Raw genomic sequence first — 56743 nt, forward strand, 5'->3', positions numbered from 1 at the left:
CGGCTCCCCGTCCGGGTCGAAGACCGGCTCGCCCATCCAGTCCGACTCCTGATGCAGCACCCCCTCGGGCATCTCCATCCACAGCCGGGAGCGGAACCACGCCCCCCGGCCCGGCAGCGCCTGCCACTCCCGCAGCGACTCGGCCGAGGGACAGGCCTCATCGACCTCCACCGACCTGCGCCGCCCGCCCTCCTCGACCAGCCACGGCCTGATGAACTGGCACAGGCCCACCCCGGCGCACTCCACCTCCACCCGCCGCGCACCCGTCCCCTCCAGCAACTCGCGCAACTGAACCTGCGTGCTGTTGAACTCGCCCCGGGCTATGCGCTCGCGCTCACCCGGCGAATAGAAATCATGAAGAGCCACGAAACCTCCTCCTTACTCTTGTCAATAATCTGCTTATTGAGTCTTTCTCACCAGAACTGGCGATCCAGAGTCGGGGATCGGAGCTGTGCTGCGGGAGGGATTGGTTGAGGGGCTCACGCGGGGGGTCGCAATACCCTGCGTCGCCCCGGGCCTTCCCGCGTCATCACGCCGATCCCAGCCAGTCAGCGGATCTTTCTGGTGAGGAAGGCTCAATGGAATCGGCTCCGGCACGACGCCTCTCCCTTCACTTCCGAAAAGTCAGTCCTCTGCCACCGCCATCGGCTCTGCCCGTGATCTCATGAGCGCCTCGAGGAGGGAACAGGAGGGGAATAAGTCGGACCCGGCTTGTCAATTCCAGATCGGGTTCTCAGCCAGTGGGGGGTGAGTCCGGGTTCGCGGGGGTGCATCTCCAGCTCCTCCGCGCACCGGTCGGCGTCGGGCTCCCCGTCGCCGAGGTCGGGTTCGCCCATCCAGTCCGACTCCTGGTGCAGCACGCCCCTGCCGGCGTCGATCTCGGCGTCCATCCACAGGTGTGAACTGAGCCAGGCCCCGTGGCGGGGCAGGGCCTGGGCGTGGCGCAGCCGCTCGACGACCTCCGCCACTCCCCCGTCGGCCCTCACCGGCCTGCTCTCGCCTCCGACGGTCAGCCGGTAGTCGATGCGCTGGGAGGAGCCCAGGGCCTCGATGCGGATGTCGACGCGCTCGGAGCCGCTGTCCGCCAGCCAGGCCAGCACCCGCTGCCGGGCCAGGTCGAACTCCTGCCCGCCCTTCATCCGGGGGAGCCTCCCCGTGCGCACCGCCTCCCGCTCGGCCTGCGAGCCGCGAGGGCCGTGAGTCAGCACGTAGAAATCCTCCTCCAGCTCGGCGATGCGCCGATTGAACGCCGGAGCGCGCTCGACCTCCCACCGCGCCACCCTCTCGCGCAGCCAACCGGGAATATTCCCCTCATCGCGGGGGTAACGACTCAACTCGATCTTGTAATGGTACAGATCCGGCTCCTGTCCCGGGTCGAAGACCGGCTCGCCCATCCAGTCCGACTCCTGATGCAGCACCCCCTCGGGCAACTCCATCCACAAGTGCGACCAGAACCACGCACCCCGACCCGGCAGCGCCTGCACCTTCCGAAGAGTCTCGACGAAGTTGCGAACTTCTTGATCCGGTTCGTCTACCAGCTTCTTCTCGCCGCCCTCGGTCAACCAGAACCTGATGCGCCCCAGCAGACCGACCCCGTCGTAGTGGACATCGACCCGCTCCGCCTCTATCTCCTCCAACCACGCCTGCATCTCGTTCTGAGTATCGTTGAACTCATCGCGGGCCAAACGCTCGCGTTCGCTGAGCATGACTCCTCCTCACTGTCCTCAGCCACAGTCATGAATGATTTTATCAAGGATCAGTGTCCCTTTCTCACCAGGAGCCGCGGTCAGACCGCCAAGATCAGCGCGGTAACGGGGATGGTGGGTGCGAGAACGGGGGCGGCGAGCGCAGGAACCGCACCGCCCTCGTGCCAGCCCTTCTGCGTCACCCGCCGATCCCGACCTTCAAGTCGCTGTTTGTCGCTGTTTCTGATGAGATAAGACTCAGTGGCCGGAGTCCACCGGCTCTACGCAGCCCACGGGCACCTCATGACTAGAGGCAGTCCTCTCGCTCGAGCCGGGACTCCTCTCTCAGCTCCACAATGCGTCTGGCCACTACCGAGCCGCGCTCCAGGCGCCACCGTTCCACCTTGTCCCGCAGCCAGTCCGGAATGAAGTCCTGATCGCGCGGGTAGCGGTCCAGCTCCGTCTTGTACTCTCCCAGGTCCGGGCCGCCGCCGCGAATATCCAGGCCATCAGGGCCGACGTAGAAACCACCGGTTCCCATGTCCGGCTCGCACATCCAGTCCGACTCCTGATGCAGCACACCCTCCGGCATCTCCATCCACAGATGAGAATAGAACCATGCTCCACGACCTGGCAACGCCTGCATTCCACGAAGTTTGTTAATTGCAGAGCTGGCATTTCTGTCAATGTGAACCGACTTCCTCTCCCCGTCAGTTGTCAGCCAGCACCGGGTATCTCCCACATCTCCAAGGCCGTTAAGATAGACGTCAACCCTGGTAATGCACTCCTCTTCCAGCCATGCCCTCACGAGAGTCTCGGCTTTTTCAAAAGCCTCCACCGCTGATTTCCGGTAGCGATCCACAAACACTCCTCCTAATTATTTCACGTCCGACGCATTCACAAACCTGCGGTCACGCGAAGACCCTTGCGAATAGTTCCATTTGGCCGTGAACTCATTCGGCGTCATTTGTGCGTCGCCGGGAGAGGTCGAGCCGATCTGAGTCCCTGGGCGATCTGTCGTAATTGCAATACTATTGCAACCATGTTCTCCATGATTCACGGTAATTCGCCGCTTCAGCCTCCCGATCGCAGCAGCGATTGCAGGCATTCTAATCTGGGGGCGGGCCGGTGCCGGACGCCAGGTGTCCGCCATTTCGATTCTCCCCCGATCCCATCGGAATAACATTGGTTTCTTCTGGAACGCCCCGAACTGCGCCCCCGCCGGACGTCCGCCATCGCACATCAATTCGAGGCACAGTGACTTAGGATACCCTGTTCCCGCCTTGATCGTCAAGGACCTCACCCAACTTTGTATCATGTCTAAAACATCGGGCGTGTCGTGGTCGTTGTTTTTCTATAGAAACTCCGGTCCGCTGAGAGAGGCTGAGAGAGGCTGAGAGAGGCGGAGTCAAGCCAGAGGGTCGACGAGGACGGTAGAATGCCTGAGACCGCTGCGCGTCATGCCCTGACCACGATCCTGCGCCCGGCGGAGTGCCGCAGTCTGGCGGCGATGCGCGAGCACGTCGCGGACCTCGGCCCCGGACGATCTGGGGCCCTGGGGCCGGGTCCGCGGAACTTGCCGACCTCGGAGTCGACGGCCCGGTTAACGCGAGCGCGCCCGTCAGCGGGTGTGTGCGGCGGCGAGGTCGCGCAGTCGGGCGATGGCGGCCGGGGCGTCGTCGGCGCCGTAGACGGCGCTGCCGGCCACGAAGACCCCGGCCCCGGCCTCGGCGGCGCGCTCGATGGTGCGGGCGGTGACTCCGCCGTCGATCTGGATGCGCAGCTCCAGGCCCTCTTCGCCCACCAGTCGGCGGGCCCGTTCGATCTTGGGCAGCATCGCCTCGATGAAGGACTGGCCGCCGAATCCGGGTTCGACGGTCATGAGCAGCAGGAGGTCGATGCGGCCGAGCAGGTGCTCGACGGCGGACAGGGGCGTGGTGGGGCGCAGGGCGATGCCGGCGCCGGCGCCCAGGCGGTGCAGCTCGGCGGCCAGGCGGAAGGGGGCGGCCGTGGCCTCGATGTGGGTGGTGACGATCGCCGCCCCGGCTTCGGCGTAGGCGGGGGCCCAGCGGTCGGCGTCCTCGATCATGAGGTGGGCGTCGACGGGCAGGGCGGTGTGGGCCAGGACGGTCTCCACGAGGGAGGGTCCGCCGAACTGGTTGGGGACGAAGTGGTTGTCCATGATGTCCACGTGCAGGCCGTCGGCGTCGGCGACGCGGTCGAGCTCGTCGGCCAGGTGGGCCTGGTCGGCGTTGAGGATCGAGGGGTGGATGGCGGGGGCGGGCGTCATGGGCTCCTCCTCGGGCCGGGTCCTCCGGCCGGTTCGCGGGTCGGGTTCGCGGCGGGTCGGTCGGTTCAGAGCGTACGCCGCAGCAGGGCGCAGAACATGGCGTCGGTGCCGTCGGCGTGGGGCCACATCTGGAGCATGGGGCGCTCGGCGCCGGCGGGCGGGCGGGGGGCGATGCGGGTGGCGGCGTCGCCGGCGTGGAGGATCTGGGCGCCGCCCCCGTTCTTGTCCCAGTGCCTGAGGACGTCGCGCACGACGAGTTCGGTCTCCAGCACGTGCGGGGAGCAGGTGACGTAGGCGACCAGGCCGCCGCGCCGCACCGCCCCCAGGGCGCTGGTGAGCAGTTCGCGCTGGAGGGCTGCCAGTTCGGTGACGTCCTTGGGGGTGCGCCGCCAGCGGGCCTCGGGTCGGCGGCGCAGCGAGCCCAGTCCGGAGCAGGGGGCGTCGACGAGGATCCGGTCGAAGCCGCCGGGCTCGTCGGTCCCGTAGGCGCGCCCGTCCCCGCAGCGGACTTCGACGACGCCGGGGTTCAGGGCGCTCACGGCGGCGCGCACGAGGTCGGCGCGGTGGGGGGCGATCTCGTTGGCGACCAGGCGGGCCCCGCGCTGGGCGGCGCGCGCGCCCAGGAGGGCGGCCTTGCCGCCGGGGCCGGCGCACAGGTCCAGCCAGTGCTCGTCGCGGCCCTGGAGCGGGGCCTCGGACAGGATGAGGGCGGTGAGCTGGCTGGCCTCGTCCTCGACGCCGGCCCGCCCCTCGCGCACGGCGGCGATGCGGCCGGGGTCGCCTCCGGGCAGGACGACGGCGCAGGGGCTGTGCTCGCCCGGACTGGCCTTCTCGTGGGCGGCGGCGCGGGCGGCGCGGGCGAGCTGCTCGGGGGTGATCAGTCCGGGGCGGGCGCACAGGACGACGCGCGGGTCGGTGTTGTCGGCGGCGAGCAGGTCGGCCAGTTCGGCCTGGTCGCATCCGTTGGCGGTCAGGGCCTGGCGCATGGCCTTGACGATCCACGGCGGGTGGGAGTGGGTGCGGCTCAGGGCGGTCGTCTCGTCGGGGGCCTCCCGGCGCAGGAGGGCCAGCCACTCGTCCGTGTCGCGGCGGGCCGTGCGCCGCAGGACGGCGTTGACCAGTTTGGCCGATCCGCGTCCGGCGGCCCGGGCGGCCAGGTCGACGGTGGCGGACACGGCGCCGTGGGCGGCGACCCGCATGCCCAGGATCTGGTGGGCGCCCAGGCGCAGCACGTCCAGGACGACGGCGTCGAGCTCGTCCAGGGGGCGGTCGACGCAGTGGGCCAGGACGGCGTCGTACCTGCCGCGCAGGCGCAGGGTGCCGTAGGTCAGGGCGGTGGCGAAGCCGGCGTCGCGCCGGTTCAGGCGCTCGGCGTCGAGCAGGGGCGGCAGGATGAGGTTGGCGAAGGCACCGTCCCGGTGGACCCTGGTCAGGGCCTCCAGGGCGATGCGGCGGGCCGGGTCGTCCGCGGGTTCGCGGCGCGGCGCCCCGCCCCGGCGGTCAGAGCGGTCAGAGCGGTCGGGGCGGCGCTGTCCGGCGCCGGATCCGGCGCGCCGCCGCTGCCCGGCACCGGGGTCGGCTGCGCCCCTCCTGCGGTCGTGGTCGGGGCGGTCGGGGCGGGCGCGGCCGGTCACCGGGCGGGCTCCTGCCGGTCGTCGTCGCCCAGAGCGGCGCCGGGGGCGGGGCGGGCGCCGCGGGCCCAGGCGTCGGCCGCCATCCAGTTCCTGCCCGCGGGGGCGAGCCGCCCCAGGCGCACGGCGCACGTGCCGGTGCCCACGAGCACCTCGTGCCCGGTGGCGCGCAGGGCGCCGGGGGGCAGGTCGGTGATGCCGGGGACCGGTTCGACCGGGCCCAGGCGCAGCCGCCCCCCCCGGTAGGAGGTGTGGGCGCCGGGGGCGGGGGTGACGGCGCGGATGCGGGCGTCGACGTCCCGGGCCGCCTCGCTCCAGTCCACGAGCCCGTCGCGGGCGCTCAGGGGCGGGGCGAGGCTGACGCCCTCCTCGGGCTGGGGGACGGGGGCGGCGGTGCCCTGGTCCAGGGACGCCAGGACCCCCATGATGAGCGGGGCGCCGGCGTCGGCCAGGCGGGCGAGCAGGTCGCCGCCGGTGTCGCGCGGCCCGATCGGCTCGCTCAGGCGGGCGTAGACGGGCCCGGTGTCCAGGCCCTCCTCCAGGCGGAAGACGCAGGCGCCGGTCACGGCGTCGCCGGCCATGACGGCCCGCTGGACGGGGGCGGCGCCGCGCCAGGCGGGCAGCAGGGAGAAGTGGAGGTTGATCCAGCCGTGGGCGGGGGCGTCCAGCAGCGCGGGGGGCACGATGCGCCCGTAGGCGACGACGACGGCGACGTCGGCGCCCAGGGAGCGCACCCACCCCCGGGCGGCGGCGTCCCTGAGGGTGGCGGGGGTGCGCACGTCCAGGCCGGCGGCGCGGGCCAGGGCGGCCACCGGCGAGGGGCTCAGGGTCCGGCCGCGGCCGCGGCGCGCGTCGGGGCGGGTCAGGACGCCGACGACCTCGTGGTCCGGGGAGTCGATGAGGGCCCGCAGCGAGGGCAGGGCGGCCTCGGGGGTGCCTGCGAAGAGAACGCGCATGGGGTCAGTCTACGGGGGCGTCCAGCAGGCCCCGGTCGGTCAGGTCGGCGCGCAGGCGCCCGGCGCCGCGGAACAGGTGGGTGTCCATGCCCAGGGAGGCGGCGGCCGCGACATTGGCGGGCGCGTCGTCGACGAAGAGCGCGTCGGCGCCCCGCAGCCCGTGGCGCTCCAGCAGCACCCGGAAGACGGCCGGGTCCGGCTTGGTCAGGCGCTCCTGGCCGGAGACGACGATGCCGCTGAAGCGCTCGAGCTGGGGCACGCGGGGGCGGCCGAAGGCGGCGAACAGCTCGTGGTTGAAGTTCGTCAGGGCGTACAGGCGGACCCCGGCGTCGAGCAGGTCGTCCACGACGGCGCCCACGCCGGGGATCGGCCCGGTGAGCGTGTCCGGGAAGTGGCGCCAGTAGTCGGCCAGGAGATCGGCCCAGTCGGGGCGGTCGGGGTGGGCGCGCCCCAGGGCGGCGAGGATGTCGCCGAAGGGGACCCCGGCGTCGGCCATCTCGTTCCAGCGGGGAAAGCCGCCGCGGGTCACGAACTCCTCCCACACCCGGGCGGGGCGCCGCCCGGCCAGCGCCCCGTGGGACTCCCAGGCGTACAGGACGTTGCCGTAGTCGAAGACGACGGCGCGCCCGCGCCGCCCCGTGCCGTTGCCGCTCATGGGGGCATTGTGGCACGCGTCGGGCGGGCGCCGCCCGGCCGCGGCGGGGCGGGTGGGGAGGACGGGCGCGGCGCCGCCCTCCGCCCGCCGCGGGCCCGGCCTCAGGGCAGGATGTCCTCGTAGTAGGTGCCGCGCAGGAGGCGGGTGAGCATCCTCTCGCCGGGCAGGCGCCCGTCGTTCATGGTCTTGGCGGCCGCCAGCAGGGCGCGCACGTCGTACTGGGCGGGCCAGATCGGGGGCACGTCGCGGTCCAGGTCGAGCAGCCCGTAGACGGCCATCATGGCGGTGCGCGCCGAGCCCTCGGTGGTGAACACGCAGTCGTCGGGCGTCTCGACGAACTGGCCGATCAGGCCCAGGTTGACGCACCCGTCGGGGATGACCTCGGGGCGGTCGCCGGCGCGCCGCGGCATGAAGAAGGAGGTGATGTAGGGCATGGTGGCCAGGCGGACCTTGGTGCGCTCCCTGATCCGGTCGAAGCAGTCGATCAGACCGAAGTGGTAGCAGTACTCCTTGAGGACCTCCTCGCCGGTGCACTCGATCATGGGCTTGGGCACGCAGTCGCCCGGGGCGTGCGGGTGCAGTCCGTAGGCCCAGGCCACGCCCCAGTCGGCCGGCTGGGCGCGGAACTGGGGCTGGCGGTTCATGGTCAGCGACAGGCACCAGCCGGAGTCCTCGGCGGTGATGATCCCGCCGGTGACGGTGCGCCCGGACAGGGGGTCGTTGCCGGTCAGCTCGCGGATCCTGGTCAGGAAGGGGTGGTCGGCGCCGATGAAGCTGAAGGAGGCCGACTCCCACACGGTCTTGCGCGGGTCGGAGCAGAAGACGTCGGGGCGGCCGAAGACGGCGGACTTCCTGGCCAGGTTGCGCCACAGGGTCCAGGCGCCGCCGGGGCGGTCGGTGTGGAAGGGCGGGACGGTGTCCATGTCGCCGTAGCCGGTGGACTCGGTGCACGAGCCGATGGTGGCCAGGACCAGGTCCCGCTCGCCCACCTCGATGGTCTCCTCCCCGTCGCCGTCGCGCAGCCGGATGGCGGTGACGACCTTGCGCCCGGAGGTGATGAGCATGTCCAGGTCGTCCACGCGCGCGCCGTAGCGGAAGACGACGCCGCGGTCCTTGAGCCAGTCGGTCAGCGGGACGATGAAGGACTCGAACTGGTTGTAGCGGGAGAAGCGCAGGCAGGACAGGTCGGAGAAGCCGGGGAAGTACTGGAGGAAGCGGTGCATGTAGCGCTTCATCTCGGTCAGGGACTCGTACTGCTGGAAGGCGAACATCGTCTTGAACAGCGTGTAGAAGGTCGAGGCGAGGAAGTCGGCGTCGAACCAGTCCTCGATGGCGAGCCCGTAGGTGTCCTCCTCTCTGGCCATGAGGAGCCTGATGACGTCTTTGCGGCCCTTCTTGTTGATGCCCATCTTGTAGGCGTCCCGCCGCCTGCCGCAGCGGTGGATGATGCGGCAGGGGTCGATGTTGGGGTCGTTCTCGTTGACGGTGCGGAACTCGTCCAGGACGGTGTAGGGCGCCGGCATCTCCAGGGCGGGGATCTCGCGCATGATGTCCCAGAAGCACTCGAAGTGCTGGCCCATCTCCCGGCCGCCGCGGGCGATGAAGCCCCGCTCGGTGTCCCCGGCGCCGTCGAAGGAGCCGCCGGGGACGTCGAGCTGCTCGAGGACGGTGATATTGGACCCGGGCATGCGCCCGTCGCGGATGAGGAAGGCGGCCGCCAGCAGGGCGCCGATGCCCGAGCCGACGAGGTAGGCGCGGCGCTCGGCCACGTCGGCCGGCGGGGTGGGGTGGTTGTGGGTGTACAGGCCCAGGTCGTTGTGGACGAAGGGGTTGCCGTCGGGCGAGACGGGGCGGGTCCGCTGGCGGTTGCGTTCGGTGCTGGTCATGGTCTCTCCTTCAGGAGCAGCCGGTGGGCGGTGTCCGCCGCCGGCTCGGCAGCGGTCGGCCGGTGCGGGCGCCACGACTCTAGGCCCGCGGGCGCGGGGTCCGTCGAAGGCCGCCGCCCGGCGCGCCGGGCGCGGGGGTCCGCCGCGCCGCTCACCACAGCAGGGTCGGGTCGAGCTCGACGCGCACCGCCTCCTGCCGGTGCGCGGAGCGCTCGCGGGCCCACAGGGCCAGCGCGTCGGCCAGTTCGCGCCCCCTCGAGGAGGGCGCGCGGATGAGGGCGCGGTGGACGACGCCGGACGCGGGGGCGCCGGTTGGCGCCGCGTCGGCCGGGGCGCCGGCGCCCGGGGCCGGCACGGGGCCGAGCACGTCCCAGCCGGCGGCCCGGGCGGCGTCCAGCAGGGAGCCCACGGCGCGGGGCGGGCCGTCCAGGCGGGCGCAGCGCCAGGCGGGCGGCAGGCGCAGTTCGGCGCGCTCGGCCAGCTCGCGGCGGGCGAAGCCGGCGTGGTCCCAGCGCACCAGGGCCTGGGCGACGGCCGCGTCGGCCCCTCCCAGCAGGATGACCCGGGCGTCGGCGCGGGCCAGGGCGGCGGCGTTGGCCCACAGGCGCAGGGCCTGGCAGGCGGCGCCCAGCTGCGGGCGGGACGACAGGGCGGCGCCGTCGAGCAGGAGGACGGCGCGGTAGCCGCCCTCGGCGACGGGCTCGGCGCCGGGGGTGGCCACGACGAGCCGGGGGCGGGAGTCGACCGCCGCGATGACGCCGTGGTCCTCCCGGGCCCCGGAGACGACGACGGGCACGCCGGGGAAGGCGCGGCCGAGCTCCTCGCCGGTGCGCGTCGAGCCGACCCCCGTCATGCGCAGGGCGGTCCCCCCGCAGGCGGGGCAGGTCCACGGCGCGGCGGCGCGGGCGCACCAGCGGCAGCTCGTGGCGCCGTCGCGCCCCCGGGACAGGGGCCCGCCGCAGGCGGGGCAGCGGGCGCCGGCGCGGCAGGTCCCGCAGGCCAGGCGCAGGACGTAGCCGCCGCGGGGCACCTGGACCAGGGCGGGGCCCCATTCCAGGGCGCGGCGCAGGGCCCGGTGGGCCAGGGAGGGGATGCGGGCGCGGCCGCTGGCGCCCTCGGCGTCGAGCTCGGGGGCGCCGGGGGCCTCGACGCGCGCCACGGCGCGGCGCACGAGGTTGCGCGGCGCGCTCAGGTCGGCGGCCCAGCCCCGCTCGACGTAGCCCTGCGCCTCCACGCTGCGGGCGTGGCCGGCGATGAGCAGGCCGGCGCCCTCCAGGCCGGAGCGCAGCGCCAGGACGGTGCGGGCGTGGACGTAGGGGGCGCGGGGCTCGTCGAGGCGGTCGTCGCCGTCGTCCCAGACGGCGGCCAGGCCCAGGCGGGGCACGGGGGCGAAGGCGGCGGCGCGGGTGCCCACCGCCAGGCGGGCGCGGCCCAGCAGGAGGCGCAGGAAGGCGCGGTAGCGCCGGGCGGGGCCGTGCTCGGCGGACAGGACCTCGACCGGCTCGCCCTCCAGCTCGCGCTCCAGGCGCCGGGCCAGGGTCTCGGCCCGGGCGGTGGTGGCCACGACGACGAGCCCGCCGCGCCCGCCGGCCAGGGTCGCCCGCAGGGCCCGGGCCAGGAGGGTCTGCCAGGGGGCGACCAGGCCGGCGCGCCCGGGCAGGGCGGTCCACACGGCCCGCGGGCGGTGGCCGGCGGCGAGTTCGCCCAGCAGCTCGGGGCCGCCCAGGTAGGCCCCCCAGCCGGCGGCGTCGACGTCGGGCGGGCGCCAGACGGGCAGAGGCGGGGCGGGGGCGTCGCGCTCGGCGCGCTCGGCGGCGGCGTGCCGGGCGGGCACGGCCAGGCGCATCACGTCGGCGCGCGTGCCGGCGGCGCGGGCGGCCACGGCCCCGACCAGGCCCATGGTGGCGGGGGTGAGGACCGGCAGGTCGGAGACCACGCGGCCCAGGGGCGCCAGGCGCCCGGGGTGGGTGGTGGTGGCGCCGCGCTCCCAGATCCAGCCGCGCACGTTCTTGCCGCCGAAGCGCACGGTGACGCGGGTGCCGATCCCGGCGGCGGCGTCCAGGCGGGGCGGGACGAGGTAGTCGAAGAGCCGGTCCAGGTGCGGCACGGGGGTGTCGAGCAGGACGCGGGCCACCGGGTCCGTCACGCCGTCGGCGTCCACGCGGCGCTCGGCGGGGGCGGGCACGGCGAGCAGGGCGTCCTGCCGGGCCGGCTCGCTCACACCCCCTCCCCCGCTCGGCGCCGCGCCGTCACACGGCGTCCCGCAGCGCCCGGACGCGGTCGGTGGCCTCCCAGCTGAAGCCGGGCCTGCCGAAGTGGCCGTAGGCGCTGGTGGCCCGGTAGATGGGGCGCAGCAGGTCGAGCTGGGCGATCATGGCGGCCGGCCGCAGGTCGAAGACCTCCTCGATGGCGGCGCGGATCCGCTCGACCGGGACCGTGTGGGTGGCGAAGGTCTCGATGTGCAGGCCCACGGGGCGGGCCGAGCCGATGGCGTAGGCGACCTGGATCTCGCAGCGCCGGGCCAGGCCGGCGGCGACGACGTTCTTGGCGATCCAGCGCATGGCGTAGGAGGCGGAGCGGTCCACCTTCGAGGGGTCCTTGCCGGAGAAGGCTCCGCCGCCGTGGCGGGCCGCGCCGCCGTAGGTGTCGACGATGATCTTGCGGCCGGTGACCCCCACGTCCCCGGCGGGGCCGCCGATGACGAACTGGCCCGACGGGTTGATGAGGACCTGGGCGTCGGCGGCGTCCAGCTCCAGGCCCTTGGCCTCCTCGGCGGCGAGCACGGGGGCGATCACCTCGGCGGAGACGGCGCCGGTCAGGGCGGCCCGGCCCAGGTGCGGGTCGTGCTGGGCGGAGACGACGACGGCGGCCAGGCGGGCGGGCCGGTCCCCGTCGTAGTCGATGGTGACCTGCGTCTTGCCGTCGGGGCGCAGCCCCTCCACCACGCCCTGCTTGCGCACGAGTGCGAGCCGCTCGGCCAGGCGGTGGGCCAGGTGGATGGGCAGGGGCATGAGCTCGGCCGTGTCGGTGCAGGCGTAGCCGAACATGAGGCCCTGGTCGCCGGCGCCCTGCAGGTCGAAGGGGTCGCGGCTGGCCTCCTGGCGGGCCTGGAGGGAGGCGTCCACCCCGGCGGCGATGTCCGGGGACTGGCGGCCCACGGAGACCAGGACGTCGCAGGAGGCGCCGTCGAAGCCGATCTCGGGGGAGGTGTAGCCGATGGCGGAGATCTCCTCGTGCACGATCCGCGGGATCTCCACGCGGGCGGTGGTGGTCACCTCGCCCGCCACGTGCACCAGGCCGGGCGTCGCCATGGTCTCCACCGCGACGCGGGCGGAGGGGTCCTGGGCCAGGATGGCGTCCAGGACGGCGTCGGAGATGCGGTCGCAGACCTTGTCGGGGTGGCCCTCGGTGACGGACTCCGAGGTGAACAGGCGAGCGGACGGGCGGTGCGAGGCGGTCACGGCCCCACCCTACCGGCGGCCTCCGACGCCAATGGCGTGGCCTGGCGCACGCGGATCCCCGGGTCGGGATCGGCGCGCCGGCGGGCGCGATGCCGTCCGGCGCGCCGAACGGATCAGCGCCCCAGGCGCCGGGCGATCAGGGCGATCAGGGCGCGGGCGACCTCGTCCTTGCTGCCGGCGGCGCGGGCGACCTCGGCGCCGGCGGCGTCGAGCACGATCACGGAGTTGGGCACGTCGCCGAAGCCCGTGGCGGGTCCCACGGCGTTGACGGCCATCAGGTCGGCGCCCTTGCGGCGGGCCTTGGCGGCCCCGTGGGCCAGGACGTCGCCGGCGTCGTCGCCGGTCTCGGCGGCGAAGCCGACCAGGAGGGTGCGTCCGGGTGCGGGGCGGGGCGGGTCGGCGGCCAGGCCCGCCAGCACGTCGGGGTTGGCCACCAGCTCCAGGGCAGGCGGGGCGGGCTGCGCCCCGTCGGGGCCCGGCGGGCGCTTCTTCAGCTTCACGTCCAGTGGGCGGGCGGGTCGGAAGTCGGCCACCGCCGCGGCCATGACGACCGCGTCCGCGTCGCGGGCCGCGCCGCGCACGGCGTCGCGCAGCTCCAGGGCGGTCCCCACGGGGATGACCTCGACGCCGTCGGGGACCAGGGCCAGGACCTCGGGGCCGATATTGGCCGCCACCAGGACGACGTCGGCGCCGGCGGCCTTGGCGGCCGCGGCCAGCGCCGCGCCCTGGCGCCCCGAGGAGCGGTTGCCCAGGTAGCGCACCGGGTCGATGGGCTCGCGGGTCCCGCCCGCCGAGACGACCACGCGCAGCCCGGCCAGGGGGGCGCCGCCCCGGCCCGCGCCGGCGTCGGCGGCATCAGCGGCGCGGGCGGCGTCCGCGCAGTCCCCCGCGCTGGCCGGCGCGCGGGCGGCGTCCAGGACGGCCAGGGCCCGCTCGACGATCCGCTCGGGCTCGGGCAGGCGCCCGGCGCCCACGTCGCCGCCGGTCAGGGGCCCGGTGTCGGGGTCGATGACCGTCAGGCCGCGGCTGCGCAGCGTCGCCACGTTGTGCGCCGTGGCCGGGTTGGTCCACATGCGGGTGTGCATGGCCGGGGCGAGGACCACGGGCGCCCCCGTCGTCAGGATCGTGGCCGTCAGCAGGTCGTCGGCCCGGCCCGCCGCGACCCTGGCCAGCAGGTCCGCGGAGGCGGGCGCCACGACGACCAGGTCGGCCCGCTCCCCCAGCGCCACGTGCGAGGCGGCGGCCGGGTCGTCGAACAGGCCCGTGGCCACCGGCCCCCCGGAGACGGCGGCCAGGGCGGGCTCCCCGATGAAGCGCAGGGCGGCCGCGGTGGCCACCACCTCGACCTCGTGACCGGCGCGTCGCAGCAGCCGGATGACGAAGGGCGCCTTGTAGGCGGACACGGAGCCGGCCACGCCCACGACGATGCGCCGCGCGCCGGCGTCGGTCGCGCTCACCGGCCGGCTCAGAACTCGATGCTGTCCAGGTCCCCCGGGGCCTGGGCGTCCTCGCCGCCCGGCAGGGGCGCCGCGTCCAGGGGGATGTCGGAGAACACGTCCGTCTCGGCGGCGCGGCGGGCCTCCTCGGCGGCGGCGCGCCGGGCCCGGGCGTCCTCCCCGGAGATGACCTGGAGCTTGTCGGCGGCGACCTCGCGCAGCGCGATGCTCAGGGGCTTCTCCTCCGGCTCGGTGTCCACCAGGGGCGGGAAGAACTCGAAGCGGTTCTCCTCCAGCTGGCGGATGTAGGTGTTGATCTGACGGGCGCGCTTGGCGGCCTCCACCACGAGCCCGTACTTCGAGTCGACCTTCTCCAGCAGGTCGTCGATGGGCGGGTTGGTGATGCCCTCGGGCCGGGCGGAGGTTCCGAGCATGTGCGACCTGCTTTCGTGGGTGACTGGCGGACAGGGGACCGGTACAGTCTAGCCCGACAGCCCCATCAGCCCCTCCAGTTCGTCCGTGGCGCGCGACACGGTGTCATTGACGATGACGTGGTCGAACTCCCCGGCCGCCGCCAGCTCGACGCGGGCGGTGGCCAGGCGCCGGGCCCGCTCCCCCTCGTCCTCCGTGCCGCGGCCCGCGAGCCGGGCCACCAGCTCGTCCCAGCTGGGCGGGGCGACGAAGACCAGCCGGGCCCCGGGCATGGAGCGGCGCACCTGGCGGGCGCCGTCGAGGTCGATCTCCACCAGCGCCGGGCGGCCGGCGTCGAGCTCGGCCTGGACCGGGCCGCGGGGCGTGCCGTAGCGGTGCAGGCCGTGGACGAGCGCCCACTCCAGCATCTGGCCCCGCTCGACCATGCGGTCGAAGGCCGCCTCGTCGACGAAGTGGTAGTGCACGCCGTCGATCTCCCCGGGCCGCGGGGCGCGGGTGGTGGCGGACACGGACACGAACAGGCCGGGGTGGCGCCGCCGCAGCTCGGCGACGATCGTGCCCTTGCCGACGGCGGTGGGGCCCGCCAGGACGGTGAGGCGTCCGGGGGCGGGGCGGGGGTCGCTCATGGGCCCATCATGGCCCACGCCGGCCCGCCCCCGCGCACCGGCGCGGGGATCAGGCCCTCAGCGCCCGCGCCGCCCGCGCGCTCGCCGCCCCGGCCGCCGCCCTGAGCGCGCCCACGTCCGGGCCGGCCCTCAGCACGCCGCGGGACGTGGAGGCCAGGACCTGGCGGCGGGCCGGGCCGAAGACGGCCTCCAGCTCGGCGGCCCCCGCCCCCTGCGCACCCACGCCCGGCGCCAGGACGGGCCCGCCCGCCCCGCGCAGGTCCAGGCCGAGCCCGGCCACCGCCCCGCCGGTGGTCGCCCCCACCACCAGGCCCACGCTGCCCAGGACGCCGGCGGCGCGCGCGGCGGCGTTGGAGGCGGCCACCCCCTCCACGACGCCGGCGGCCACCGAGCGCCCGTTTGCGCCCCGGGCGTGCTGGACGCCCGCCCCCTCCGGGTTGGAGGTCAGGGCCAGGACGAACACGCCCCGCCCCGAGGCCGCCGCCGCGTCCAGGGCCGGGGCCAGGGACCCGTAGCCCAGGTAGGGCGAGACCGTGATGGCGTCGGCGGCCAGCGGGGCGCCGTCGACCAGGTAGGCCTGGGCGTAGCCGGCCATGGTCGAGCCGATGTCCCCCCGCTTGACGTCCAGCACGCTCAGCGTCCCGCACTCGCGCAGCGCCGCCAGAGTCTGCTCCAGGACGGCGATCCCGGCGGCCCCGTGGCGCTCGAAGAAGGCCGACTGCGGCTTGACCGCGGCCACGCGCCCGCCCACGGCCTCCACCGCGCGCAGGCAGAAGTCCCGCAGGCCCGCCGCGTCGTCGCCCAACCCCCAGGCCCCCAGCAGCTCGCGGTGCGGGTCGATGCCCACGCACAGCGGGCCCCGCTCGTCCATGACCGCGGCCAGGCGCGCCCCGAAGGGCGGGCGCCCGGAGAGCCCCGGCTCCGCGTCCCGGCCCGCTCCCACGGCGCTCATGCGCGCACCTCCCGGGCGGCGCGGCGGGCCGTGCGGTCGGCGTCGTGCTGCTGGAGGCTGCGGACCCGGAAGGGGCCCCGCAGCTGCGCCTCCAGGGCCTGGACGGCCGCCTGGAGCTCCTGGACCGTGGTGATGATGGGCTTGTCCGCGCTCGTGGTGGCCTCCCGGATGGAGTAGCCGTCGGCGCGGGCGCCCTGGCCCTTGGGGGTGTTGACGACCATGTCGATGGCCCCGGACTCGATCAGGCCCACGATCGTCATCTCCCCGCGCTCGCTCACGCCCTCGCTCACCTTGCGCACCGAGGTCGCCGGAATGCCGTTGCGCCGCAGCACCTGGGCGGTGCCCGCGGTCGCGTAGATGGTGAAGCCCAGCTCGGCCAGGCGCGCCACGGGCAGCACGATGGCCCGCTTGTCCCGGTCTGCCACGGACACGAACAGGGTGCCCTCCCCCGGCAGGCCCCCGTAGGCGCCCGCCTGGGACTTGGCGAAGGCCCGCGGGAAGTCCACGTCATAGCCCATGACCTCGCCCGTCGAGCGCATCTCCGGGCCCAGGACGGTGTCCACGGCCCGCCCCTCGGGGGTGCGGAAGCGCCGGAAGGGCAGGACCGCCTCCTTGACGGCGATCGGGTCGAAGGGGTCGGAGGCGGCCGCGTCCGACCCCGGCAGGCGCCCGGCCCGTCGCAGGGAGGCGATGGTCTCCCCCGCCATGAGCAGGGCGGCGGCCTTGGCCAGCTGCACGCCCGTGGCCTTGGACACGAAGGGCACGGTGCGGCTGGCCCGCGGATTGGCCTCGATGACGTAGAGGGTGTCGCTCATGAGGGCGAACTGGATGTTGATCAGGCCCCGCACCCCCACGCCGTCGGCGATGGCCCGCGTGGAGCGGCGGATGCGGGCGATCTCCGCGTCGGACAGGCTCATGGGCGGCAGCACGCAGGCGGAGTCCCCGGAGTGGATGCCGGCCTCCTCGATGTGCTCCATGACCCCGCCCAGGAACAACTCCCCGCCGTCGTACAGGGCGTCGACGTCGATCTCGATGGCGTCGTCGAGGAACCGGTCGATGAGCAGGGGCCCGTTGGCGTAGGCTCCCCCGCTCTCCGCCCCGGCGCGCGCCAGGTAGTCGACCAGGCCCTCGCGGTCGTAGACGATCTCCATGCCCCGCCCGCCCAGCACGTAGCTGGGGCGCACGAGCACCGGGAAGCCGATCCGCCCGGCCACGACCAGGGCCTGCTCGTCGCTCAGGGCCGTGCCGTGGGCGGGCGCGGGCAGACCCGCCCTCTCCAGCACGACGCCGAAGGCCTGCCGGTCCTCGGCGGCGTCGATGGCCTCGGGGCTCGTGCCCAGGATCGGCACGCCCGCGGCCTTGAGGCGGGCCGCCAGCGACAGGGGCGTCTGCCCGCCGAGCTGGACGACCATGCCCGCCACCGGCCCGGCGGCCGACTCGGCCTCGTAGACCTCCATGACGTCCTCGAAGGTCAGCGGCTCGAAGTAGAGCCGGTCGGACACGTCGTAGTCGGTGGAGACGGTCTCGGGGTTGCAGTTGACCATGACGGTCTCGTAGCGCTCGGCCAGCGCCATGGCGGCGTGCACGCAGGAGTAGTCGAACTCGATGCCCTGGCCGATGCGGTTGGGGCCGCTCCCCAGGATGATGACGGCCTCGCGCTCGCGGGGGGCGACCTCGCTCTCCAGGTCGTAGCTGGAGTAGTGGTAGGGGGTGCGGGCGGCGAACTCGGCGGCGCAGGTGTCCACGGTCTTGTAGACCGGCCGCAGGCCGAAGGCGTGGCGGACCTCGCGCACCGTGTCCTCCCCGATGCCCCGCAGGGCGGCGACCTGGACGTCGGAGAAGCCGTGGCGCTTGGCCAGCGCCAGCACGTCGCGGGTCAGGGCCGGGGCGCCGGCCACCTCCTCGGCGACCTCCTGGAGCAGCACCATCTGGTCCAGGAACCAGGGGTCGATGCGGGTGGAGGCGAACAGCTCCTCCACGCCCGCGCCCCCGCGGATGGCCTGCTGGACGTCCAGCAGCCGGTGCTCGGCGGGCACCGCCGCGCGCTCGACCAGGGCGGCGGTGGCCGCGGCGTCGGGCGCAGGCCCGTCCCAGTGGAAGACCGCGCCCCGCTTGTCGATCGAGCGCATGGCCTTCTGCAGCGCCTCGGTGAAGGACCGGCCGATGGCCATGGCCTCGCCCACCGACTTCATGGTGGTGGTGAGCACGGGGTCGGCGCCGCGGAACTTCTCGAAGGCGAAGCGCGGCACCTTGACCACCACGTAGTCCAGGGTCGGCTCGAAGGAGGCGGGGGTGGAGCCGGTGATGTCGTTGGGGATCTCGTCGAGGGTGTAGCCCACGGCCAGGCGGGCGGCGATCTTGGCGATGGGGAAGCCGGTGGCCTTGGACGCCAGGGCCGAGGAGCGCGAGACCCGCGGGTTCATCTCGATGACGATGATGCGTCCGGTGGCGGGGTCGACGGCGAACTGGATGTTGCACCCGCCGGTGTCCACCCCCACCTCGCGGATGACGGCGATGCCGATGTCGCGCAGGCGCTGCATCTCCCGGTCGGTCAGGGTCAGGGCCGGGGCCACCGTGACCGAGTCGCCGGTGTGCACGCCCACGGGGTCGACGTTCTCGATGGAGCACACCACCACGACGTTGTCCGCCTTGTCGCGCATGAGCTCGAGCTCGTACTCCTTCCAGCCCAGGATGGACTCCTCCAGGAGCACCTCGGTGGTGCGCGAGGCGGCCAGGCCCGTCCCGCAGATGCGCTCCAGGTCGGCGGCGTCGCGGGCGATGCCGCTGCCCAGCCCGCCCATGGTGAAGGAGGGGCGCACCACCACGGGGTAGCCGCCCAGGGCCTCGACGGCCCGGCGGCACTCGTCCATGGTGTGGGCGATGACGGACCGGGCCACCTCGGCCCCGCAGCGCTCGACGACGGCCTTGAACTCGTCGCGGTCCTCCCCGGCGGTGATGGCCTGCGCGCCGGCGCCGATGAGCTCGACGCCGTAGCGCTCCAGGACGCCGGCCTCCACCAGGCTCATGGCGGCGTTGAGGGCGGTCTGCCCGCCCAGGGTGGGCAGCAGGGCGTCGGGGCGCTCCGCGGCGATGATGGCGGTGAGCACCTCGGTGGTGATGGGCTCGACGTAGGTGGCGTCGGCCATGTCCGGGTCGGTCATAATGGTTGCCGGGTTGGAGTTGACCAGGATGACGCGGATGCCCTCCCCCCGCAGCACGCGGCAGGCCTGGGTGCCCGAGTAGTCGAACTCGCAGGCCTGCCCGATGACGATGGGCCCGGACCCGATGACCAGGACGGAGCGGATGTCGGGACGAAGCGGCATGTCAGTGCTCCTCGGGGGTCGTCTCGCCGGTCGCGCCGGCCGTCCGTTCGGGGGCCGTCCCGTCGGCCCGCCCGGTCGTCTCACCGGCCGCGCCGGCCGTCCCGTCGGTCGCGCCGCCGCGAGCGCCCTCGCGGTGGGCGCGCATGAGGCGCACGAACCGGTCGAACAGGTGCTCGCCGTCGTGGGGGCCGGCGGCGGCCTCGGGGTGGTACTGGACGGAGAAGGCCGGCAGGTCCAGGGCGCGCAGCCCCTCGACGACGCCGTCGTTGAGGCCCACGTGACTGACCTCGACGCGCCCGTAGCGGCCCAGGTCGTAGGGCGCCAGGCTCGGCTCGTCGACGGGCGCGTCGACGGCGAAGCCGTGGTTGTGGGCGGTGATCTCCACCCGCCCGGTGGCCCGGTCGAGCACGGGCTGGTTGACGCCGCGGTGGCCGTAGTCGAGCTTGTAGGTGCCGTAGCCCAGGGCCCGTCCGAACAGCTGGTTGCCCAGGCAGATGCCGAAGAAGGGGATGCGGGCGTCAAGCACCCCGCGCAGCAGCTCGATCTCGCTCACGGCCGTGCCCGGGTCGCCGGGGCCGTTGGAGAAGAACACGCCGTCGGGGTGCAGGGCCAGGACCTCGGCGAGGGTCGCCGACTGCGGCAGGACGTGGACGCGCACGCCCCGCTCGGCCAGCTGCCAGGGGGTGCGGGCCTTGATGCCCAGGTCGATGGCGGCCACGACGGCGACGGGCTCGGCGCCGGCGAAGTCCCCGGAGGGCTCGACGACGTAGCCCTCGGGCGTGGTCACCTCGGCGGCCAGGGCCTGGCCCGCCATGCGCGGCTCGCGGCGCACGGCGTCCAGGCAGATGTCGACGGCGGCCCGGGAGGGGCCGGCGGCGTCGTCGGCCCCGGAGGGCAGGGCCTCGCCGGAGAAGATGCCGGCGCGCATGGCGCCGCGCTCGCGCAGGTGGCGGGTCAGGGCCCGGGTGTCGACCTCGCACACGCCCACGACCCCGGCGCCCGCCAGCTCGTCCTCCAGTTCGCGCCGGGCCCGCCAGGACGAGGCGCGCCGGGCCGGGTCGCGCACCACGTAGCCGGCGACCCAGATCCGGCCCGATTCGGGGTCCTCGTCGTTGACGCCCGTATTGCCGATGTGGGGGGCGGTCTGCACCACGATCTGGCGGTGGTAGGAGGGGTCGGTGAGCGTCTCCTGGTAGCCGGTCATGCCGGTGTTGAAGACGATCTCGCCCACGGTGCGCCCGGTGGCGCCGTAGGCCCGTCCGCGCAGCACGTAGCCGTCCTCCAGGACGAGCAGGGCCGGGCCGCGCGCGGGCAGGCCGGCGGCGGGGTCGGCACTCATCTCAGCCCTCCCCCCGCGCGACGGGCTCGCCGCCCAGGACCGTGGGGCGCCCGTGCAGGAAGGTCGCCATGACCCGCCCCGGCAGCTCCATGCCCGCGTAGGGGGTGTTGGTCGAGCGGGTCCACTGGGCGGCGCCGTCGACGGTGCGGCGCACGGCGGGGTCGATCACGGCGACGTTGGCGGGCGCCCCGGCCTCCAGGCCCCGGCCCTGGTCCTCCAGGCGGCCGATGCGCGCGGGGGCGGATGACATGACGCGGGCGATGTCGCGCCAGGTCATGCGGCCGGTGTCCACCATGGTGGCGATGAGCACGCTCAGCGCCGTCTCCAGTCCGGTCATGCCGAAGGCGCCGGCCTGCCACTCGCAGTCCTTGTCCTCCAGCGGGTGGGGGGCGTGGTCGGTGCCCACGACGTCGATGGTGCCGTCGGCCAGGGCCGCGCGCACCGCCTCGACGTCATCGGCCGTGCGCAGCGGCGGGTTGACCTTGTAGCGCGGCGAGTAGGTGCGCGCCATCTCGTCGGTCAGCAGCAGGTGGTGGGGGGTGGCCTCGGCGGTCACGTCGATGCCGCGGGCCTTGGCCCAGCGGATGATGTCGACGCTGCCGGCCGTGGACAGGTGGCACACGTGCAGGCGCGAGCCCACGTGCTCGGCCAGCAGGACGTCGCGGGCGATGATGGACTCCTCGGCCACGGCCGGCCAGCCGCGCAGGCCCAGCTCGGCGCTGACGGCGCCCTCGTGCATCTGGGAGCCCTCGGTCAGTCGCGGGTCCTGGGCGTGCTGGGCGATGACGCCGTCGAAGCTCTTGACGTACTCCAGGGCGCGGCGCATGAGGACCGGGTCGGACACGCACCGCCCGTCGTCGGAGAAGACGCGCACGCGGGCGGCGCAGTGCGCCATGGCGCTCATCTCGCTCAGGTGCTCGCCCTTGAGCCCCGCGCTGACGGCGCCCACCGGGTGGACGTCGACCCACCCGGCCTCGCGCCCCAGGCGCAGGACCTGCTCGACCACCCCGGCGCTGTCCTGCACGGGGGTGGTGTTGGCCATGGCGAACACGGCGGTGTAACCGCCCACGGCGGCGGCGCGGGTGCCGGTGAACACGGTCTCGGCGGACTCGCGGCCCGGCTCGCGCAGGTGGGTGTGGATGTCGACCAGGCCGGGCAGGGCGATCAGGCCGTCCAGGTCGTGGCGCACGGCGTCGGCGGGGGCGAGCGCGGCCGCGTCGGGCCCGACGGCGGCGATGGCCCCGTCGACCAGCAGGATGTCGGCGGCGTCCTCCCCGTAGGGGCGGACACCGGTCAGCAGGTGGGCGCTCACAGCTGGTTCCCTTCGTCGGCGAGCAGGAGGTAGAGGGCGGCCATGCGCACGGACACGCCGTTGCCGACCTGCTCGATGACCCGCGAGCGCGGGTCGTCGGCGGCCTCGGCGGTGATCTCCAGGCCGCGGTTCATCGGCCCGGGGTGCATGACGATGGCGTGCTCGGGCATGGCGGCGCGGCGGGCGAGGTTGAGGCCGTAGGCCTGGGAGTACTCGTCGGGGCTGGGGAAGAAGCCGCCGCCGGCCGCGCTCATGCGCTCGCGCTGGACGCGCAGCATCATGACGGCGTCGGGCCGCGCCAGCGCCAGGGCCTCGTCGAGGTCGTAGGAGACCTCGCAGGTCCAGTCCCCCATGCCCACCGGCAGGAGGGTCGGCGGGGCGACGAGGGTGACGCGGGCGCCCAGGGCGGTCAGCAGGTCGACGTTGGAGCGGGCGACCCGGGAGTGGAGGATGTCGCCGACGATGACGACCCGGGCCCCGGCCAGGTCGCGGCCCTGGGGGGCGGGGGCGCCGTCGGCGGCGCGTCCGGCGCCCGAGTCGGGCCCGCCGGGCGCGTACCAGCGGCGCAGGGTCATGGCGTCCAGCAGGGCCTGGGTGGGGTGCTGGTGGGTGCCGTCCCCGGCGTTGAGCACGGGCACGTCGATCCAGCCGGCGTGGGCCAGCAGGTGCGCGGCCCCGCAGGCGCTGTGTCGCACGACGACGGCGTCGGCGCCCATGGCCATGATCGTCTGGGCGGTGTCCTTGAGGGACTCGCCCTTGGACACGCTCGAGCCCCTGGCGGAGAAGTTGATGACGTCGGCGCTCAGCCGCTTGGCGGCCGCCTCGAAGGACAGGCGGGTGCGGGTGGAGTCCTCGAAGAACAGGTTGACGACCGTCTTGCCGCGCAGGGTCGGCAGCTTCTTGACGGCGTGGCGCTGGGTGGCGGCCATGGCCTCGGCGGTGTCCAGGACCATGACGGCCTCGTCGTGGTCCAGGTCCTTGGCGCTCAGCAGGTGCCTCATCGGGTCTCCTCGGCGGCGTGGGGGGCGGGGACGATGGCGACGGCGTCGGCGTCGGCGCCCAGTTCGGTCAGGGAGACCACGACCTTCTCGGAGCGGGAGGTCGGCAGGTTCTTGCCGACGTAGTCGGCGCGGATGGGCAGCTCGCGGTGCCCGCGGTCCACCAGGACGGCGAGCTGGACGGCGTCGGCGCGCCCGATGGAGCCCAGGGCGTCCAGGGCGGCGCGGATGGTGCGCCCGGAGTACAGGACGTCGTCGACCAGGATGACGGTGCGCCCCTCGAGGGTGCCGCCGGGGATGCGGGTGGGACGGGGCACGCGGATGGGGTGGCGGCCCAGGTCGTCGCGGTACATGGTGATGTCGAGGGTCCCCGCGGGCACCGGCGCGGGCTCGGGGGTGCCGGCGGCGCGGGCGTCCTCGGCGGCCGCCACCCCCAGCGCCTCGGACAGGCGCCGGGCCAGGGGGACGCCGCCGGTGGGGATGCCGAGGAGGACCAGCCGGTCCACGCCTCGGTTCCGCTCGACGATCTCATGGGCGATTCGGAACAGGGAGCGCTTGATCTCGGCGGCGCCGAGGATCTGCTTCCCGGTGGACTGCTGCTGGGCCACGGAGCGTGGACCTCCTTCCCCGCCTCACGGGACGGGATTCAAGGATGTCGGATGCCCGCATCGTAACGCCGGCGCCCCCGCCGCGCTCGGGCTGGCCGCCGCGGGTGTCGCCGGCCCGGCCCCGTCCGGCCGCGTCCGGGCGCCGGCGGGCCTGCGCGCGGGGCCGTGCGCATGGGCGGGGCCGGGCCCGCGCGGGGCATCTTGCGGCGCGCGGGCGAGGCGCGGGCGCGCGGGTCAGTAACGGTGCGGCCCCGGGGGCGCGGGGGTGAATCCCGGCCGCCCGGGCGCTGCGGCCCCGGGTCCGACCCCGGAGCCCAGGGTGCGGAGTTTGGAGATGAGGACCACGTGCACGAAGAAGAGCGCGACGGCGACGAGTATCGCCGCCGTCGCCGCGGCCGGGCCGGAGTCGCCCGTGGCGCCCTCGTTGGCGGCGGTCAGGATGATTATGGTGAGCGGCGCGCCCTGGAAGATGGAGGCGGCGAGGACGCCGCCGGTGACGCCGCCGATGCCCGCCCACCGCGCGGGCAGCGGCGTCGACCTGCGGGTGTTCGCCACTATGCACGCCGCCAGGGACAGCCCGAAACACGTGGCCCAGATCACTATAACGATCAGGGGCACGAGCATGATGCTCAGTAAGGCGGCCATCAGCCAGATCAACACGTCCTCCACCGACCAGGAGTCGCTTGCGCCGAGGGGCAGAAGGATGCCCAGCGGGGCGATGCCCTGGATGATGACGGAGACCAGCCCGGTGATCGCCGCCCCCATTCCCAGCCCGCGGGCGGTCCGCAGGCTCTTCTCCGCGGCCTGCTCGGGGGTGGGCGGGAGGACGGGCATGGGCGCGGGCGCGTACGGGGGCGCGCCGCCATACGCAGATGCACCGCCGTACGGGGGCGTCCCGGGGCGGGCCGGTCCCACGCCGTACGGGGGCGCGCCCGCCACGCATAGCATGTTTCGGCTGCCCGAAACGCCGGTCCCACGCCGTACGGGGGCGCGCCACTATGCGGAGATGCCCCGGGACCGGTCGGTCCGACGCCGTACGGGGACGGCGTCGGACCGGCCCCCTGCACGGACGTCGGATAGGGGTCGGACTCGTACGACGGCTGATACTGTCCCATTGCTCGGATCCTCAATATGCGCTTCGCGTGTGCTTCACGGCGTCCCGCCCCACTGCGGGCGCCCGCCGGCGGCGGCGCGACCGGGTCGTGCCGCCCGTGGGGCCCGCGGCCGTCAGGGGCGGCCGGCGAGGAGCTCGGCGAAACCGAGCGGGCGGCGCCCGGTCAGGCGCTCGACGTCGTGCGTGATGCGGTCGAGGGCGCCGGAGGCGATGGCGGTGTAGGTCGACACCCAGGCGTCGACCTGCCAGTCGGGGGCGCCGTAGACCGAGCGGGAGGCGTAGGCCTCCTCGACGCTCTCCTGACGGTAGACCGTGGGGCGCCCGGCGGCGGTGAGGGCGGCGGCGACGTCGGACAGCGACAGCGCCTGCGGGCCGGTGAGCTCGTAGACGGCGCCGTCGTGGCGCCCGTCCCCCGCGGCCAGGTCGGCCAGGACGGCGGCCGCGGCCCGGGCGACGTCCTCGCGCGCCACCGCGCCGACCCGCCCCGTCCCGGCGGGTCCGGCGATGACGCCGTCGACGACCAGGTCGGGCAGGAAGTCGAGGTAGAAGGAGTCGCGCAGGAGGGTGAAGCCCATTCCCGAGGCGCGCAGGTGCTCCTCGGTGGCCCAGTGGGTGCGCGCCAGGGTGAAGACCGCGTCGGCGGCGGCGCCGAGGAAGCTGGTGTAGACGACGTGGCGCACTCCGGCGGCCGCGGCGGCGTCGATGAAGGTCCTGTGCTGCAAGAGGCGGTCGGCGGATTCGGAGGCGGAGACCATGAGGAGCACGTCGACGCCCGCCAGGGCCGCGCGCACCGCCTCGCCGTCTCCGTACTGGGCGACGGCGACCTCGACGGACGGCGCGTTGCGGGCCCACCGCGGGGTGCGGGAGGGGTCGCGCAGCAGCAGGCGCAGCGGCGCGCCGCGCTCGTGCAGGAGGGCCGCGACGGCGCCGCCGATGCGGCCGGTCGCGCCCGTGACGGCGATGGGTGTCGGAGGGCCGGGGGCGGCGGGTGTGCTCATGAGTTCAGACTATTCGACGGTGCCGCGTCAGCCCCTTTCCCTTCGCCGGGATCGGCCTCGCGCCGGCCCGGCAGGCCGTGAGCGCGGCGGAGGCCTCCCTCCCCTGTCGGGATCGACTCCGGCCCTGCCCTGACCGCACAGCACCGACCGCACAGTTCTCCCCATCACCCGGACCAGCCCCAGCCTGCCAAGGGGTCTCGGGCCCGGAGTCCCCCAGCCGTCCCCTGTCCTCTGAGCGCCCCGCCCCTGGGGGAGTCGGGCGCCGGCCCCCGGGGAGTCGTTTTGGTGATGTCACCTGGGCTCGCATTGCGCCAGGTGGGATCACGCGGATTGCGCTCAGGTGGATTTCGTCGCGCTGGGCTCGCACGGCGCGAGGTGGGGTGGACTGTGTTGCGCTGGGCTCGCATTGCGCAAGCCCGGCCCGGCGCGCGGGCGCGGTCCACTTCCATGCTCTCGTCCTCTCGGACGTCGATGCCGGGCTCTGCATGTACGTACGGGTCCGGTCCCGGCCGCGTCGAGTCCGGTGTTGTTGCGGACTCGGTCCTGATCTTCTTGTTCCGGCTCGGCCCGGTTCCGAGAGGACCCCGGCCGCGAGCACGTCACTTAACCCGCGAGCACGTCTGCTAGAGGTACGTGCTCGCGGGTTAAGTGACGTGCTCGCGGGTTACCCGGCGATCTCGCGGGCCCGAGGGCGCCCCCGATCACGGGCGCCGGCATGAGCGTCCCCGGGTGGCTCGCGGCCGAGAACCCGGACCCCGTCGCGCCGAGAGACCCGCGAGCGTCGCGCGGTATGGCGGTGATCTGCTCCGGGGACCGACGCTGCACCGGGGGACCCGCCCGCGAAAAGGTGGCCGGCACGTGCTTTCACTGTCCCAACTCCACGGCTGTACGCCGTGGAAGGGCGCAATGGGCCTTTCTCACTGGGTGCGACGGTCCGTGGGTCCGGATCGTCGTGATGTGGCGGGGATGGGCGGGCACGGGGTGGTGCGGGTGGGGCTCCTGGGACGGTCCGGGGCGGGGCGTGTCCAAATCTGTTGCAAAGGCGCTCAAGGCCGGGATCGGCCGCGAGAAGAACCGCGGAATATCAACGATTCTCTTTCGGCGCTCCGGCCCGATCCGGGCCTTTGCAACAGATTTGGACAACCGACCCTCCGGTAGATTGAACGAGCGCCCCGAGCTCCGGTTCCGATGGGGCGCATGGGACTCGTGGGACGCCCGGGGTGCTCCGGCGAGGCGAGGATCCGGGGATCGCTACCCCTGGCCCCCGACGACCGCACCCGGGCCGAGACGAGGAGCATCGCGGCCGTGGTGCCGCGACGATCCGCCGGACCCGCGAGCAGGCCTCGGCGCGGCGGTTCGTTTGAGACGGGACCGACCACGACCCCGGCGCCCCCGGCGGCCTCAGCGCAGCGTGTCGGCCAGATCCCCGATGCGTCCGAGGAGGCCGCTCAGGTAGCGCGGCGAGTCGTCGGTGGACAGCATGCGCGCCAGCGTTATCGCCTCATCCACGGCGACCGGGGCGTCGACGTCGTCATTCCACACGATCTCCCACGTGGCGACCCTGGCGATGGCGCGGTCGACCGCCGGCATGCGGGCCAGCGCCCAGCCCTGGGCGTAGGTCTCGATGGCCTCGTCGACCTCCGCCAGGTGGTCGGCCACCCCGGCGAGGATCTCGCGCGCGTAGGCGGGGGCCGGCGTGTGGTTGGCCGAGTGCTCGGCGCGCTCGGCGGCCAGGTCGCGCAGCGCCCGGGCGGCCCCGGACTCCTCCGCGCGGGCCGCGGCGACCCCGCCGTACTCGTCGTACGCGGGGCGCCCGTCGTACTCGTCGTGCACGAGGCGGTGTCCGTCCCGCTCGTCGTATTCGCCGTGCACGAGGCGGTGTCCGTCCCGCTCGTCGTATTCGCCGTGCACGTCGTACTCGTCACGCACGGGGTACTCGTCGCGTCCGCCGTACCCGCCGCGAGCGCCGTACTCGTCGTACGCGGGGCGCCCGTCGTATTCGCCGGGGGCGTCGTACACGGAGTGCTCGTCCCGCTCACCGCGGGCGGGGTACTCGTCGTACTCGCTGCGAGCAGGGCGCTCGTCGGGGGCGGAGCGCGCATCCCGCTCGCCGTACTCGTCACGCCCGCCGCGGACAGGATAGTCGCCGCGCCCGGGGGCCCCGCCGCGCTCGTCGCGCAGCAGGCCGCGCTGGTCGGCCTCGAAGAGGATCTCGACGGCGCGGCGGCGCGCCTTGGTGCGGGCCGTGACGGAGTGCTTGGCGCCGTGCGGGCGCGCGGCCCCGCCGGGGTCCGGGGCGCCGGTGGTGGCGTCGGAAGGGGTCATCAGTCGCTGACGCGGGAGATGTAGGCGCCCGAGCGGGTGTCGACCTTGACCCGGTCCCCCTCGTTGAGGAAGAGCGGGACCTGGATCTCGGCGCCGGTCTCCAGCGTGGCGGGCTTGGTGCCGGCCGACGAGCGGTCGCCCTGGAGGCCGGGCTCGGTGTGGGAGACGGTCAGGACGACGGCGGCGGGCAGCTCGACGAACAGGACGTCGTCGTCGTGGAAGGCGACGATGACGTCCTGCCCCTCGAGCATGTAGGCGGAGGCGTCGCCGACGGTGGCGGCGGGCACGTAGGTCTGCTCGTAGGACTTGAGGTCCATGAAGACGAAGTCCTCGCCGTCCCGGTAGGAGAACTGCATGTCGCGGCGGTCGACGGTGGCGGTGTCGATCTTGAGGCCGGCGTTGAAGGTCTTGTCGACGGTCTTGCCGGACAGGACGTTCTTGATCTTGGTGCGCACGAAGGCCGGGCCCTTGCCGGGCTTGACGTGCTGGAACTCGACAACCTGCCACAGCTGGCCGTCGATGTTGAGCACGAGGCCGTTCCTCAGGTCGTTCGTCGTTGCCACGGGCGGTTTCCTCACTGTCGGGGGGACTTGCGAAGTCTTGGAACGGCGCGAGTCTACCGCGCGGCCCCCGCCCGTCGGCCGCGGGCTCCTGCGAGGCCCGTCACGGGGCCGGGCGGCGCGGCGGGGCGGGATTCGGGCCGGGCGGCGCGGGGAAGACGGACGCAGCCGCGCGGCGGGGCGGGGCCGCCCCGAGCGGGCCGGGGCGGTTGAGGGCAGCGACGGCGCTAGTGGAAGTCGGCGACATCCCGCCCGATGGTCCTCAGGCCGCGCAGGCGGGCGAGGGTGGCGAAGCGCTCCTCGGCGTAGGGCAGGGACACGGTCCGCAGGAAGTCCGCCATCCTCGCCTCGCCCTGCCGCTCGAACTCGTCGGCGAGGGAGCGGATGTCGTCGGGGTGGCGGTTCTGGCTCATCTTCGCCTTGCCGCGCACCTGCTCGACGCCGACTCCGACGGCGACGATGGCGCGCGCCATGCGGGCGAGCTTGTCCTCCCCCACGGGCGCCAGGACGTCCTCGTGCTCCATGGCCCCGGTCAGGCGCCGGGCGACGTCCAGGGCGGCGGCGGGCTCGGGGTCGATGCTGACCGGGCCGCGCACGTGGATGGTGATGTAGTCCCAGGTGGGGACGTTGGCCTTGACCTCGTTGGTGGCGTACCAGCGGGGCGAGACGTAGGCGTCGACGTCGTCGAGGATGACCAGGCCGGGGCCGGTGATGGGCTCGGTGACCTGGGGGTTGTTGCGCACGAGGTGGGTCATGAGGGCGCCGCGCTCCTCGTCGAGGTAGAAGGGCACCATGGTCGCCTCGGGGCCGAAGTCGTGGACGGTGACGAGGTTGCCCGCGCCGGGGCGGGACAGCAGCCGGCGCGTGTAGTCCTCGGGCAGGGAGAAGTGTCGGGGGACGTACATGGGCCGACCCTAGCCGACTCCTCCCCGCCCGTCAGACGTCGTCGCGGACCGGGACGGGCCCGGACGGCTGCTTCCGGTGTCTTCGGCGCCCCGGGCGGTCGCCGCGGCGGCTCGGGGGCGGCTCACGCGCTCGGCTCCGCCGCCGGCCGGGGATTCCGCCCGCGCAGCGCGGCGGCGGCCTGCTCGGGGGTCGTGTCCGTGGTGTCGAAGGTCGAGGAGGCCAGTTCCCGGCACAGCGCCTCCCGGTCGCGCAGCATCTGCACGAAGGCGCGGTGGACATTGCCCAGGGCCACCGAGCGGGGCGCGTCCAGCCCGTTGCGACCGGCCAGGCGCCGCGCGCTCGCCGTCAGCGCGACGACCCGCCCGCCCGCCGCCAGGGGGCGCAGGAGCGCGCGCACGGCGTCGTCGGCCAGGCACCCCGAGCCCAGGGCCACGACCCCTCCGCGCCGGCGCGCCTCCTCCAGCAGGGCGCGGGCGGCGTCCGCCTCGACGCGGCGGTAGCGGCGCTCGCCGGCCGCCACCAGGGCCAGTTCGGGGGCGCTGCCCAGCTCGGCGGCGACGACGGCGGCCAGGTCGGCGAAGGGGGCGCCCGTCGCCCGCGCCAGGGCGCGGCCCACGCTGGTGCACCCCGCCCCCGGCGGTCCGATGAGCACGACGGCCCCGCCCCGCCCGCCCGCGCGGTCCGCGGCGCCTTCCCCGTCCGGCCCGGGGCCCGGCGTCCGCCCCCGGCGGCGTTCGGGATCGTCCGCCGGCGCGCCCGGGGCCGTCGCGCTCACGCCCCGGACCCGGTGACGGCCCCGTGGGCCGCGCGCAGGACGGCCTCGTCGGGCACGACGCCGCGCACGGGGCGGGCGACGTCGTCGAGCAGGACCATGCGGATGCGGCCGGCGCGCACCTTCTTGTCCGAGGCCATGACGCGGACCAGCTCCTCGAAGCGGCCCGCCCCCTGCTCGAAGGACACCGGCAGGCCGGCCGCCGAGAGGGCCTGGCGGTGCAGGGCGACGACGGCGGGGTCGAGGCGGCCCAGGGCGCGGGCGACCTCCGCGGCGAAGACGCAGCCCACGGCCACGGCCTCGCCGTGGCGCCAGGCGTAGCCGGTGACCCTCTCGATGGCGTGGGCGCAGGTGTGCCCGTAGTTGAGGATCTCCCGGGCCCCCGCCTCGGCGGGGTCGACGCCCACCACGGCGGCCTTGACGGCCGCGCAGCGGGCCACGAGCTCGGCCAGCACGGGGGCGTCCCAGCGCTTCAGGTCGGCCGGGTCGGCCAGGACGCGGTCCAGGATGACGGGGTCGGCGATGAAGCCGCACTTGACGACCTCGCCCAGGCCCGCGCGCAGCTCGGCGGCGGGCAGGCCGGCCAGGGCGTCCAGGTCGCACACGACGGCGGCCGGGGCGTGGAAGGCGCCCACGAGGTTCTTCCCGGCGGGGGTGTCGATCCCCGTCTTGCCCCCGATGGCGGCGTCGACCATGGCCAGCAGGGTCGTGGGGACCTGGACGACGGGCACGCCGCGCAGCCAGGTGGCGGCGGCGAAGCCCGCCAGGTCCGTGGTCGCCCCGCCGCCCAGGCCGACGACCGCCCCGTCCCGGCCCAGGCGCAGCTCGCCCAGGCGCCCCCACACCGACTCCAGGACGGCGGCGGTCTTGGCGGCCTCCCCGCCGGGCACCTCGACGAGCCCCACCCGCAGGCCGGCCCCGGTCAGGGCGGCGCGCACGGCCCCGGCCCGGTCCGCCAGGGCGTCGGCGTGGATGAGGGCCACTCCCCCGGCCCCGCCGCCGGCGGCGCCGACGACGCCGCGCACGATCTCGTCGGACAGGTCGTGGCCGACGACGACGTCGTAGGGCCGGGCGCCGGCGACCCCCAGGCGCAGGACGCCCGACGGGTCGGGTTCGAGGGGTCGACTCGGCGGCACGGGGACGGCCCGCCCGCCCCCCGCGGCCGCAGGGCCCGGGGCGGGGCCGCCCCGGGCGGCGGAGGCCGGGGCGGCGGTCGAAGCGGCATCCGCGGCGCCGTCGGCCGCAGCGGCGCCGGCCGGGGCGGTATTCCGGCGCGCGGCGCCGGTCCGGGGCCGGTCCGGCGGGCCCGGGCGCGCGACCGCGGACAGGGCCCGGGCCGTGTCGGGCGCCTGCGCCCCCAGGGCCACCAGCACCAGGGCGGCCACCTGCTCGGGCGTGAGGCCGTCGGTGGGCACGGTCAGCGTGGACACCTGCGCGTACAGGGGCCCGCGCTGGGCGTGCAGGGCCTCCATGCGGGCCAGGACCGCGGCGGCGCCCGCGACGCCGTCGGCCGCGGCGCCGGGCCCCGCCCCGGCCCGGACGGCGTCGGAGTCCGCGGCCGGGTTGACGACGGGCCGGCCGGCGCCGTCGCCGACGTGGGCGGCGGCGGTGCTCGGGGAGGCGGACAGGTGGATGACGGTGCGCCCGGCCAGGAGCGCGCGGTTCTCCTCGCGCAGGACCGCGCCGCCGCCCAGCGCGACGACGCCCTGCGCGCCCGCCTGGGCGCCCAGCACGGCGCGCAGGGCGCGGGTCTCGCGGTCGCGGAAGGACTCCTCGCCCTCCCGGGCGAAGATCTGGGGGATGGTCATCCGGGCCCGGCGGCGGATCTCGGCGTCGGTGTCGGTCGCCTGGACCCCCAGGGCGGCGGCCAGCAGGCGCGCCACGGTGGTCTTGCCGGCCCCGGGCAGCCCGACGAGCAGGAGGGGGAGGCGGACGTCGGCCAGGGTGATGCGGGGCCGGTGTCGGGGGGTCATGGGGCTTCCTTCCCTGCGGGGCTCACCACCGGGTGCGCTCGGCGACCCGGTCGAGGTAGGCGGTCAGGTTGCGGCGGGCCTCGGCCACGCAGTCGCCCCCGGTCTTGTCCGTGAGGGCGTCGGCCAGGACGAGGGCGACCATGGCCTCGGCGATGACCGCCCCGGGCACGACCGCGGTGGTGTCCGAGCGCTGGTGCAGCGCCGTGGCGGCCCCGCCGGTGGCCAGGTCGACGGTGCGCAGCGCCCGGGGCACCGTCGAGATGGGCTTGTAGGCGGCGCGCACGACGACGTCGGAGCCGTTGGACATCCCGCCCTCAATCCCGCCGGCCAGGTTGGAGGCCCGCTCCACCCGCCCGTCGCGCACCGCCAGGATCTCGTCGTGGGCCCGGCTGCCGCGCATCGCCGCCTGGGCGAAGCCCCGCCCGATCTCCACGCCCTTGACGGCCTGGATGCCCATGAGCGCCCCGGCCAGGCGGGCGTCGAGGCGGCGGTCGGCCTCGACGTGGGTGCCCAGGCCCACCGGCACCGGGGTCGCGATGACCTCCACCACGCCGCCCACGGTGTCCCCCGCCCGCCTGGCGGCGTCGATCTGCTCGACCATGGCCCGGCTCGTGGCCGGGTCCGTGCAGCGCACCGGGTCGGCGCTCAGGCGCTCCTCGTCGTCGGGCGCGGGGCGGGGGATCTCCTCGTCCAGGGCGACCGCGCCGACGCGCACCACGTGGCTGACCAGGCGGGTGCCCGCCACCTGCTCCAGCAGCGCCTCGGCGACGGCGCCCAGGGCGACCCGGGCCGCGGTCTGGCGGGCGGAGGCCCGTTCGAGCACGGGGCGGGCCTCGGGCAGGTCGTACTTGAGCATGCCGGCCAGGTCCGCGTGGCCGGGCCGGGGGCGGGTGAGCGGGCGGTTGCGGGCGATCTCGCGCTCGTCGCCCGCGCCGGCGTCCACGAGGAGGTCGGCCGGGTCCACCGGGTCGGCGCTCATGACGGTGGACCAGGCGGGCCACTCGGAGTTGCGGATGAGGATGGCCACGGGCCCGCCCATGGTGCGCCCGTGGCGGATCCCGCCCAGGACGGAGACCTCGTCGGCCTCGAAGGCCTGGCGGGCGCCGCGCCCGTGGCCGAGCCTGCGGCGGGCCAGGGCGGCGCGGATCGCATCGGTCGTGATCTGCACGCCCGCGGGGACCCCCTCGATGAGGGCGGTCAGGGCCTCGCCGTGGGACTCCCCGGCAGTCATCCATCGCAGCATGGCGCCGATCCTCCCACAGGCTCCCGGCCCGCCCCGGGAGCGTCCGGCCCGCGGGCCCCGGCGTCCGGGGCGGGCGCGCCGGGGGCGGGCCGGGAGCGCGCGTCCAGGGCGGCGGCCAGGGCGGCGCGCATGGGGGCCAGCCGGGGGCGGCGCCCGGTCATGAGCCCGACCTGCGGCGCCGCCTGGTGCAGCAGCATGAGCCACCCGGGGGCCACGGCGCCGCCCCCCGCCCGCCAGGCCGCGGCCAGCGCGGTGGGCCAGGGGTCGTAGACGACGTCGAGCAGGACGGCGCCGGCGTCCGGGGGCTCCCCGTCGAGCGCCTCGGCCAGGGCGGGGGCGAGCACGTCGGCGGCGCCGGCGGTCACCGTGGAGACGACCGCCTGCGCCCGGGCCATGGCCCGGGCCACTTGCCGGTTGGAGCGGGGGTCGTCCGGCCGCCAGACGGGCGCCTCGATCTCCAGGCCCATCCGGCGGGCGGCGGAGGCCGCCCGGCGCGGCCCGGCGTGGTTGCGGGCGGCCACGATGATGCGGGCGGCGCCGAGCTCGGCCAGCGCCGCCAGGGCGGAGCAGGCGGTGGCCCCCGAGCCCAGGATCAGGGCCGTGCCCACCTCGCGTAGGGTCCCGCCGCCGGTCTCCCGCAGGGCGCCGACGACGCCGGCCACGTCGGTGTTGAAGCCGGCCAGCAGCGCCGGGCCGGTCCCGGAGCGCTGGGCGACGACGGTGTTGGCCGCGCCGACCGCGGCGGCCAGGGGGTCGACGACGTCCAGGGCGGGCAGCATCGCCTGCTTGTGCGGCATGGTCACGCTCAGGCCCGCCCAGACGGGCCCCGGGCCGCAGGGGGCGGCCAGCTCGGCCAGCACCCCGGCCAGGGCGCCGGGGGCGACGTCGCGCGGGGCGTACTCCCAGCCCTCCAGCCCCAGGTCCGCGTAGGCGGCGCGGTGCAGCACCGGCGACAGCGAGTGCGCGACCGGCGATCCTATGACGGCCGCGCGGTGGCGCGGCGCGGGGCCCGTCGTCGTCATGCGCGCTCCGCCCGGCTCACGACTTGTGGGTGCCGCTGGAGCACTTGGCCTCGTTGGCCGCGCAGTACTGCTGGAGGAGCTGCTCGTTGGCCTGCTGCTCGGCGTAGGTGCTCGCGAAGCGGGTCTCGCCGGTGTCGAGGTTGATGGTGACGAAGTAGAGCCAGTCGCCCGCCGGCGGGTTGAGGACGGCGGTGATGGTCCCCTTGCCGGGGCTGCCGATGGGCGTGGGCGGCAGGCCCGGGTGGATGCGCGTGTTGTAGGGGTTGGAGGCGTCGTCGAGCTCGGCCTGGGTGGGCATCCCCCCGCTGCGCCCGAGGCCGTAGAGGATGGTGGAGTCCATGCCGAGCTTGCCCTGGGTGTCGCCGTCGGTGTCGGCCAGCCGGTTGTCGATGACCCGGGCGACCTGGCCGTAGTAGGTGGGGGTCGCCTCGCGCTCGACGATCGAGGCCTTGATGAGGACGGTCTCGTAGTCGGCCTCCGCCACGCCCGCGTTCTTCAGGCGCGAGACCGTCCGCTTGACCATCTCGGCGACGACCTCGGTGGCGGTGGCGCCCTGGGAGATGTTGTAGGTGTCGGGCGCGAGCCAGCCCTCGACGTGGCCGCCCGCCGCGGCCGGCAGGCCGATGCCGGCGGCGTCCGCGAAGGCCGCGTCGACCTGGGCGTCGGTGAAGCCGCCGGTGGATATGAGCTTCTCCTTGACCTGGGCCTGGGTGAAGCCCTCCGGGATCGTCAGCCGGCGGGTCTGGGAGGCCGGGTCCAGGAGCGCGGCCACGGCGTTGGCGGCCGACATCTTGGCCTTGAGCGTGTAGACGCCCGCCTGGATGTTGCCGGAGTTCGCATTGGCGGCGTAGGCGTCGGCGAAGGCGCCGACGCTGGCGACCACGCCCTTGTCGTAGAGGATCTTCCCGATCTCCTGGCCCGAGGCGCCGTCGGGTATCTCCACCTCGACCGCCCCCTCCCCGGCCCCCGAGTAGTCGGATGCGGCGGTGGTGGGCGCCGGCGGCCTGTGCTTGTAGGCCCAGTAGCCGCCGATGCCGACGCCCGCCAGGACCAGGACCATGATGAGCGTGGTCACTATCCGGCGCCGGCGCCGGCGGCGCTTGCGCTCCTTGGTGCGGCGCTTGCGGTCGCGGCGGGTGGGCGGCGGGGAGTCGGCCGAGCCCGGGGGCTCGACGCCGATCTGGGCGAAGAAGTCGTCCTGGCTCACTGCCTGCCTCCCTGGGTCGATGGGACGAGCTCCCCCGCGGGGGCGCCGGTCCGCCTCTCGGTCTCGAGCGCGTGCTCGAGGATGACCACGGCCGCGGCCTGGTCGACGACGCCGCGGAAGTCCCTGGCGCGGCGCCCCGCCTCGTGCAGCGCCTGGTGGGCCGAGACCGTCGTCAGCCGCTCGTCGACGAGCCGCACGGGCACCGGGGCGATGAGGGGGGCGAGCCGGCGGGCCCACCGGCGGGCGTCCCTGGTGGAGGACGAGGACCCCCCGTTCAGGCTGCGGGGCAGGCCGACGACGGCCTCGATGGCCCCGTGGTCGGCCACCAGGTCGGCCGCCTCGTCCAGGTCGGCGCCGTAGCGGTCGCGTCGGAGCGTGGCCACCGGCACGGACAGGATCGCGTCGGCGTCGCACCGGGCCACGCCCACGCGCGCCCGACCCACGTCGAAGGCCATCCTGCTGCCCGTGCGCATCGGCGTCCTCCTCCCCGTCCCCCGCGGCTTCAGGCGCCCAGCTCGCGGGCGACGGCCGCCATGGCCTCGGGCAGGGCGGCGGCGTCGGAGCCCCCGCCCTGGGCGAGGTCGGGCCTCCCCCCGCCCCCGCCCCCCAGGGCCGAGGCCGCGGTCCTGACCAGGTCGCCGGCCCTGGCGCCGAGGCCGCGGGCGGCGCCGTTGGTGGCGATGACGACGACGGGGCGCCCGTTCGCCGCGCCCGCGACCAGCACGACGGCCGGCTCCGCCTCGCCCAGGCGCGCGCGCACGTCCAGGGCGAGGGCGCGCAGGGCGTCGGCGCCGCCCGCCGGCCCGAGGTCGGCGGCGGCGAAGAGGTAGGGGCCCACCCGCTTCGCGCCGGCGGCGACCCCGGCGGCGCGGGCGGTCGCGGCGGCCTGCTCGGCCGCCGCCAGCTTCTTCTCGGCGTCCTTGAGCCGGGCCATGAGGGACTCGACCCGGCCGGGCAGGTCCTCGCTGCGCCCGCCGACCAGGGCGGACAGCTGGGAGACCAGGGCGTGCTCCTTGGCCTGGAAGCCGTAGGCGCCGTCGCCCACGAGGGCGTCGATGCGGCGCACGCCCGAGCCGATGGAGGCCTCGCCCAGGACGACGACGCGCCCGATGTGCCCGGTGGAGGGCACGTGGGTCCCGCCGCACAGCTCCTTGTCGAAGCCGTCGCCGATGGTCACCACGCGCACCCGCCGGCCGTACTTCTCGCCGAACAGGGCGATCGCCCCGGCGCGGCGGGCCTCCTCCAGGCTCATGACCTCGGTGGTCACGGGCAGGTCCTGGGCGAGGCGCTCGTTGACGAGGGACTCGATGTCGCCGACCTGCGAGCCGGACAGGGCCGAGCCGTGGCGGAAGTCGAAGCGCAGGCGCGAGGGGGAGTTCTCGCTGCCCGCCTGGTCCGTGTGCTCGCCCACCACGCGGCGCAGGCCCCCGTAGACCATGTGGGTGCCCGTGTGGGCGCGGGCGATGGCCAGGCGGCGCTCGACGTCGATGCGGGCGCGGGCCCTCTCCCCCACGGCGGCCGACCCCTCGGTCAGGGTGCCGCGGTGGACGGACAGGCCGCGCACGGGGGCCTGCACGTCATGGACCTCGACGAGGCCGCCGCCGGCCAGGCGGATGGTGCCCCGGTCGGCGAGCTGGCCGCCCATCTCGGCGTAGAAGGGGGTGCGGTCCAGGACGATCTCGACCTCGGCGGGGGCCGTGGCCGCCGGCTGCGGCGCGCCGTCGACGAGCAGCCCGGTGACGACGGCGTCGGCGGCCGACTCGGTGTAGCCCAGGAAGGTCGACCCGCCGCCCATGCTCCTCTCGATGTCCTGGAAGGCGCGGATGTCGGCGTGACCGGCCTTCTTGGCGCGCGCGTCGGCGCGGGCGCGCTCCTTCTGCTCGTCCATGAGGGCGCGGAAGGCGGCCTCGTCGACGTCCACGCCCTGCTCGGCGGCCATCTCCAGGGTCAGGTCGATGGGGAAGCCGTAGGTGTCGTGCAGCTCGAAGGCGCTGCGGCCCGACACGAGCGGGCGCGCGGGGGCGCCGGCCCCCCCGCCGGCGGAGTCCCCGGCGGCGTCCTTGGCGGCGGCCACCGCGGTGTCCAGGATGGTGGTGCCGGCGGCCAGGGTGCGCCGGAAGGCGTCCTCCTCGGCGTAGGCGACCTCGCTGATCGCGGGCCACTGCGCCTCCAGCTCGGGGTAGGAGGCCCTCATGGCGTCCTTGGAGGCGGTCAGCAGGGTCGGCATGGCGGCGTCCTCCACGCCCAGCAGGCGCATGGAGCGCACGGCGCGGCGGATGAGGCGGCGCAGGACGTAGCCGCGCCCGTCGTTGCCGGGGCGCACGCCGTCGGAGATGAGCATGAGGGCGGAGCGGATGTGGTCGGCGACCACGCGCATGCGCACGTCGTCCTCCCAGGCGGCGCCCGAGTGCGGCCCGGCGGCGCCGCGCCCGTAGCTGCGCCCGCTCATGGCCTCGGCCGCCGCGATGACGGGGTAGACCTCGTCGATCTCGTACATGTTCGGCTTGTCCTGCATGATGAAGGCCAGGCGCTCCAGGCCGGCGCCGGTGTCGATGGCGGTGCGCTCGAGCTTGCCGACGAGCTCGAAGTCGTGGCCCCGGCCCTCGCCGCGGATGAACTCGTCGAAGACGAGGTTCCAGATCTCCAGGAAGCGGTCGCCCCGGGCATCGACGGCGGGCCCGCCGTCGGGACCGTAGTCCGGGCCGCGGTCGTAATGGATCTCACAGCAGGAGCCGGCGGGTCCGGGCTGGCCGGTGGACCAGGAGATCTCGGCGAAGGGGAGCCTCTGGACGCGGCGCTCGGGCACCCCGATCGTCCTGGTCAGGTGGTCCCAGGAGACCTCGTCCTCCTCCCAGATCGTCATCCACAGCCGCTCGCCGTCCAGCCCGTAGCCGCCCCGGTCCGTCCCGGAGGTCAGCAGCTCCCAGGCGTAGTCGATGGCCCCCTCCTTGAAGTAGTCCCCGAAGGAGAAGTTGCCGCTCATCTGGAAGAAGGTGCCGTGGCGCGTGGTGCGCCCGACGTTGTCGATGTCGTTGGTGCGGATGCACTTCTGCACGCTGGCCGCGCGCGGCCAGGGCGGCTGCTCCGTGCCCAGGATGTAGGGGATGAAGGGCACCATGCCGGCGACGGTGAACAGGATCGAGGGCTCCGGGGAGACCAGGGACACCGAGGGGCGGATCTCGTGCCCGTTCGCGGCGAAGTAGTCGAGCCAGCGGGTGCGGATCTCGGAGGTGCGCATGAAGTCCTGAATTCCTCTGTCGTGCTTGGGTAACGGGTGACCGGGGGGCCGGGGTGCGGGGCGGGCCGCGTCATCGGGGCGCGAGGAGCAGCCGGTACGAGAGTACCCCGGATAGCCCGGACGCCCCGAACCGACGAGGGGTCCGGGGCGTCCCGGCATCCGCCGCGCCGGGCGCGGTCAGCGGGAGTAGTACTCGACGACCATCTGGACGTCGCAGGTCACGGGGACCTCGTCGCGCTTGGGGCGGCGCACGAGGGTGGCGGAGAGCTTCTCGAGCTCGACCCTCAGGTAGTCGGGCACGGGCGGCAGCACGTCGCGGTGGGTGCCGGCCGCGGCGATCTGGAAGGGCGTCATCACCTGGGAGCGCGGGCGGACCTGGATGGTCTGGCCGGGCCTGACCCGGAAGGAGGGGCGGTCGACGGTCTTGCCGTCGACGAGGATGTGGCGGTGGACGACGACCTGGCGGGCCTGGGCGATGGTGCGGGCGAAGCCGGAGCGCAGGACCAGGGCGTCCAGGCGCATCTCGAGCAGCTCGACCAGCGACTCGCCGGTCAGGCCCTTCTCGCGGCGGGCCTCCTGGAAGACGCGCTGGAGCTGGGCCTCGCGGATGCCGTACTGGGCGCGCAGGCGCTGCTTCTCCTTGAGGCGCACGGCGTAGTCGGACTCGGTGCGCCTGCGGGCGCGGCCGTGCTCGCCGGGGCCGTAGGCGCGCCTCTCGAAGTAGCGCACGGCCTTGGGGGTCAGCGGGATGCCGAGGGCGCGCGAGAGGCGCACCTGGCGGCGGGAGCGGGAGGAGCTCATGCTTCTTGGGTTCTCTTCCTGTCGGATGTAACGGGTCGCGCGCCGCGCGGGTGCGCGGCGCGGGGTCGAGCCTCTGCCGGGCCGGGACCCCAGGAGTGCCGCGACGCGCGTCGAGCCGCCGACCCGCGCCATGACAACCCGGTCACTCTAGCGGGCCGCGGAACCGGAGCGCACCCCGAGGAACCGGGGTGTGAGGCGATCCTCAGGCCCGCGGTTGCCGGCGCCGGGCCCGCTCCCGGCGCAGGGTGTTCGCGACGACGGCCAGGAGGAAGATGTTGAACAGGAGGCTGCCCGTGGCCGGGCTCACCGCGGCCGCGACGGCGGCGCCCGCGGGGGCCGTCGTCGCGGCCGCGGCCCCGACGAGCAGGCCGGTGCGCAGGTCGACGACGCCGTGGCGGGCGTTGGACCGGGTCCCGGCGATCGCCGTGGGGATCATGACCAGCAGGGAGGTGCCGCGCGCCATCAGGTCCCCCACGCCCACGACGAGCTCGAGGCCGGGCACGATGACGGCCCCGCCGCCCACTCCCACCAGCCCCGACAGGATTCCGGCCAGCAGGCCGACCCCGGCCAGCGCGGCGCCGCGGGGCGCGTCGAGGACGAGGGCGGCCTCCCGCACGGGCGCGTGCAGTTGCTGGGAGACGACGACGAAGCCGACGAAGGCGACGAAGATCCACGGCAGCGCCGCGGCCGGCAGCCGCCGCAGGAGCCGGGTGCCGATCTGCGCCCCCACCAGCGAGCCCGCCACCAGAACGGCGGCGGCGAGCGGGTGGACCTGCCCGCGCAGGCCGTAGGAGACGGAGCCGACGGCGGCGGTGAGCACGATGGCGGCCAGCGAGGTCGCCGCGGCGCGGCGCTGGTCCATGCCCAGCGCCGCCATGAGCGCCGGCACGATGACGAGCCCGCCGCCCACCCCGAACAGTCCCGCCAGGAACCCCGCCGCCGCCCCGGTGAGCAGGACCGGCGCCGTCGCGCGCGCCCTCACGAGCGCCCCTGGAGCCGCCGGACCGCCTCCAGGCGCGAGGACAGTCGCTTCTCGAAGCCGTTGGCGGTGGGCTCGTAGTAGCGCGCCCCGGCCAGGGAGTCGGGCAGGTGGCTCTGGGCGGCCACGGCGTGGGGGAAGTCGTGCGGGTAGAGGTAGCCGGCGCCGTGGCCCAGCGCCTGCGCGCCGGGGTAGTGGGCGTCGCGCAGGTGGGCGGGCACGGGCCCGCCCCGACCGGCCCGCACGTCGGCCAGCGCCCGGTCGATGCCCACGGTCACGGCGTTGGACTTGGGGGCGGTGGCCACGGCCAGGGCGGCCTGGGCCAGGACCAGGCGGGCCTCGGGCATGCCGATGAGCGCGACCGCCTGCTGGGCGGCCACCGCCGTGGCCAGCACGGCCGGGTCGGCCAGGCCCACGTCCTCGGCGGCGTGGACGGCGATGCGCCGGGCGATGTAGCGCGGGTCCTCCCCGGCCGCGATCATGCGGGCCAGGTAGTGCAGCGTCGCGTCGGGGTCCGAGCCCCGCATCGACTTGATGAAGGCGCTGACGACGTCGTAGTGCTGGTCCCCGGCGCGGTCGTAGCGCACCGCGGCCGCGTCCGCCGCCCGCTCGACGTCGGCCGGGGTGATGAGGGGGGCGCCGGCCCCCTCCCCTTCCGCGGACCGCCCCGGGGCGGCGAGGACCATGCCGGCGGCGGCCTCGAGGACGGTGAGGGACTTGCGCGCGTCCGAGCCGGCCAGGCGCACGATCCGCTCGCGGGCGGCGCCGTCGATGCCGACGGCGCCCGCCAGCCCGCGCTCGTCGGCCAGCGCCCGGTCGATGAGCACGCCCACGTCGTCGGCGCCCAGCGGGCGGAGGGTCAGCAGCAGGGAGCGCGACAGCAGGGGGGAGACGACCGAGAAGCTCGGGTTCTCCGTCGTGGCGGCCACCAGGACGACCCAGCGGTTCTCCACCCCGGGCAGCAGGGCGTCCTGCTGGGTGCGCGAGAAGCGGTGCACCTCGTCGATGAACAGGACCGTCTCCTCGCCCCCGACCAGGTGGCGGCGCGCGTCCCCGATGACCTCCCGCACCCGCCCGACCCCCGCGGTCACGGCCGACAGCTCGACGAAGCGCCGCCCGGAGGCGCGCGCCACCAGGTGGGCGAGGGTCGTCTTGCCCGTCCCCGGCGGACCCCACAGAATGATGCTGGACACACCCGCGCCCCGCCCGCGGGCCTCGTCGGCGGGCTCCACGAGCCGGCGCAGGGGCGAGCCGGGGGCCAGCAGGTGGTCCTGGCCCAGGACCTCGTCGAGGCTGCGCGGCCGCATGCGCACGGCCAGCGGCGCCCGGGCGTCCAGGGGCAGGCCGGCGTCGTCGGTCCCCGCGCTGTCGAAGAGGTCCACGCCGCGACCCTATCGCCGCGACCCGCCCGACGGCGCCCCCTGACGTCGCTCCAGCGGCGCTCCGACAGCGCTCCCGACGCCACTGCGGCGGCGCGGCGCAACGCCGCTGGGCGGTCCGATGAGGAGCCCGGCGCCAGGTGATGGAACAATGCCCCCATGCTCAGCTGGCTGGTTCGACGCGTCGTCAAGGACGCCTGGTTCGTCGTCGTGACCTGGGCCGTGCTCGCAATCGTCCTCCTGACCGCATCCCTGGGGATCCTCGGGGGCAGGGGGCTCTTCGAGCGGCTGGAGGCCGGGACCCTCTCCGTCGGCGGCACCGAGTCGGCGCAGGGGGACCAGATCATCTCCGTCCTGTCCGGCGACGGCCGCATTGTGACCCTCATGGTCGAGGGCATCGACATCTCCTCGCCCGAGGCGCAGGCGCAGGTCGCCGAGGCCCTGGGGCCCGCCCACACGGAGCTGGCCTCGCTGGCGGGCGCCACCAACGTGTTCGACCCCTTCAACGTGCGCCGGTCCCTCTACGCGTCGGCGGTGCAGTCCTTCGGCTCGGACCGCCTCGACGGCTTCCTGGTGGTGGTCTCCGTCGACCCCAACGGCACCGAGGTCGCCTCCCCCGACGACCAGGCCTACGCCGCCGAGGTCGACCGGATCGTCGAGCGCGTCGAGGACCGGCTCAGGCAGATCCCGGGCGAGCTGTCCTCCATCTCCCCGCAGGTGTCCGGCATCGTCTCCGACGACGCCCTCAAGACCGACGCCGTCAACGACCAGGCGAGGCGGGACCTGCTCCCCGCCGTGCTCATCGCCGTGCTCGCGCCCCTGGTCATGATGATCCTCATCCTGGGGCGGGTGCGCGCCGCCGCCGCGCCCGCCCTGGGCGCCCTCGTGTCGCTGGCGGGCTCCCTGGGGATCCTGTGGGCCCTCAGCCTCATGATGAAGGTGCAGGCCGGCACCGTCGGCGTCATCACCGCCGTCGGGCTGAGCCTGTCGATCGGGTACGGCCTGCTCATCGCCTGCCGGTACCAGGAGGAGCTCGTCTCGGCGCAGCGGGAGGAGGCGCTCGACACCGGCGAGGGCGAGATCGTCGCCGGGGCGCACCGGCGCCCGCGCCCAGGGCGCCGCTCCTCGCTGCTCGTCCCGGCGATGCAGGCCGCGGTGAGCACGACCGGGCGGACCATGATCCTGTCCGGGGTCCTCGTCGCGGCCTGCATGATCCCCCTCCTGCTCATGGGCTCCGACGCCCTGCGCGCCACCGGCCTGGCGGGGATCGCCGTCGTCCTGCTGTGCGTGACCGTCTCGCTCACGGCGGTCCCCGCGGTCCTGTCCCTCCTGGGCGAGGCCATGCGCAGGCCCACCATCCTCCAGCGGGCCACCGCCGCGCTCAGGAGCCCGCGCCCCGGGCAGGGGGCCGTGCGCGAGGAGGGGGTCTTCTCCCGGCTCGCCTCGCTCATCCACCGCCTGCCCTGGGTGGTCCTCGTCGCCGGCGCCGTCCTGCTGGTCATCCTCGCCTCGCCCGCGCGCCACCTGCACATGCTGACCTCCACCGACGACCTGCTGCCCGCCGGCTCCGACCAGCAGGCCTACCGGCAGATGCTCCTCGAGCACTACCCGGTCGCCGGGCAGCAGGAGGACGCCGCGGTCGTCATCGCGGGCACCGGGGAGAACGTCACCAACTTCATCAACAGCAAGATCGCGACGACCCCGGGCGTGGACAAGATCCAGCGCACCGCCACCGCCGGGAAGTACACGGTGGCCTACCTCGACCTGGCGGGCCCGGCCTCCGGGGGCCAGGCCGAGGCCGCGGTCAGGTCCCTGCGGGCCCTGGAGGCGCCGGCGGACACCTGGGTGACCGGTCAGGCGGCGAGTCAGGTCGACTTCGCCGACGCCGTCGTGCGCAGCCTGCTCGCGGTGGGCGCCGCCATGCTGACGGTCCTGGTCATGCTCTGCCTGGTGACGGGGTCCATCCTGGTGCCGGTCAAGACCCTGATCGTCAACGTCCTGTCGGTCGCGGCCTCCCTGGGGATGGTCGTGTGGGTCTTCCAGCAGGGGCACGCCGCGGGGCTGCTGGGCTTCACCCCCCTGGGAGGGGTGGAGGCCTACGCCGTCGTCACCGCCGCGTGCGCGGGCCTGGGGCTGTCGACGGGCTACTCGGTCTTCTCCCTGGGGAGGATCAAGGAGCGCTGGCAGGAGGGGTACGACAACAACCGGGCGGTCGAGCTGGGGCTGCAGCGCTCGGGCAGGACCCTGACCTCGATGGCGCTGGTGATGACGGTGGTCTTCCTCGGCTTCGTGACGGGCAAGACGCTCATCGTCAAGGAGGCCGCGCTGATCCTGGCCCTGACCGTGGTCATCGACGCCGTCGTGGTGCGCGTGCTGCTGCTGCCGGCGGCCATGGCGCTGCTGGGCCGGTGGAACTGGTGGATGCCCCGCGCCCTGCGCCAGCCCAACGGGCGCTACGGCCCGGAGCCGACCGCGGCCCAGGCCGCCGCCGCGGGCGCGGGTGCGGGCGGCGCGGATGCAATCGCCGCGGGCGCGGCGGGCGATGCAGCGACTGGCGCGGCCGTGGGGGCGGCTGGCACGGCCGCGGGCGATGCTGGCGCCGCGGGTACGAGCGATGCGGCCGCCGCGGGCGCGGGCTATGCGGAAGAAGACCACGACGCCTTCACGGGACCCGGCGCCGCGGAGCCCATCACCGCAGCAGGGCCCGGCGCCGCGGAGCCCGCCGACTGGGCGGCGGCCCCAGTCGAGCCGGCTGCACCGCCGGACTGGTCCGATCGCGCCGGACCCGAGGCGGGTGCGGACGCCTCGGACTTCGACGACTGGCAGGCGGCTTCCGCCGACGGGTCGGCGCCGGTCGGCAGCCCCTCGGTGCCGGACTGGCAGACCCCCAAAGACTGGGCAGCGGCCTCCGATGGCGGCCCCGCAGCCCCCCCCGCCGACGGATCGGCCCTGGTCTACGGGTCGGGTCCCGAAGGCGGTCCCGCGGCGCCCGACTGGCAGGCCCCCGACGACTGGCAGGCCTCGCTCGATTTCCCGGGGCCCGACGGGCCCGCGGCCCCGTCGGACTGGTCGGTTCCGGCTCCGGCCGACGGATCGGTCCCGGCCGGGCCCTGGGCCCCCGACCAGCCGTACGAGGTGGACGCCTCCCAGGACGCCGACCGGGCCGACCGGGATCCGGAGGAGGCCCAGTGGGCGACCGGCGCCTCTCCGGCGTCCGCCGACTGGTCGGCCGAGCCCCTGGTGGCGCCCGTGGACTTCTCGGCCGCCGCGGACCCCCTGGCGCTGCCCGACTGGTCGATCTCGACGGGCCCCGCGGCGGCCCCGGGGGGCGCCCCGGCGGCCGAGGACTCCGCGATCGACGACACCCTGTCGACCAATGGCCCTCTGGCGACCGAGGACACCCTGGCCACCAGCGGGCCCCTGGCGACCGGCGGCCCTTCGGCGACCGACTGGTCTGTTCCGACTGGCTCCTGGGCCCCCGACCGGCCGCAGGAGGCAGGGGTCGGCTACGGCGGCGTCGGCGAAGACGACTGGGATCCGAAGGGAACCGAGCAGGCGGCCGATGACCAGGACCGCAGGTACGGTCCGAATCCCCATCTCGCAGCGGATGAGACCGATCCCCCCTGGGAGGGGCGTCCCGAGTAAGGGCTGGCGCCGTGGCCCGCGAGATCGCCGGGTAACCGCCGAGCACGTCACTTAACCCGCGAGCACGTACCTCTAGCAGACGTGCTCGCGGGTTACCCGACGATCTCGTGGGTTAAGTGACGTGCTCGCGCGCCGGGGCGTCAGCTGGCGGAGGGTCCGCACATCGCAGTCCAGAATGGACGTGCTCGCGCGCCAGGGCCTCAGCGCTGGCCGATGACGGCCCGCTCGACGTCCTCGGCGGCGTCGGACATGTCGCTGGCGGGCGTGGACCAGCGGCCCGCGCGCACGTCCAGGGCGGCCCCCAGGACCAGGGCGAGCAGGGTCGGCGCGATCCAGCCCGTCGAGCCGTTCCACGCCCCGCTGCGCGCCAGCAGCGCGCTGGGGGCGTCCCAGCCGGCCTCGGCCAGGGCCGAGACGAGGCCGAGGACGCCCGCCACCGCCACGGGCCACGTGTAGGCGGTGCGCAGGCGGCCCGGCGCGACGACGTCGAGGATCGTGGCCGCCACGAGCGTGATGGTGATGGGGTAGAGCAGCAGCGTCAGGGGCGCGACGATCCTGATGATGACCGCCAGCCCCAGGTTGGACAGGATGAGGGCGCACCCGGCCCCGGCGACGAGGTGGCGCGAGAAGGTCGTGCGCGGGAGGGTCGCGTAGGCGTAGCCGGCCCAGGCGGACAGGAGCCCCACGCTCGTCGTCAGGCAGGCCAGGATGACGATCGCCGCGAAGACGATGACGCCCGCCGGCCCCAGGGCGCTGGAGGCGGCCGAGCGCAGCAGCGCCGTGCCGTCGTCGGCGGCGCCGCCGGTGCGCGTCCCAATCATCGCCAGGCCGATGTACACGGCGGCCAGGAGGGCCGCCGCGATACCGCCGGCCGCCGCGGTGGCGCGCACGACCCGGCCGGTCGAGCCGATCCCGCGGGAGCGCAGCGTCTGGATCACGACGATGCCGAACACCGTCGCGGCCAGGACGTCCATGGTCAGGTAGCCCTGGGTCAGCCCGGTGCTGAAGGGGGAGGCAGCGTACGGGCCCGAGGCGGCGCGCTCGACGACGTCGTCCCCGGCGATGGTCGCGACGCACAGCACGGCGATGAGGACCAGCAGCGCCGGGGTGAGCCAGCGCCCGACGCGGTCGGCGAGCCTGCTGGGCCGCAGGGCGATGAGGACGGAGACGACCAGGAAGCCCGCGGCGTGCGCCGGCAGCGTCCACCGGCCGGGGGCCGCGCCGAGCAGCTCCAGCACGGGGCGCGTGGCCAGCTCGTAGGCGACGGTCACCACCCGCGGTATCGCGTAGAGCGGCCCGATGGACAGGTACACGGCCGCGGGCGCGACCGCGCCGAACCGTCCGCCCACGCGGCGCGCCAGCCCGAGGATGCCCTCGCCGGAGGTGGACACGGCGATGACGGCGACCAGCGGCAGGAGCACCCCGGTGATGAGGAACCCCGCCATGACCGCGGGGAGCCGGTCCCCCGCCGAGGCGCCGAGCACCGGCGGGAAGATGAGGTTGCCCGCGCCGAAGAACAGGGCGAACAGCATCAGGCCGGTGACAACGGTCGTCCCGGGGCGTCCGGGGGCGTTCTGGTCGGTTCGTGCCGGTTGGGTCATGGTGCTCCGTCCTCGGTCCGGGCTCTGGCGGGGGCGTGGTGCGGAGCGGGTGCCCGCGGGTGGTGGGGTCGGACGACGGCCGCGCGCCCGGCGGCCGCGGCGGGTCCGCCCGGCAGGCCGGACCGGACCGCGGAACGGCGGGCCGGGCACGACGGCGTCGATCGCCGTCACGTCTCATCGCGCGCGAAATCGTCTCACCGCGTGCGAAACGGACCTCACCGGCGGCATCGTAGCGCCGTCGGGCGCTCCGGGCCAACGCGCTCCCCGCCCGGAGGCCGGGGGACGGGCGGGGGATGATCACGATCCGATTACAGTGTGCGCATGAGATTCCCACGCAGAGAATCCGGTGAGGAGAGCGCCTACGCCCCCGACGGGTACGCCTACGCCCCGTATCCCGATCCGGCAGCGGACGCCGTGCAGACGCGCCCCGAGCTCTCCCCGGAGCAGGCCGAGGCCAGGGGGAGTGTGATCGGCTCGCTCCTCATCGGGGCAGTGGCCCTGGTCGCCGGCGCGGCGGCCGGTATCGCCCTGTTCGCCGCGGTGACGACTCCGCCGATCACGCAGGACCTGCCCGGGACTGCGGTCTTCGCCGCCTTCGGGGCGGCGCTCCCCTTCGGCTGGCGGGCCACCAGACTGCGCAACACCAGTCTCACCCTTCCCCTGCTCGTCTGGCCCATCGCCATTGTGCTGCGGGCGTGGTTCTCCATCATCATCGGCATTCCGGCCCTCGTCTTCTACCTGGTTCGCAACCTGTGGTGGCTGCACCGGATCGGGCGCGCATAGCGGCGGGCGCCCGGTAGCGGGCCGCGGGCGGAGCCGGCAGCGCCGACAGGCCTCGTCCACGGCGCCCGCCGGACCGGCCCGCCCCGGCGCCGGTCCGAAACGACGGATCCGGTTACGCTCCCGCCGTGACCAGCCCGAGCCCCCAGCCGCCCCGGTCGGACCCCCAGCCGCCCGGGAAGAGCCCGCGGCCGCCCGGGGCGGGCCCCCGATCGCCGGGCCGGTCCGACCGGCCCGTGTCGGTGCGAGCCGTGCTCACCACCCCGGTCGGGCACCTGGCCCTGGCGATGCTCGTCGTCGAGCTGCTCGCCGGCATGCAGACCTACCTCAACCAGACGGTCCTGCCCCTCCTGGCCGCCGACCTGGGCGCCCGCGACCGCTACGGGCTGGTGACCGCGGCCGGGACGGTGCCCGCCTTCCTCACCATGCCGCTGGGCGGGGCGATGCTCGCCCGGTGGCGGGCCGGGCGGCTCATGACCGTCCTGACCGGCGTCCTCGTGGCCGGGGCGGTGCTGGGCGCCCTCTCCCCGAACGTGGGCGTGTACGCCGCCGGGGAGGTGCTGCGCGGCCTGGCCGCCGGGGCCCTGGCGACGGTGACCATGGGGGTGCTGGTCGCCGGTCTGCCCGAGGCGTGGCGGCGCCTGTTCCTGGCGGCGGGCTCGGCGACGTGGATCGTCTCCTCCCTGCTGGGCCCCGCCTACGCGGCCGGGGTCTGCGCCGCCTGGGGCTGGCGGTGGGCGCTGGTGGCCTACACGCCGCTGCTCATCGCGGCGCGCCTGGTCATGGCCCGCCAGATCCGCGGGCTGCGGGTGTCCGACGACGGCGGGGCCCGCCCCCCGCTCCTGCCGGCGGCGGTCATGGCGGCCGGCGTCGCCGTCATCGGCCTCGCGCCCGCCGGGGCCTGGCTGCGGCTCGCGGGCCCGGTTGGGGCGGCCGCCCTCGTCTGGGCGTGCGGCCGGGTCTTCCCCGCGGGCGTGCTGCGCCTGCGGCCGGGCCGGCGCGCGGCCATGGCGACCCTGGCGTGGGTGTGCGCCGCCTACTTCGCCCTGGACTTCCTCATCTCGCCGGCCGCCCACGACGTCCTGGGCCTGGGGCCGGCGGCGATCGGCTGGGCGCTGACCGCGGCGGGCCTGGCCTGGAGCGCCGTGGCCATGTGGTGCGGGGCGCACCCGGCCCGGGGGCGAGGCGCCTACCTGGCGCGCACCGGCGCGGGCGGGGCCTGCTTCGCCGTCGGCGGCGCCCTCGTGGCCGCAGCGCTGGCCGGCGCGCTGCCGTGGTGGCTGCTGCACGCGGGCTGGGCGAGTGCGGGCCTGGGGATGGGGCTGACCCACCAGGACACGATCATCCGCTGCGTCACGGCGCCCGGCGAACTGGGGCTGGACGACGACGGGATCTCCGAGGCCCGCGCGGCCACGGCGGTGACGGTCGCCTCGAACGCCGGCGGGGCGGCGCTGGGGACCCTGGTGACGGCGGGCGCGGCCCCCTCGGCGACGGGCGTGGAGGAGGGACTGGCGGTGCCCGTCGTCGCAGCGCTGACGCTCATGCTGGCCCTGACCCCGCTGCTGGCCCGCCGCGCCGCCTGAACGCCGGAACCGGCGGAAAAGTCACGCGGAACCGGCGGGAAGTGCACACCCTGTGGACAACTCGGCGCGCCGGTCCGCCGGTGCGGGCGGACTGTTCCATCGCGGCGCGAACGGACCCGCCGGAGATCGGACCACCGCTCACGAGCCGCGAGAACCGATAGCCTGAGCCGATGAGCGAGCACTACTTCACCGCCTCTCCCGCCGGCCCCGCCGAGGAGCGCGAGCACTCCTTCGTCATCCGCGGCACCCGGCACACGGTGACGACGGCGTCGGGCGTCTTCTCAGCCGACCGTCTGGACAAGGGCACGCAGGTCCTCCTCGACCGCGTCCCCGACCCTCCCGAGTCCGGCCTCCTGCTGGACCTGGGCTGCGGGTGGGGGCCGATCGCTCTGGCCCTGGCCGACGCCGCCCCGGGCGCGACCGTCCTGGCCGCGGACGTCAACGAGCGCGCCGTCGACCTCGCCGCCCGCAATGCCGCCGCGGCCGGGCACGCCAATATCCATGCCGCCGAGGCCACGGCCCTGGCGGCCGAGCTGAAGGGATCGGGCGCGTACGTGGACCTCATCTGGTCCAATCCGCCGGTGCGCATCGGCAAGGCGGCGCTGCACGACATGCTGCTCACCTGGCTGGGACTGCTGAGCGACGACGGCGAGGCCTGGCTCGTCGTGAGCAGGAATCTCGGGGCGGACTCGCTGATGAAGTGGCTGGCCGCTCAGGGGCACGACGTCGAGAGGGCGGCCTCCTCCAAGGGGTTCCGCGTCCTGCGGGTCGGGCGGCCGTCCATGCGGGCCGCCTGAGGGCCCGGGGCGGGCGAGCGGCCGGGCGGTTGAGCGGGATCGGTGTCGTCGGCAATGAGATCGTCCTATACTCCACTCATGACGCAGCCCGGTGCCCCCTACACGAATACGGGTCTGCCCGAACTGTCCGACAAGCTCGTCGTGCGCTCCCAGGACGACATCGTGAGATTAGCCTGCGGCATCCTCTGCATAATTATCTTATTCATCCTGCTCCTCGCAGTCATGGAATGGGCGACCACTCCTTCATATTATCACGGTTCAGGATCGTTGTCGGAAATGCGTTCTGCTGTCATTTTCTTCACACTGTTCTCCCTCGTCCCCATCGGTTATCTATTGTGGAGGATATACAGGGCGAGCGGAACGCGCACCACCGTCGACAAAAATGGCCTCCTGCTTGAGCAGCCCGGAATGCAGACGCTATTCATTCCCTGGCGGAATGCGCACGGGCATATCACGGTCAAGACCGTGATCCAGTACGTCCCCAGGTCCGCCACCCCGGCCATGATGAGCCTGATCCTCGTGGCCCTCGACCAGGAGCAGATCGTTCTTCCCGGCAGCATCCTGAGCTCCTACCGCCCGCGCAACATCGCGCAGCAGACGTACGCCACCGCCGTGCAGATCCTCGCCTACGACCCCTGGGGGCAGAAAGAGCCCCTCATGCAGTCCGACAACACCTTCACCCCCTGGATGCCCCGGAATACCCTCTACACCTGAGACCCCTCGGCCGGCATGCGCACGACGCGGGCGCCACCGTCGACGAGGACGAGCAGGACTCGGCGGCACCCCAGGATCTCGGCGAAGTCGGTAGCGGATTGTCGGATGATCGGTGCCGTCGGCGTGCTGGTGGGGCGTTCGGAGCCCGACGGCGGCACGGGAGCGCGCCGCGGACTCGGGGCGGCCGATCCTGGAGGCGCCGGGCCCGGAAGCGGGGAGGGAGATTCCTCCGGAGGCGCACGGGGAGGAGGGCCCGTCGCCTCAGCGACGAGATCGCCCTATAATTCCCTCCATGGCACAGCCCCCTGCTCCGCGCACGAATCCAGGCCTCCCAGACAAATTCGTCGTGCGCTCGCAGATCTCCGGCAACAGGAGTATCAACGTCATCGCCGGCCTCATCCTCTTCATTCTGGCGGTCATGACGCTGTTTTTCATCGTTTTCCTATTGAGTTATGACAGCTATTCGAGGGGATATCCATCCGGGGCGCCCTCGTCCTTGTTCCTCATCGCCCTCTTCGCGATTCTGCTCACCCCTATTTGCATCTATTACAAGCACCTCGTGAACAAGGAGCAGAGGAAATGCACCGTCGTCGACGGCAGTGGCTTTCTGCTCGAGCAGCCGGGAATGCGGGCGCGGTTCATCCCCTGGCAGGACGCGCACGGACATATCGCAGTCAAGACCGTGTCCCAGTATATTTCAGGGACCTCCACCCCGGCCATGATGAGCCTGATCCTCGTAGCCCTCGACCAGGAGCAGGTCGTTCTTCCCGGCAGCGTCCTGAACTCTCAGCCCAATAGTTCGCGCGACATCGCGCAGCAGTCGTACGCCACCGCCATGCAGATCCTCGCCTACGACCCCTGGGGGCAGAGCGAGCCCCTCATGCAATCCGAGAACAACTTCACCCCCTACGCGCCCCGTAACATGTACGCGCTCCATAACATGTACATGTTCCAGAACATCATGCGCTCCTGACACCCCAGCATCCGGCACGCGCGCGATACGGCCGCCGCCGTCGACGAGCAGGATTCGAGCGAGCCGGTCCGAGCCCCGGGGCGCCACGGCCCTGAAAAGGGGCCACCCGACCGGTTACGCGAGTCGACGGTCCGGCCGCGACGGCGCCCAAGGGCTCTTGCTGCGGGCCGAGGTCGTCGGCTCGCCCCACTCCACGGCCCGAGCACCCGGCCGGATCGGCTCGCCCTCCGCGCCCAGACCGACCGAACCGATCCTCGCCGAGACCCTGGGAACCTCCCCGGAAACGCATGGGAAGACGGACCCGTCGCCTCAGCGACGAGATCGTCCTATAATTCCCTCCATGGCACAGCCCCCTGCTCCGCGCACGAATCCAGGCCTCCCAGACAAGCTCATTGTGAGCTCCCAGACCACCAGCGACAGGCTCATCGCCATCCTCATATTACTCATCTTCCTCATCCTGATGACCATGATGTTATTCATCGGCATACTCGGCTCTAACTATGATTCAGGAGGGGAATCGCTAGGGACGATTTTCTTGGTCATCACCCTTTTCGTACTGCTATTCCTCCCCATTGTGGCCTATTTTGTGTGGCTCATACGCAAGGAGCAAGGAACGCGCACCGTCGTCGACAGCAGTGGTCTTCTGCTCGAGAAGCCCGGAATGCAGGCACTGTTCATCCCCTGGCAGAATGCGCACGGGCATATCACGGTCAAGACCGTGTCCCAGTACGTCCCGGGGACCTCCACCCCGGCCATGATGAGCCTGATTCTCGTGGCCCTCGACCAGGAGGAGATCGTTCTTCCCGGCAGCGTCCTGAACTCCTACCCCCTCAGTTCGCGCGACATCGGGCAGCAGACGTACGCCACCGCCATGCAGATCCTCGCCTACGACCCCTGGGGGCAGAAAGAGCCCCTCATGCAATCCGACAACACCTTCACCCCCTACATGCCCCAGAACATGTATGCGGCCCGAAACATGTACATGCCCCATAATACCTTCTACACCTGACACCCTTCGACCGGCATGCGCACAATAGAGTTACCGCCGCCAACGAGCCGGGCCCAACGGGGCCCGCCGCCCGCACGGCCTCAGTCCCACCAGCACATGACCATGCGGCTGGCGGGGACGCCGATGTCCTCGTAATCGCCCTTCTCCTTCTCGCTGATCCCGCGGATGGCGTCGGGAGCGACATCGCTGTAGAACCACTTGCGGACGGTGGTGGCGTCAACGTCGGTCACCAATATGACCTCCTCCGAGAACGGCCAGTCGGGATTCTCGATGTCCGAGACCGCCACGCGGAGGTCGTCGACCTCCGGGCGGCTGCGGATCTGCTCCAGCACTTCGCGGGCCATGGCCGGTGTGGGCGAGCTCGTGCCCTGCGGGGTCTCGATAATGAGATTGCACCAGATGCTTCCGTCGACGTCGTTCCCGTCGAAGAACTCCTCGATGGTCAGCAGCGGGCGGGGTCTGAAGATCCCGCCCCCGATGGAGAAGGGGGCGATTCGGGCCATAATCCGCTTAAGCGGCGCGATCGCGGGAGGCTCTTCCCGATCGGCCTCGCGTCCGGGCCGGGCGGCCTCGCGCTCGGGCGGAAGGGTGAGGTGGGCGACGATCTGCGCCGGGCCGGTGAGCAGGACGGTGGCGCCCGGCGCCCACGGGTCGGCGCCCACGTGCACCCCGACCCGCCCGCCGGGGGTGTCGATGAGGTAGTCCTCGGGCGCGTCCTCGCCGCTCCACTCGTGCAGGGCGATGGCGACGGCGCAGCAGCCCGTTCCGCACGAGCGGGTCTCCCCCACCCCGCGCTCGAGCACCCGCATCCGGGCCCGGCCCACGGGGGTGCCGCCCTCGCCGTCGAACTCATCCGCCAGGGGGACGACGAGCTCGAGGTTGGTGCCCGAGGGAGGTCGAGGGTCGTAGTCGGGGGCGTCGGAGTCCGTCAGGCCCGCGAAGAGGGCGGCCTCCAACTCGGCCTCGGTGGCCAGGGCGACGACGGTGTGCGGGTTGGGCATGGCCACGCTCAGGGCCGCCCGCTCCCCCTCCAGGCCGGGGACGACCACGGTCGTGTCCCAGCCCTCGGCGTCGAGGTCGGCGACGGCGCCGTCGGGGCGGATGAGCCGGGCCGGGCCCATGTCCACCGTCCACAGCTCGCCAGCGCGGGTGAGGGTGCGCGCCCCGCCGCGGGTGCCGATGGTGATCGACTGCCCGTCCGCGATGCTCGCCAGCCCCTCCTCGTTCAGGACGGCGGCGAAGAGCCGGGAGGCGTTGCCGCACATCTCCGCCACCGACCCGTCGGCGTTGTAGTAGTCCATGAACCACTCCGCCTCCGGGACCGCCTCGTGGAAGGACTGCGCCCCGGGCAGGGCGGCGGTGCGCACCACGCGCACGAAGCCGTCGGCCCCGATACCGGCGCGGCGGTCGCACAGGGCGGCGACCTCGGCGGCGCTCACATCGACCTCGCGCTCGGGGTCGACGAGCAGCAGGAAGTCGTTCTGCGCGCCGTGCCCCTTGATGAGGGTGCGGCCCGCCAGCGGCGCGCGCGCGGCGGCGTCGGTCGTCTCGGTCACGGTCGCAAGCCTAGGCGAGGTCGCCGCGCCCGCGGCCCTCCCCGCCCGCCGGAGCCGTGCCTGCCGCGTCACGCGGATGGACGACGACGTCAAACTCCACTTGCCAGCGATCTCGACACCCATGGGAGTACCTATGAGTCGATCGACAGTCTCCCGTAACCGCCTCATGATCAAGCGCGTCTCGTCCCCAGCTGGCACCGGCAGCGATCTGCGGCACTTGAGATTGAGGCTCGTCCGCTACTCGTTGTATACTCACTTTATAAACACCAGCCCCGCTCACGTATCATCGGTCGCGGCCACCGATACACGATGGGCTGGTTTTCTATTCCCGATTCCTTATTCCATAATGAGTTTTTCCCACCGGGAAGATCAGGGCCAGCCGGGACCGACGCAATGGCGCGGTCGGCCGGGTCCGGCTTGTCAGTGGTGTTCGGTCCGGGTTCTCAGCCAGTGGGGGGTGAGTCCGGGTTCGCGCGAGTGCATCTCCAACTCCTCCGCGCACCGGTCGGCGCTGGATTCCCCGTCGCCGAGATCGGGTTCGCCCACCCAGTCCGACTCCTGATGCAGCACGCCCCTGCCCTCATCCATAGTAGTATCCATCCACAGGTGTGAGCGCAGCCAGGCCCCGTGGCGGGGCAGGGCCTGAGCGTGACGGAGTTGTTCGACGGCCTCCGCCACGCCCTCATCGGCCCGGGCAGCCTCCTTCTTCCCATCCGCGGTCAACCAGTACCTGATGTGCTGAAAGGAGCCCAGCCCCTCGATGCGGATGTCAATGCGCTCAGCACCGCTGTCCCCCAGCCAGGCCAGCACCCGCTCCCGGGCCAGGTCGAACTCCGCCCCGCCCCTCATCCGGGGGAGCCTCCCCGTACGCACCGCCTCCCGCTCGGCCTGTGAGCCACGAGGGCCGTGAGTCAGCACGTAGAAATCCTCCTCCAGCTCGGCGATGCGCCGATTGAACGCCGAACCCCGCTCGACCTCCCACTGCGCCACCTTCTTACGCAGCCAGTCGGGGATGTTCTTCTCATCGCGGGGGTAGTGATTCAGTTCCGCCTTGTAATGGTACAGGTCCGGCTCCTCGCCCACATCAAGGTCGGGTTCACGCATCCAATCCGACTCCTGATGCAGCACACCCTCGGGCATCTCCATCCACAAGTGCGACCAGAACCACGCACCCCGACCCGGCACGGCCTGCACCTTCCGAAGAACCTGAACAAAACCGTAGACCTCCTCATCCGGCTCATCCAGCGGCCTTTTCACGCCGTTCTCGGTCAACCAGAACCTGATGCGCTCCAGCAAGCCGACCCCGTCATAGTGGACATCGACCCGCTCCGCCTCTATCTCCTCCAACCACGCCTGCATCTCGTTCCGCGCAAAGTTGAACCCGTCCCGAGCCGCGTACTCCCATTCACCGGCCATGACCCCTCCTCATTGTCATCGATTAAGATCTTACAAAATGATACCGCGATGCTGCGGAGCTGTAAAAATTTCATGAGGCTCGGAGAACAGTTTCACGGATAACGATACCTCCTGCCTTCAAGCCGGTATTCTTCCTCCGTCTCCGCCACATATTCGGCAACCACATGGCCGCGCTCCAGACGCCATTGTTCGACCTTATTACGCAGCCAGTCCGGAATGAACTCCTGATCACGAGGATAGCGGTCCAGCTCCGTCTTGCACGCCCCCAGATCCACGGCGTTCTCCATGCCTGGTGTGCACATCCAGTCCGACTCCTGGTGCAGCACACCCTCCGGCAATTCCACCCACAGGTGTGAGTAGAACCAGGCCCCGCGACCCGGCAAAGCCTGCGCATCACGAAGGCCAGTCACGGCAGAACCGACGCTCTCGCTAACCCTAACCGACTCCTTTTGACCGTCCACCGTCATCCAGGAAGGTTATTCAGTGGGTGGTCTTGAAGGAATAGAGTGCGAGTGCCGCGGTGATGGTCTGCTCGAATGTTTCCAGGGGTCTCCTGTAGGGG

The 56743-nt window shown here is 74.0% G+C and carries 41 protein-coding genes and 4 pseudogenes; 7 read left to right on the forward strand and 38 right to left on the reverse strand.

Annotation, left to right across the window (positions count from 1 at the left end; genetic code table 11):
- The 34 genes and pseudogenes from G446_RS16585 to G446_RS0107560 form a co-directional block, all read right to left on the reverse strand.
- Window positions 1-366 (reverse strand): annotated as a pseudogene (locus G446_RS16585) (hypothetical protein); the annotation flags it as partial.
- A 296-nt stretch (window positions 367-662) separates the two neighbouring features.
- Window positions 663-1706 carry a hypothetical protein gene (locus G446_RS16590; RefSeq protein WP_034469626.1) on the reverse strand — a complete coding sequence of 348 codons (1044 nt, stop codon included), beginning with the start codon at window positions 1704-1706 and terminating at the stop codon, window positions 663-665.
- Window positions 1707-1992: 286 nt separating this feature from the next.
- The gene (locus tag G446_RS19895) at window positions 1993-2547 is read right to left on the reverse strand and encodes a hypothetical protein (protein WP_156916569.1); all 555 of its coding nucleotides are present in this window, start codon (window positions 2545-2547) and stop codon (window positions 1993-1995) included.
- A gap of 759 nt (window positions 2548-3306) precedes the next feature.
- Window positions 3307-3975 carry a ribulose-phosphate 3-epimerase gene (gene rpe / locus G446_RS0107405; RefSeq protein ID WP_026409679.1) on the reverse strand — a complete coding sequence of 223 codons (669 nt, stop codon included), beginning with the start codon at window positions 3973-3975 and terminating at the stop codon, window positions 3307-3309.
- Window positions 3976-4040: 65 nt separating this feature from the next.
- Complete coding sequence (locus G446_RS0107410; RefSeq protein WP_026409680.1) at window positions 4041-5423, reverse strand: RsmB/NOP family class I SAM-dependent RNA methyltransferase; 1383 nt, start codon at window positions 5421-5423, stop codon at window positions 4041-4043.
- Window positions 5424-5605: 182 nt separating this feature from the next.
- Complete coding sequence (fmt, locus tag G446_RS0107415) at window positions 5606-6562, reverse strand: methionyl-tRNA formyltransferase (RefSeq protein WP_026409681.1); 957 nt, start codon at window positions 6560-6562, stop codon at window positions 5606-5608.
- A 4-nt stretch (window positions 6563-6566) separates the two neighbouring features.
- Complete coding sequence (locus G446_RS16600) at window positions 6567-7217, reverse strand: HAD-IA family hydrolase (protein WP_034469632.1); 651 nt, start codon at window positions 7215-7217, stop codon at window positions 6567-6569.
- A gap of 101 nt (window positions 7218-7318) precedes the next feature.
- Entirely contained in the window at window positions 7319-9103 is a 1785-nt protein-coding gene (locus G446_RS0107425; protein ID WP_026409682.1) for an oleate hydratase, read from the reverse strand.
- A 151-nt stretch (window positions 9104-9254) separates the two neighbouring features.
- Window positions 9255-11324 carry a primosomal protein N' family DNA-binding protein gene (locus G446_RS0107430; protein WP_245574626.1) on the reverse strand — a complete coding sequence of 690 codons (2070 nt, stop codon included), beginning with the start codon at window positions 11322-11324 and terminating at the stop codon, window positions 9255-9257.
- Window positions 11325-11352: 28 nt separating this feature from the next.
- Window positions 11353-12564, reverse strand: a complete 1212-nt coding sequence (gene metK, locus G446_RS0107435) for a methionine adenosyltransferase (protein ID WP_034469636.1) — start codon at window positions 12562-12564, stop codon at window positions 11353-11355.
- A gap of 113 nt (window positions 12565-12677) precedes the next feature.
- On the reverse strand, window positions 12678-14021 hold the full coding sequence (locus tag G446_RS0107440) for a bifunctional phosphopantothenoylcysteine decarboxylase/phosphopantothenate synthase (RefSeq protein WP_026409685.1): 1344 nt from the start codon (window positions 14019-14021) through the stop codon (window positions 12678-12680).
- 8 nt (window positions 14022-14029) lie between these two features.
- A complete protein-coding gene (rpoZ, locus tag G446_RS0107445; RefSeq protein WP_026409686.1) occupies window positions 14030-14434 on the reverse strand; it encodes a DNA-directed RNA polymerase subunit omega in 405 nt (134 codons plus the stop codon).
- A gap of 48 nt (window positions 14435-14482) precedes the next feature.
- On the reverse strand, window positions 14483-15058 hold the full coding sequence (gmk, locus tag G446_RS0107450; protein WP_026409687.1) for a guanylate kinase: 576 nt from the start codon (window positions 15056-15058) through the stop codon (window positions 14483-14485).
- A gap of 49 nt (window positions 15059-15107) precedes the next feature.
- A complete protein-coding gene (gene pyrF / locus G446_RS0107455; RefSeq protein WP_026409688.1) occupies window positions 15108-16010 on the reverse strand; it encodes an orotidine-5'-phosphate decarboxylase in 903 nt (300 codons plus the stop codon).
- Window positions 16007-19333: a carbamoyl-phosphate synthase large subunit gene (gene carB, locus G446_RS0107460; RefSeq protein ID WP_026409689.1), complete on the reverse strand. Its 3327-nt coding sequence runs from the start codon at window positions 19331-19333 to the stop codon at window positions 16007-16009. Before carB ends, pyrF begins: the two co-directional genes overlap by 4 nt.
- Before the next feature lie 124 nt (window positions 19334-19457).
- A pseudogene (gene carA / locus G446_RS16605) lies at window positions 19458-20672 on the reverse strand (glutamine-hydrolyzing carbamoyl-phosphate synthase small subunit); the annotation flags it as partial.
- A 1-nt stretch (window position 20673) separates the two neighbouring features.
- Window positions 20674-21984, reverse strand: coding sequence for a dihydroorotase (locus tag G446_RS0107470; protein WP_026409690.1), 1311 nt, complete (start codon window positions 21982-21984; stop codon window positions 20674-20676).
- The gene (locus G446_RS0107475; RefSeq protein ID WP_026409691.1) at window positions 21981-22985 is read right to left on the reverse strand and encodes an aspartate carbamoyltransferase catalytic subunit; all 1005 of its coding nucleotides are present in this window, start codon (window positions 22983-22985) and stop codon (window positions 21981-21983) included. Before G446_RS0107475 ends, G446_RS0107470 begins: the two co-directional genes overlap by 4 nt.
- Entirely contained in the window at window positions 22982-23590 is a 609-nt protein-coding gene (pyrR, locus tag G446_RS0107480; RefSeq protein WP_026409692.1) for a bifunctional pyr operon transcriptional regulator/uracil phosphoribosyltransferase PyrR, read from the reverse strand. Before pyrR ends, G446_RS0107475 begins: the two co-directional genes overlap by 4 nt.
- A gap of 234 nt (window positions 23591-23824) precedes the next feature.
- Window positions 23825-24424, reverse strand: coding sequence for a hypothetical protein (locus G446_RS0107485; protein WP_026409693.1), 600 nt, complete (start codon window positions 24422-24424; stop codon window positions 23825-23827).
- A 393-nt stretch (window positions 24425-24817) separates the two neighbouring features.
- Window positions 24818-25702 (reverse strand): SDR family oxidoreductase, encoded by an 885-nt coding sequence (locus G446_RS0107495; RefSeq protein WP_051285753.1) that lies wholly within the window; start codon window positions 25700-25702, stop codon window positions 24818-24820.
- Window positions 25703-27103: 1401 nt separating this feature from the next.
- Window positions 27104-27445 (reverse strand): annotated as a pseudogene (gene nusB, locus G446_RS16610) (transcription antitermination factor NusB); the annotation flags it as partial.
- Between the two features lie 581 nt (window positions 27446-28026).
- Window positions 28027-28590, reverse strand: coding sequence for an elongation factor P (efp, locus tag G446_RS0107505; RefSeq protein WP_026409695.1), 564 nt, complete (start codon window positions 28588-28590; stop codon window positions 28027-28029).
- A 224-nt stretch (window positions 28591-28814) separates the two neighbouring features.
- Window positions 28815-29492: an FMN-binding negative transcriptional regulator gene (locus G446_RS0107510; protein WP_026409696.1), complete on the reverse strand. Its 678-nt coding sequence runs from the start codon at window positions 29490-29492 to the stop codon at window positions 28815-28817.
- 122 nt (window positions 29493-29614) lie between these two features.
- Window positions 29615-30145, reverse strand: coding sequence for a shikimate kinase (locus tag G446_RS0107515; RefSeq protein ID WP_051285756.1), 531 nt, complete (start codon window positions 30143-30145; stop codon window positions 29615-29617).
- A 119-nt stretch (window positions 30146-30264) separates the two neighbouring features.
- A complete protein-coding gene (gene aroB / locus G446_RS0107520) occupies window positions 30265-32238 on the reverse strand; it encodes a 3-dehydroquinate synthase (protein ID WP_026409698.1) in 1974 nt (657 codons plus the stop codon).
- Between the two features lie 22 nt (window positions 32239-32260).
- Window positions 32261-33481 carry a chorismate synthase gene (aroC, locus tag G446_RS0107525; RefSeq protein WP_026409699.1) on the reverse strand — a complete coding sequence of 407 codons (1221 nt, stop codon included), beginning with the start codon at window positions 33479-33481 and terminating at the stop codon, window positions 32261-32263.
- Complete coding sequence (locus tag G446_RS16615) at window positions 33466-34503, reverse strand: shikimate dehydrogenase (protein WP_084779073.1); 1038 nt, start codon at window positions 34501-34503, stop codon at window positions 33466-33468. Before G446_RS16615 ends, aroC begins: the two co-directional genes overlap by 16 nt.
- Window positions 34504-34519: 16 nt before the next feature.
- On the reverse strand, window positions 34520-35710 hold the full coding sequence (gene mltG, locus G446_RS0107535) for an endolytic transglycosylase MltG (protein ID WP_026409700.1): 1191 nt from the start codon (window positions 35708-35710) through the stop codon (window positions 34520-34522).
- Window positions 35707-36183 carry a Holliday junction resolvase RuvX gene (gene ruvX / locus G446_RS0107540; RefSeq protein ID WP_026409701.1) on the reverse strand — a complete coding sequence of 159 codons (477 nt, stop codon included), beginning with the start codon at window positions 36181-36183 and terminating at the stop codon, window positions 35707-35709. The genes mltG and ruvX overlap by 4 nt, the downstream gene beginning before the upstream one ends.
- 29 nt (window positions 36184-36212) lie before the next feature.
- On the reverse strand, window positions 36213-38948 hold the full coding sequence (alaS, locus tag G446_RS0107545) for an alanine--tRNA ligase (protein ID WP_026409702.1): 2736 nt from the start codon (window positions 38946-38948) through the stop codon (window positions 36213-36215).
- A gap of 177 nt (window positions 38949-39125) precedes the next feature.
- Complete coding sequence (gene rpsD / locus G446_RS0107550; RefSeq protein WP_026409703.1) at window positions 39126-39749, reverse strand: 30S ribosomal protein S4; 624 nt, start codon at window positions 39747-39749, stop codon at window positions 39126-39128.
- A gap of 202 nt (window positions 39750-39951) precedes the next feature.
- Complete coding sequence (locus tag G446_RS0107555) at window positions 39952-40731, reverse strand: sulfite exporter TauE/SafE family protein (RefSeq protein ID WP_026409704.1); 780 nt, start codon at window positions 40729-40731, stop codon at window positions 39952-39954.
- Window positions 40728-42110 (reverse strand): replication-associated recombination protein A, encoded by a 1383-nt coding sequence (locus tag G446_RS0107560; RefSeq protein WP_026409705.1) that lies wholly within the window; start codon window positions 42108-42110, stop codon window positions 40728-40730. Before G446_RS0107560 ends, G446_RS0107555 begins: the two co-directional genes overlap by 4 nt.
- A 156-nt stretch (window positions 42111-42266) precedes the next feature.
- On the opposite strand from G446_RS0107560, the gene G446_RS16620 reads away from it, so the two are divergent.
- Entirely contained in the window at window positions 42267-45752 is a 3486-nt protein-coding gene (locus tag G446_RS16620) for an MMPL family transporter (protein ID WP_211228261.1), read from the forward strand.
- A gap of 200 nt (window positions 45753-45952) precedes the next feature.
- On the opposite strand, the gene brnQ is transcribed toward G446_RS16620, so the two are convergent.
- On the reverse strand, window positions 45953-47353 hold the full coding sequence (brnQ, locus tag G446_RS0107570; RefSeq protein WP_026409706.1) for a branched-chain amino acid transport system II carrier protein: 1401 nt from the start codon (window positions 47351-47353) through the stop codon (window positions 45953-45955).
- A gap of 321 nt (window positions 47354-47674) precedes the next feature.
- On the opposite strand from brnQ, the gene G446_RS0107575 reads away from it, so the two are divergent.
- The 6 genes from G446_RS0107575 to G446_RS0107605 all read left to right on the forward strand — a co-directional run bounded on the left by G446_RS0107575 (window position 47675) and on the right by G446_RS0107605 (window position 53209).
- On the forward strand, window positions 47675-48136 hold the full coding sequence (locus G446_RS0107575; protein WP_026409707.1) for a hypothetical protein: 462 nt from the start codon (window positions 47675-47677) through the stop codon (window positions 48134-48136).
- A gap of 248 nt (window positions 48137-48384) precedes the next feature.
- A complete protein-coding gene (locus G446_RS0107580; RefSeq protein ID WP_425393877.1) occupies window positions 48385-49716 on the forward strand; it encodes an MFS transporter in 1332 nt (443 codons plus the stop codon).
- Between the two features lie 170 nt (window positions 49717-49886).
- Window positions 49887-50513, forward strand: a complete 627-nt coding sequence (locus G446_RS0107585; protein ID WP_026409709.1) for a class I SAM-dependent methyltransferase — start codon at window positions 49887-49889, stop codon at window positions 50511-50513.
- Between the two features lie 465 nt (window positions 50514-50978).
- Window positions 50979-51227, forward strand: coding sequence for a hypothetical protein (locus G446_RS19905; RefSeq protein WP_156916571.1), 249 nt, complete (start codon window positions 50979-50981; stop codon window positions 51225-51227).
- 445 nt (window positions 51228-51672) lie between these two features.
- Window positions 51673-52200 (forward strand): hypothetical protein, encoded by a 528-nt coding sequence (locus G446_RS0107600; protein ID WP_169721275.1) that lies wholly within the window; start codon window positions 51673-51675, stop codon window positions 52198-52200.
- A 535-nt stretch (window positions 52201-52735) separates the two neighbouring features.
- A complete protein-coding gene (locus tag G446_RS0107605; RefSeq protein WP_156916573.1) occupies window positions 52736-53209 on the forward strand; it encodes a hypothetical protein in 474 nt (157 codons plus the stop codon).
- 584 nt (window positions 53210-53793) lie between these two features.
- Here G446_RS0107605 and dapF read toward each other — a convergent pair.
- The 3 genes and pseudogenes from dapF to G446_RS16635 all read right to left on the reverse strand — a co-directional run.
- Window positions 53794-54765: pseudogene (gene dapF, locus G446_RS20950) on the reverse strand (diaminopimelate epimerase); the annotation flags it as partial.
- A 420-nt stretch (window positions 54766-55185) separates the two neighbouring features.
- Window positions 55186-56181 (reverse strand): hypothetical protein, encoded by a 996-nt coding sequence (locus G446_RS16630; RefSeq protein ID WP_034469641.1) that lies wholly within the window; start codon window positions 56179-56181, stop codon window positions 55186-55188.
- Window positions 56182-56273: 92 nt separating this feature from the next.
- Window positions 56274-56648, reverse strand: coding sequence for a hypothetical protein (locus G446_RS16635; protein ID WP_051285754.1), 375 nt, complete (start codon window positions 56646-56648; stop codon window positions 56274-56276).
- Between the last annotated feature and the right edge of the window lie 95 nt (window positions 56649-56743).

This window comes from Actinomyces dentalis DSM 19115 (assembly GCF_000429225.1).
GTDB lineage: Bacteria > Actinomycetota > Actinomycetes > Actinomycetales > Actinomycetaceae > Actinomyces > Actinomyces dentalis.

Bases quoted from the DNA above. Each gene is read 5' to 3' on its own strand.
- G446_RS16590 (WP_034469626.1), bottom strand. From the start codon at position 1,706: ATGCTCAGCGAACGCGAGCGTTTGGCCCGCGATGAGTTCAACGATACT.
- rpe (WP_026409679.1), bottom strand. From the start codon at position 3,975: ATGACGCCCGCCCCCGCCATCCACCCCTCGATCCTCAACGCCGACCAG.
- fmt (WP_026409681.1), bottom strand. From the start codon at position 6,562: ATGCGCGTTCTCTTCGCAGGCACCCCCGAGGCCGCCCTGCCCTCGCTG.
- G446_RS16600 (WP_034469632.1), bottom strand. From the start codon at position 7,217: ATGAGCGGCAACGGCACGGGGCGGCGCGGGCGCGCCGTCGTCTTCGAC.
- G446_RS0107425 (WP_026409682.1), bottom strand. From the start codon at position 9,103: ATGACCAGCACCGAACGCAACCGCCAGCGGACCCGCCCCGTCTCGCCC.
- rpoZ (WP_026409686.1), bottom strand. From the start codon at position 14,434: ATGCTCGGAACCTCCGCCCGGCCCGAGGGCATCACCAACCCGCCCATC.
- gmk (WP_026409687.1), bottom strand. From the start codon at position 15,058: ATGAGCGACCCCCGCCCCGCCCCCGGACGCCTCACCGTCCTGGCGGGC.
- pyrF (WP_026409688.1), bottom strand. From the start codon at position 16,010: ATGAGCGCCGTGGGAGCGGGCCGGGACGCGGAGCCGGGGCTCTCCGGG.
- carB (WP_026409689.1), bottom strand. From the start codon at position 19,333: ATGCCGCTTCGTCCCGACATCCGCTCCGTCCTGGTCATCGGGTCCGGG.
- G446_RS0107475 (WP_026409691.1), bottom strand. From the start codon at position 22,985: ATGAGGCACCTGCTGAGCGCCAAGGACCTGGACCACGACGAGGCCGTC.
- G446_RS0107485 (WP_026409693.1), bottom strand. From the start codon at position 24,424: ATGCCCGTCCTCCCGCCCACCCCCGAGCAGGCCGCGGAGAAGAGCCTG.
- G446_RS0107495 (WP_051285753.1), bottom strand. From the start codon at position 25,702: ATGAGCACACCCGCCGCCCCCGGCCCTCCGACACCCATCGCCGTCACG.
- G446_RS0107510 (WP_026409696.1), bottom strand. From the start codon at position 29,492: ATGTACGTCCCCCGACACTTCTCCCTGCCCGAGGACTACACGCGCCGG.
- aroB (WP_026409698.1), bottom strand. From the start codon at position 32,238: ATGACCCCCCGACACCGGCCCCGCATCACCCTGGCCGACGTCCGCCTC.
- aroC (WP_026409699.1), bottom strand. From the start codon at position 33,481: ATGCTGCGATGGATGACTGCCGGGGAGTCCCACGGCGAGGCCCTGACC.
- G446_RS16615 (WP_084779073.1), bottom strand. From the start codon at position 34,503: ATGACGACGACGGGCCCCGCGCCGCGCCACCGCGCGGCCGTCATAGGA.
- ruvX (WP_026409701.1), bottom strand. From the start codon at position 36,183: ATGCGCACGGGCAGCAGGATGGCCTTCGACGTGGGTCGGGCGCGCGTG.
- alaS (WP_026409702.1), bottom strand. From the start codon at position 38,948: ATGCGCACCTCCGAGATCCGCACCCGCTGGCTCGACTACTTCGCCGCG.
- rpsD (WP_026409703.1), bottom strand. From the start codon at position 39,749: ATGAGCTCCTCCCGCTCCCGCCGCCAGGTGCGCCTCTCGCGCGCCCTC.
- G446_RS16620 (WP_211228261.1), top strand. From the start codon at position 42,267: ATGCTCAGCTGGCTGGTTCGACGCGTCGTCAAGGACGCCTGGTTCGTC.
- brnQ (WP_026409706.1), bottom strand. From the start codon at position 47,353: ATGACCCAACCGGCACGAACCGACCAGAACGCCCCCGGACGCCCCGGG.
- G446_RS0107575 (WP_026409707.1), top strand. From the start codon at position 47,675: ATGAGATTCCCACGCAGAGAATCCGGTGAGGAGAGCGCCTACGCCCCC.
- G446_RS0107585 (WP_026409709.1), top strand. From the start codon at position 49,887: ATGAGCGAGCACTACTTCACCGCCTCTCCCGCCGGCCCCGCCGAGGAG.
- G446_RS16630 (WP_034469641.1), bottom strand. From the start codon at position 56,181: ATGGCCGGTGAATGGGAGTACGCGGCTCGGGACGGGTTCAACTTTGCG.
- G446_RS16635 (WP_051285754.1), bottom strand. From the start codon at position 56,648: ATGACGGTGGACGGTCAAAAGGAGTCGGTTAGGGTTAGCGAGAGCGTC.